Source organism: Carnobacterium gallinarum DSM 4847, assembly GCF_000744375.1.
GTDB lineage: Bacteria > Bacillota > Bacilli > Lactobacillales > Carnobacteriaceae > Carnobacterium > Carnobacterium gallinarum.
Map to the genome: position 1 here is coordinate 2,825,901 of NZ_JQLU01000005.1, position 57,671 is coordinate 2,883,571.

At 34.0% G+C, this 57,671-nt stretch carries 58 protein-coding genes and 1 tRNA gene (1 of these 59 only partly in view); 47 read left to right on the forward strand and 12 right to left on the reverse strand.

Going from position 1 to position 57,671, the window contains the following annotated elements:
- Positions 1–222: 222 nt before the first annotated feature.
- The 3 genes from BR43_RS17800 (at position 223) to BR43_RS17810 (ending at position 1,998) form a co-directional block, all read left to right on the forward strand.
- Positions 223–1,116, forward strand: a complete 894-nt coding sequence (locus BR43_RS17800) for a helix-turn-helix domain-containing protein (RefSeq protein WP_034564435.1) — start codon at positions 223–225, stop codon at positions 1,114–1,116.
- A gap of 127 nt (positions 1,117–1,243) precedes the next feature.
- The gene (locus tag BR43_RS17805) at positions 1,244–1,720 is read left to right on the forward strand and encodes a WapI family immunity protein (RefSeq protein ID WP_034564437.1); all 477 of its coding nucleotides are present in this window, start codon (positions 1,244–1,246) and stop codon (positions 1,718–1,720) included.
- Between the two features lie 2 nt (positions 1,721–1,722).
- Complete coding sequence (locus BR43_RS17810; RefSeq protein WP_034564440.1) at positions 1,723–1,998, forward strand: hypothetical protein; 276 nt, start codon at positions 1,723–1,725, stop codon at positions 1,996–1,998.
- A gap of 68 nt (positions 1,999–2,066) precedes the next feature.
- On the opposite strand, the gene BR43_RS17815 is transcribed toward BR43_RS17810, so the two are convergent.
- On the reverse strand, positions 2,067–2,279 hold the full coding sequence (locus tag BR43_RS17815) for a hypothetical protein (protein ID WP_034564443.1): 213 nt from the start codon (positions 2,277–2,279) through the stop codon (positions 2,067–2,069).
- Between the two features lie 357 nt (positions 2,280–2,636).
- Positions 2,637–2,710, reverse strand: a tRNA-Arg gene (locus BR43_RS17820).
- 178 nt (positions 2,711–2,888) lie between these two features.
- On the opposite strand from BR43_RS17820, the gene BR43_RS17825 reads away from it, so the two are divergent.
- A complete protein-coding gene (locus tag BR43_RS17825) occupies positions 2,889–4,535 on the forward strand; it encodes an ATP-binding protein (RefSeq protein ID WP_034564446.1) in 1,647 nt (548 codons plus the stop codon).
- Positions 4,532–5,263 carry a response regulator gene (locus BR43_RS17830; protein ID WP_034564448.1) on the forward strand — a complete coding sequence of 244 codons (732 nt, stop codon included), beginning with the start codon at positions 4,532–4,534 and terminating at the stop codon, positions 5,261–5,263. Before BR43_RS17825 ends, BR43_RS17830 begins: the two co-directional genes overlap by 4 nt.
- Positions 5,264–5,314: 51 nt before the next feature.
- On the opposite strand, the gene BR43_RS17835 is transcribed toward BR43_RS17830, so the two are convergent.
- Together BR43_RS17835 and BR43_RS17840 are read right to left on the reverse strand one after the other, a co-directional pair.
- Positions 5,315–6,328, reverse strand: a complete 1,014-nt coding sequence (locus BR43_RS17835; RefSeq protein WP_034564451.1) for a 2-hydroxyacid dehydrogenase — start codon at positions 6,326–6,328, stop codon at positions 5,315–5,317.
- A 42-nt stretch (positions 6,329–6,370) separates the two neighbouring features.
- The gene (locus BR43_RS17840) at positions 6,371–7,429 is read right to left on the reverse strand and encodes an AEC family transporter (protein WP_034564454.1); all 1,059 of its coding nucleotides are present in this window, start codon (positions 7,427–7,429) and stop codon (positions 6,371–6,373) included.
- Positions 7,430–7,931: 502 nt separating this feature from the next.
- Between BR43_RS17840 and BR43_RS17845 the strand changes: the two genes are divergently transcribed.
- The 4 genes from BR43_RS17845 to BR43_RS17860 all read left to right on the forward strand — a co-directional run bounded on the left by BR43_RS17845 (position 7,932) and on the right by BR43_RS17860 (position 14,804).
- Positions 7,932–9,317 carry an ISNCY family transposase gene (locus tag BR43_RS17845; protein WP_034558391.1) on the forward strand — a complete coding sequence of 462 codons (1,386 nt, stop codon included), beginning with the start codon at positions 7,932–7,934 and terminating at the stop codon, positions 9,315–9,317.
- Positions 9,318–9,837: 520 nt separating this feature from the next.
- Entirely contained in the window at positions 9,838–11,742 is a 1,905-nt protein-coding gene (locus BR43_RS17850) for an endonuclease MutS2 (RefSeq protein WP_034564456.1), read from the forward strand.
- A 79-nt stretch (positions 11,743–11,821) separates the two neighbouring features.
- Positions 11,822–12,493, forward strand: coding sequence for a YdeI/OmpD-associated family protein (locus BR43_RS17855; protein ID WP_034564458.1), 672 nt, complete (start codon positions 11,822–11,824; stop codon positions 12,491–12,493).
- 226 nt (positions 12,494–12,719) lie between these two features.
- On the forward strand, positions 12,720–14,804 hold the full coding sequence (locus BR43_RS17860; protein WP_051934029.1) for a penicillin-binding transpeptidase domain-containing protein: 2,085 nt from the start codon (positions 12,720–12,722) through the stop codon (positions 14,802–14,804).
- A 67-nt stretch (positions 14,805–14,871) separates the two neighbouring features.
- On the opposite strand, the gene BR43_RS17865 is transcribed toward BR43_RS17860, so the two are convergent.
- The 4 genes from BR43_RS17865 to BR43_RS17880 form a co-directional block, all read right to left on the reverse strand.
- On the reverse strand, positions 14,872–15,546 hold the full coding sequence (locus BR43_RS17865) for an ABC transporter ATP-binding protein (RefSeq protein ID WP_034564462.1): 675 nt from the start codon (positions 15,544–15,546) through the stop codon (positions 14,872–14,874).
- Positions 15,546–16,634, reverse strand: coding sequence for an ABC transporter permease (locus BR43_RS17870; protein ID WP_034564464.1), 1,089 nt, complete (start codon positions 16,632–16,634; stop codon positions 15,546–15,548). Before BR43_RS17870 ends, BR43_RS17865 begins: the two co-directional genes overlap by 1 nt.
- A gap of 71 nt (positions 16,635–16,705) precedes the next feature.
- Positions 16,706–18,091, reverse strand: a complete 1,386-nt coding sequence (locus BR43_RS17875; RefSeq protein WP_034564466.1) for a sensor histidine kinase — start codon at positions 18,089–18,091, stop codon at positions 16,706–16,708.
- Complete coding sequence (locus tag BR43_RS17880) at positions 18,088–18,759, reverse strand: response regulator transcription factor (protein WP_034564468.1); 672 nt, start codon at positions 18,757–18,759, stop codon at positions 18,088–18,090. The genes BR43_RS17875 and BR43_RS17880 overlap by 4 nt, the downstream gene beginning before the upstream one ends.
- 261 nt (positions 18,760–19,020) lie before the next feature.
- On the opposite strand from BR43_RS17880, the gene BR43_RS17885 reads away from it, so the two are divergent.
- The 13 genes from BR43_RS17885 to BR43_RS17945 all read left to right on the forward strand — a co-directional run bounded on the left by BR43_RS17885 (position 19,021) and on the right by BR43_RS17945 (position 29,633).
- Positions 19,021–19,368: a DUF2187 domain-containing protein gene (locus BR43_RS17885; protein WP_034564470.1), complete on the forward strand. Its 348-nt coding sequence runs from the start codon at positions 19,021–19,023 to the stop codon at positions 19,366–19,368.
- Between the two features lie 306 nt (positions 19,369–19,674).
- A complete protein-coding gene (gene fabT, locus BR43_RS17890; protein WP_034564472.1) occupies positions 19,675–20,136 on the forward strand; it encodes a fatty acid biosynthesis transcriptional regulator FabT in 462 nt (153 codons plus the stop codon).
- A gap of 6 nt (positions 20,137–20,142) precedes the next feature.
- Complete coding sequence (locus BR43_RS17895) at positions 20,143–21,126, forward strand: beta-ketoacyl-ACP synthase III (RefSeq protein WP_034564473.1); 984 nt, start codon at positions 20,143–20,145, stop codon at positions 21,124–21,126.
- Between the two features lie 75 nt (positions 21,127–21,201).
- Positions 21,202–21,432, forward strand: coding sequence for an acyl carrier protein (locus BR43_RS17900; protein ID WP_010053351.1), 231 nt, complete (start codon positions 21,202–21,204; stop codon positions 21,430–21,432).
- 28 nt (positions 21,433–21,460) lie between these two features.
- Positions 21,461–22,420 (forward strand): enoyl-[acyl-carrier-protein] reductase FabK, encoded by a 960-nt coding sequence (fabK, locus tag BR43_RS17905; RefSeq protein WP_034564477.1) that lies wholly within the window; start codon positions 21,461–21,463, stop codon positions 22,418–22,420.
- Between the two features lie 206 nt (positions 22,421–22,626).
- Positions 22,627–23,568, forward strand: a complete 942-nt coding sequence (gene fabD / locus BR43_RS17910; protein WP_034564479.1) for an ACP S-malonyltransferase — start codon at positions 22,627–22,629, stop codon at positions 23,566–23,568.
- A 45-nt stretch (positions 23,569–23,613) separates the two neighbouring features.
- Positions 23,614–24,351: a 3-oxoacyl-[acyl-carrier-protein] reductase gene (gene fabG / locus BR43_RS17915; RefSeq protein WP_034564480.1), complete on the forward strand. Its 738-nt coding sequence runs from the start codon at positions 23,614–23,616 to the stop codon at positions 24,349–24,351.
- Between the two features lie 18 nt (positions 24,352–24,369).
- Positions 24,370–25,614, forward strand: a complete 1,245-nt coding sequence (gene fabF / locus BR43_RS17920) for a beta-ketoacyl-ACP synthase II (RefSeq protein ID WP_034564482.1) — start codon at positions 24,370–24,372, stop codon at positions 25,612–25,614.
- The gene (accB, locus tag BR43_RS17925) at positions 25,615–26,097 is read left to right on the forward strand and encodes an acetyl-CoA carboxylase biotin carboxyl carrier protein (RefSeq protein ID WP_034564484.1); all 483 of its coding nucleotides are present in this window, start codon (positions 25,615–25,617) and stop codon (positions 26,095–26,097) included.
- 37 nt (positions 26,098–26,134) lie between these two features.
- Entirely contained in the window at positions 26,135–26,569 is a 435-nt protein-coding gene (fabZ, locus tag BR43_RS17930; protein ID WP_211252974.1) for a 3-hydroxyacyl-ACP dehydratase FabZ, read from the forward strand.
- A 4-nt stretch (positions 26,570–26,573) separates the two neighbouring features.
- Positions 26,574–27,938: an acetyl-CoA carboxylase biotin carboxylase subunit gene (locus tag BR43_RS17935; protein ID WP_034564488.1), complete on the forward strand. Its 1,365-nt coding sequence runs from the start codon at positions 26,574–26,576 to the stop codon at positions 27,936–27,938.
- Positions 27,939–27,970: 32 nt separating this feature from the next.
- Positions 27,971–28,822 carry an acetyl-CoA carboxylase, carboxyltransferase subunit beta gene (gene accD / locus BR43_RS17940; RefSeq protein WP_034564490.1) on the forward strand — a complete coding sequence of 284 codons (852 nt, stop codon included), beginning with the start codon at positions 27,971–27,973 and terminating at the stop codon, positions 28,820–28,822.
- Positions 28,823–28,850: 28 nt separating this feature from the next.
- Entirely contained in the window at positions 28,851–29,633 is a 783-nt protein-coding gene (locus BR43_RS17945; protein WP_034564492.1) for an acetyl-CoA carboxylase carboxyl transferase subunit alpha, read from the forward strand.
- Between the two features lie 57 nt (positions 29,634–29,690).
- On the opposite strand, the gene BR43_RS17950 is transcribed toward BR43_RS17945, so the two are convergent.
- On the reverse strand, positions 29,691–29,978 hold the full coding sequence (locus BR43_RS17950; RefSeq protein WP_034564494.1) for a hypothetical protein: 288 nt from the start codon (positions 29,976–29,978) through the stop codon (positions 29,691–29,693).
- Positions 29,979–30,199: 221 nt separating this feature from the next.
- On the opposite strand from BR43_RS17950, the gene BR43_RS17955 reads away from it, so the two are divergent.
- The 18 genes from BR43_RS17955 (at position 30,200) to BR43_RS18040 (ending at position 47,634) form a co-directional block, all read left to right on the forward strand.
- On the forward strand, positions 30,200–31,165 hold the full coding sequence (locus BR43_RS17955; RefSeq protein WP_034565390.1) for a tetratricopeptide repeat protein: 966 nt from the start codon (positions 30,200–30,202) through the stop codon (positions 31,163–31,165).
- Positions 31,166–31,294: 129 nt separating this feature from the next.
- On the forward strand, positions 31,295–32,575 hold the full coding sequence (gene tig / locus BR43_RS17960) for a trigger factor (RefSeq protein WP_034564496.1): 1,281 nt from the start codon (positions 31,295–31,297) through the stop codon (positions 32,573–32,575).
- Between the two features lie 123 nt (positions 32,576–32,698).
- A complete protein-coding gene (gene rpoD / locus BR43_RS17965) occupies positions 32,699–33,838 on the forward strand; it encodes an RNA polymerase sigma factor RpoD (protein WP_051934030.1) in 1,140 nt (379 codons plus the stop codon).
- A gap of 271 nt (positions 33,839–34,109) precedes the next feature.
- Entirely contained in the window at positions 34,110–35,354 is a 1,245-nt protein-coding gene (gene clpX / locus BR43_RS17970) for an ATP-dependent Clp protease ATP-binding subunit ClpX (protein ID WP_034564498.1), read from the forward strand.
- 268 nt (positions 35,355–35,622) lie between these two features.
- Positions 35,623–35,970, forward strand: a complete 348-nt coding sequence (locus BR43_RS17975; RefSeq protein ID WP_034564501.1) for an ArpU family phage packaging/lysis transcriptional regulator — start codon at positions 35,623–35,625, stop codon at positions 35,968–35,970.
- A gap of 231 nt (positions 35,971–36,201) precedes the next feature.
- Positions 36,202–36,738 carry a phage major tail protein, TP901-1 family gene (locus tag BR43_RS17980; RefSeq protein WP_034564503.1) on the forward strand — a complete coding sequence of 179 codons (537 nt, stop codon included), beginning with the start codon at positions 36,202–36,204 and terminating at the stop codon, positions 36,736–36,738.
- Between the two features lie 85 nt (positions 36,739–36,823).
- Entirely contained in the window at positions 36,824–37,252 is a 429-nt protein-coding gene (locus tag BR43_RS17985) for a tail assembly chaperone (RefSeq protein ID WP_034564505.1), read from the forward strand.
- Between the two features lie 38 nt (positions 37,253–37,290).
- A complete protein-coding gene (locus BR43_RS17990) occupies positions 37,291–37,587 on the forward strand; it encodes a hypothetical protein (RefSeq protein WP_245617885.1) in 297 nt (98 codons plus the stop codon).
- Complete coding sequence (locus BR43_RS17995) at positions 37,584–39,176, forward strand: phage tail protein (protein WP_034564507.1); 1,593 nt, start codon at positions 37,584–37,586, stop codon at positions 39,174–39,176. Before BR43_RS17990 ends, BR43_RS17995 begins: the two co-directional genes overlap by 4 nt.
- Entirely contained in the window at positions 39,176–40,120 is a 945-nt protein-coding gene (locus tag BR43_RS18000) for a phage tail family protein (RefSeq protein WP_034564509.1), read from the forward strand. The genes BR43_RS17995 and BR43_RS18000 overlap by 1 nt, the downstream gene beginning before the upstream one ends.
- A 1-nt stretch (position 40,121) precedes the next feature.
- Entirely contained in the window at positions 40,122–41,225 is a 1,104-nt protein-coding gene (locus BR43_RS18005) for a siphovirus ReqiPepy6 Gp37-like family protein (protein WP_034564512.1), read from the forward strand.
- 6 nt (positions 41,226–41,231) lie between these two features.
- Complete coding sequence (locus tag BR43_RS19330) at positions 41,232–42,503, forward strand: hypothetical protein (RefSeq protein WP_051934031.1); 1,272 nt, start codon at positions 41,232–41,234, stop codon at positions 42,501–42,503.
- A 34-nt stretch (positions 42,504–42,537) separates the two neighbouring features.
- On the forward strand, positions 42,538–42,939 hold the full coding sequence (locus BR43_RS18015) for a phage holin family protein (RefSeq protein WP_034564514.1): 402 nt from the start codon (positions 42,538–42,540) through the stop codon (positions 42,937–42,939).
- A complete protein-coding gene (locus BR43_RS18020) occupies positions 42,936–43,721 on the forward strand; it encodes a glucosaminidase domain-containing protein (RefSeq protein ID WP_051934032.1) in 786 nt (261 codons plus the stop codon). Before BR43_RS18015 ends, BR43_RS18020 begins: the two co-directional genes overlap by 4 nt.
- A 146-nt stretch (positions 43,722–43,867) precedes the next feature.
- Positions 43,868–44,461: a ribosome biogenesis GTP-binding protein YihA/YsxC gene (gene yihA, locus BR43_RS18025; RefSeq protein ID WP_034564516.1), complete on the forward strand. Its 594-nt coding sequence runs from the start codon at positions 43,868–43,870 to the stop codon at positions 44,459–44,461.
- A gap of 144 nt (positions 44,462–44,605) precedes the next feature.
- Entirely contained in the window at positions 44,606–45,994 is a 1,389-nt protein-coding gene (gene hemA / locus BR43_RS18030) for a glutamyl-tRNA reductase (protein ID WP_034564518.1), read from the forward strand.
- Entirely contained in the window at positions 45,991–47,283 is a 1,293-nt protein-coding gene (gene hemL, locus BR43_RS18035; protein ID WP_034564521.1) for a glutamate-1-semialdehyde 2,1-aminomutase, read from the forward strand. Before hemA ends, hemL begins: the two co-directional genes overlap by 4 nt.
- Before the next feature lie 33 nt (positions 47,284–47,316).
- The gene (locus tag BR43_RS18040; protein ID WP_034564523.1) at positions 47,317–47,634 is read left to right on the forward strand and encodes a nucleoside triphosphate pyrophosphohydrolase family protein; all 318 of its coding nucleotides are present in this window, start codon (positions 47,317–47,319) and stop codon (positions 47,632–47,634) included.
- Between the two features lie 489 nt (positions 47,635–48,123).
- Here BR43_RS18040 and BR43_RS20240 read toward each other — a convergent pair whose 3' ends face one another.
- On the reverse strand, positions 48,124–48,273 hold the full coding sequence (locus tag BR43_RS20240; protein WP_169741076.1) for an SPJ_0845 family protein: 150 nt from the start codon (positions 48,271–48,273) through the stop codon (positions 48,124–48,126).
- Between the two features lie 187 nt (positions 48,274–48,460).
- On the opposite strand from BR43_RS20240, the gene BR43_RS18045 reads away from it, so the two are divergent.
- The 6 genes from BR43_RS18045 (at position 48,461) to BR43_RS18070 (ending at position 54,907) form a co-directional block, all read left to right on the forward strand.
- Positions 48,461–48,907 (forward strand): CopY/TcrY family copper transport repressor, encoded by a 447-nt coding sequence (locus BR43_RS18045; protein WP_034564525.1) that lies wholly within the window; start codon positions 48,461–48,463, stop codon positions 48,905–48,907.
- 22 nt (positions 48,908–48,929) lie between these two features.
- The gene (gene copZ / locus BR43_RS18050; RefSeq protein WP_034564527.1) at positions 48,930–49,142 is read left to right on the forward strand and encodes a copper chaperone CopZ; all 213 of its coding nucleotides are present in this window, start codon (positions 48,930–48,932) and stop codon (positions 49,140–49,142) included.
- Complete coding sequence (locus BR43_RS18055; RefSeq protein WP_034564529.1) at positions 49,142–51,376, forward strand: heavy metal translocating P-type ATPase; 2,235 nt, start codon at positions 49,142–49,144, stop codon at positions 51,374–51,376. The genes copZ and BR43_RS18055 overlap by 1 nt, the downstream gene beginning before the upstream one ends.
- Positions 51,377–51,643: 267 nt before the next feature.
- A complete protein-coding gene (locus BR43_RS18060; protein ID WP_034564531.1) occupies positions 51,644–53,119 on the forward strand; it encodes an ABC transporter substrate-binding protein/permease in 1,476 nt (491 codons plus the stop codon).
- On the forward strand, positions 53,112–53,837 hold the full coding sequence (locus BR43_RS18065) for an amino acid ABC transporter ATP-binding protein (protein WP_034564533.1): 726 nt from the start codon (positions 53,112–53,114) through the stop codon (positions 53,835–53,837). Before BR43_RS18060 ends, BR43_RS18065 begins: the two co-directional genes overlap by 8 nt.
- A gap of 98 nt (positions 53,838–53,935) precedes the next feature.
- Positions 53,936–54,907 (forward strand): HD domain-containing protein, encoded by a 972-nt coding sequence (locus BR43_RS18070; protein ID WP_034564535.1) that lies wholly within the window; start codon positions 53,936–53,938, stop codon positions 54,905–54,907.
- A gap of 65 nt (positions 54,908–54,972) precedes the next feature.
- Here the strand turns inward: BR43_RS18070 and BR43_RS18075 are convergent, their stop codons facing one another.
- On the reverse strand, positions 54,973–55,833 hold the full coding sequence (locus BR43_RS18075; RefSeq protein WP_034564537.1) for a hypothetical protein: 861 nt from the start codon (positions 55,831–55,833) through the stop codon (positions 54,973–54,975).
- 321 nt (positions 55,834–56,154) lie between these two features.
- Between BR43_RS18075 and BR43_RS18080 the strand changes: the two genes are divergently transcribed.
- On the forward strand, positions 56,155–56,511 hold the full coding sequence (locus BR43_RS18080) for a MerR family transcriptional regulator (protein WP_034564539.1): 357 nt from the start codon (positions 56,155–56,157) through the stop codon (positions 56,509–56,511).
- A gap of 46 nt (positions 56,512–56,557) precedes the next feature.
- On the opposite strand, the gene BR43_RS18085 is transcribed toward BR43_RS18080, so the two are convergent.
- Positions 56,558–57,671: the 3' portion of an aminotransferase gene (locus BR43_RS18085; protein WP_034564542.1), read on the reverse strand. The gene runs 11 nt beyond the window's last position; only the last 1,114 of its 1,125 coding nucleotides appear in the window; the start codon falls outside the window, past its right edge; its stop codon occupies positions 56,558–56,560.

Sequence of the window (57,671 nt, forward strand, 5' to 3'; positions counted from 1 at the left end):
GTGCATTTGATTTAGTAGCAGTTTTATCTGATTTTTTTAAATATGTTAAATTTAGTAAAGTGAGTAGTACTAGTAAAATTGTCGATTTAATGAAAATTTCTTTAAGATTAGAATTTGGTGAGCATTTAATCGTTTAATTGTATAAAATTTAATGTTATAATAAATTTTACTTACTATGAATACTAAAAACAATAGATGTTTATTGAAAAAAGGAGTGTCTAGATGGAAAATATTGGAGAAAAAATTAGAACATTACGTCTTCAAAAAAAAATGAACCAAAAAGAATTTGCCCAAGGAATTTGTTCAAATGTAACATTAAGTAATATTGAAAACAATAAACAAAATCCATCAATGGATATTCTGATTAAAATTTGCGATAAACTCTCAATTTCCTTGCAGGATTTATATGATGAAGAGGCTGATACAGAAACTAAAAGCTATTTAAAACAAAGTTTTAGTTGTTTGCAATGGTTGTGTGGAATGCATCGACATAAAGATGCTTACTTGATGATAACGAAAGAAATTAATGAAGATCAATTGCTTACTGTTGATTTTCAAAAAAAATATTATTATTATTTAGGAATTACTCAAGTTGTTTATTTAAGGAAAACAGATGAAGCTATTTTCAACTTTAGTCGTGTTTTAAACACTGAAAATGAAGATAATCTAGAAAAAATTGAAGATATTTTGGCTCTCAATGGTTTAGGCGTGGCTTACTGGCATCAAAATGAGATGGACAAAGCCGGTTTTTATTTTGATAAATCATTGAAGCATATGAAAAAATTTGAAACGGCAGATTTATCAGAGAAAAAAGAACTAGCGAAAATTTCCTTTAATACGGCGAAACATTACTCAGCAAATAAAGATTACCAAAAAGCTGTTGATTTATGTAGAGAAGGAATAGAAGTATTGATACAGATTGATTCACGTTATAATTTAAGTGCTTTGTATTTTGAGTTAGGCTATAATTTGTTTAAACTAGGTGATACTGTGGCGGGTTCTAAAAATTATTTTATTGCCAAAGGACTAGCTTTTGTTGATAGAAATGACCATGTGATTGAGGCCATTGATATAGAATTAAAAAAACATCAGATTGTTTTTGATTATATCACGTAGTAGGAGTTAAGTTTCTTAAATACAATAAGAAACTTAACTTTTTTTTACTATCACATAAAACGGTTTCTATTGAATTCTCGTTATAAATAGAGTATCTTAAGATAGAAGTGAATTTGAGGTGAAGAGTATGGCAATAGTAAAAAATACAGATAAAAACATTACATTAATGTTGAGATTGTTAAACAATAAATTTTTAGAAATTAGAGAAAGTAGCCATGAGTCTTGGATACCTTTTTCATTAAAATTGGAAATTGGCCAAGAGGCTTATGAATATGAAGCGAAACGTGGGGCTTTTTTCACTTTATATGAAATTAATCGTTTAATTGGAGAACTTGAAAAAAATATCCAAGAAAAAGAAACCCTTAATACATTTGAAGAAATTGAATTTTATTCGTCACAAGCCTATTTTGGAATGATTTTTTTAGATCCATTAGAGGCAGATTTAATTGAAGTGGAATTTTGGTTTAATATGGATATTTTATCTCAAGGAAAAACACAAGGGTATGACCAAGGATATCGATTTGCAATTGAAGTGGAAGATTTAAAACATTTTGTAGCAGAAATAAAGTATGAATTAAGAGAAATTTTAATTAAAGAGGGGTAGCCATGAATAATTTTCATAGTCATGATTCAGAGACTTGGTTTGGTTTAGTTCATGTCAAAAATGATGACAATTGGGGCGATTTTAAAAATAGTTTTAAGATTGTTCCACGTGTTGGAGAATTGTTTCAATTAGCACACTCGGAATATGCTTTTGTAGTTTTAGGGGTGATTACGTTGCCTTTTGAAACAGCCGAAGTAGATTTTGAGTTGTATGTAAAAAAAGTGAATCGTGATGAGTGGAGTAGAATTATGTGGAGCAAATCGATTTTTGAAAAATAAAAAAGTTGATAGTTAGAACATGAAAGATTGTGTCTAACTATCAATTTTTTTCATTCATAAGTATGTAGTTACCATTTTTTCGCCATTTTGAATGTTTGAATCTGTGTTGGATGAATTTGGTAATGTACACCGGCATAAACTATTGAAATAAATTTTTCTTCAAAAAATAATTCAGGATGCTGTGTTAACCATAAATCTGGATGAATGCCATCAATAGATGAACTGGGATCAAGATTTAAGCACGTCCATTCACCTAATAAATTTGCATATAAATAATGCATGAGTGCACCTCGTTTTATTGTTAGTAGGGTAACTCTTTTATGAGAAAGATTCCATAAAAGAATATTCGTTATTATATCATAATTTTTTCTAAAAAGAAATAATCGAATAAGTTTGATTGAATACATCTATGTACAAATCGTTATTTTTTAACTTAAATTGCATGTTTAATAGTCAGAGCAGTTGGAGTATTTTAAACAAAAATCTGATTGAGAAATGAAAGGTAATCTGGTAGTTTATATAGTTGGTTGTTGTTTAGATTATAAGTAGAGAGACGTCACTATTTAAATGAATAAAAAGTGAATAAAAAAATAACTATCACATTGTGATAGTTATTTTTTACGTGAATTTTATAGAGACGTCTCAAGAGGGATTCGAACCCCCGACCGTCCGCTTAGAAGGCGGATGCTCTATCCAGCTGAGCTATTGAGACAAGTTTTAACGACAAGATTTATTATAGACAAAATTGAATAAAAAGTCAACATTATTTTATAATATAATTAAATTTACTAAAAAAATAGTTGGTTTTCCTTAAAACTAAACGGTTAATTTGCTAAATAACGTCTGATTAGGTATATTGGAGAAAGAAAAATTAAAGGAGAATCTAGTATATGGATTCAAAATCAAAAAGAACTTTATTTAATTTACCTAAACGTAAAAAATTATCTTTGCAATCAACGATTATTGTTGTTGTGACAGTTGCTACAATTGTTTCTTTAATTGTATCAGCGGTACTTATTCGGAATTATGTGATTAATAAAGAGTTTGAAAATACAAAGGACAAAATTTCTAATATAGCCAATTTAGTTGCAGAAAGCAGTGTAGTTAAAGAGGGGCTTGAAAAAAAAGTTCCACAAACAGATATTCAAGAATATGCTGAGATGGTATCGGAAACGACGAGTGTTGATTTCGTGGTGATTCTGAATACCGACTTGATTCGCTTATCTCATCCAGATAAAACAGTGATTGGTGAACCTTTTTCAAATATTCCAGATGCTAGAAAAGCTTTAACAGGAAAAAGTCATTATTCCAAACAGGTTGGAGTGTTAGGAGAAGGTTATCGTTATTTTACACCGATTTTTAATAGCCAAGGTGAGGTTATTGGCGTTGTATGTGTTGGATTGACAATGGTTTCTATGAATCGTGAAGTCAGTGAAGCTCAAAAAACAATCTTAGTTGGCTTGATTTTAGGATTAGTTGTTGGAGTAGTCGGAGCTATTTTTTTATCTCAAAAAGTAAAAGCTATTTTATTTGGTCTAGAACCCGCAGAAATTGCTACACGTTTAAGTGAGAAAGATATTATTGAGAACGAAGTAAGTGAAGGGATTTTAGCTGTATCAGTTGAACGAGATGTCGTTTTAGTGAACAGTGAGGCGAGTAAAATCTTCGCTAAATCGACTAGCCAACAAGAAGTACAACTGGGAAATAAGCTAGATACTGATTTATATACAGTTTTATTTGAGCAAGTTTTTATCACAAAAGCGAAAATAAAGGATCAAGCATTGTATTTGAGTGGTATTGAAGTGATTGCTAGTATTGCACCAATATTTATTGATGATGAAGTATACGGGGCTGTAGCTACGTTTAGAGATCAATCTGAAATGCAGTATTTAATTCACGAATTAAGCGGAATGGAGCAATATATCGACTCAATGCGAGCGCAAACTCATGAATTTATGAATAAAATGCACGTGATTTTAGGATTGATTGAACTTGAAAAATATCATGAGGTATCGCTTTTTATTCGTCAATTGACAAAAGACTATCAACAAGAAGTTGGATTTGTTACTGAAAAAATCAAGATTCCAGCAATAGCCGGCTTTTTATTAGGTAAAATTAACGAAGCTAAGGAACAAGGTGTTGAGATTGTTTTAGAAGAGAATTCCTTTTTGCCGGATTTAAAGGCAAGTGACAGTATCCATCTCTTATTGCAAATTTTGGGAAACCTTTTAGATAATGCTAAAGAAGCGGCAATGCAAACTACCAAGAAACAGGTAAGATTGTTTCTTAGTTATGATTTAGAAGGACAAATTTTAATTATCAAAGTGACTGATTTTGGAGAAGGAATTTCAATAGATATTCAACAAAAGATGTTTGAACGAGGATTTTCAACTAAAGGCGAACATCGAGGATATGGTTTAAATTTAATTCAAACAATTGTGACAAATCATCATGGTTTTATTGAAGTGAAAAGTCAACAAGGAGAGGGAACCGCTTTTTATATTGAATTTCCTTATGAGATGGAGGACTTAAAGTGACAAAGGTATTAATTATTGAAGATGATCCAATGGTTGCAACGTTAAATCAGCAGTTTATTCAAAAGATTGCTGAAGTTGAAATTATTGGCAATGTACGAAATATTCAAGATGCACGAGCGCTGTTAGCAAAAGAAAGTGTTGACTTATTATTATTAGATGTGTATTTACCAGGAATGACAGGACTAGAATTTTTAGCAGAATTACATGAGAAGAAAATGAAAGTAGCGGTTATTTTAATTACTGCGGCAAATGATGTTTCAACAGTGAAAGAGGCAATTTATTATGGGGTCGTTGATTATTTAATTAAACCATTCACTTTTGAACGTTTTAAATTAGCTTTTGAAAAGTTTCAAGAGCTAACAAATGTGACACAAGAAATTCAAGCAACAGATCAAAGCCAGCTGGATAAGTATTTTAATAGCTCTAGATTGATAAATGAGGAAGTTCCGGAATTCAAAAATCAAGAAGAATTACCTAAGGGATTATCACGTTTTACTTTGAAAAAAATCTATTATCAAATCAAACAGCATCAAAGCTCCTTTTCAACAGAAGAGTTAGCCGGAGAAGTCGGATTATCGAGAATTTCAACAAAAAAATATTTAGTATTTTTAGCAGAAATTCAAGTTTTGGAAGAAGAGATGGAATACTTAGAAATTGGAAGGCCATTGACTTTATATCGGTTGAATCAAGCAAAAACAAATGATGTTCATCGCTATATAAATGAATAAAAAAAATTTACTCATTCCACTTCATGAAGAGGGACGAGTAAATTTTTTGTTTTATGCAATAACAGGAAGCTCTACAGCATTTGCTGTTTTGCCAGTAGTTAAAATATCATTAAAGTTTTCAAAACTGGTTTCTACCATGTTAGCTAATGCTTCATCAGTATTAGAACCAATATGTGGAGTGACTAAAACACGTGGATAGAGATCAACCAATTTTTGAACAGTTGGATCAGGTAAAGCTTGCCACGGTTGGAATGCTTTAAAGAATAAATCCTTTTCATTGGCAAAGACATCTGTTGCGAATCCAGCAAGTTGGTTGTTTTCAAGTGCTTCAAGAATTGCTTCATTATCTTGTAATTCACCACGAGCTGTATTGATTAGAATAGCATCTTCTTTCATTTTGGCTAAGAAGTCTGAGTTAATCATTTTATCGTTTTGACCTGGGAAATAGGGCACGTGAATACTTACAATGTCACTTTCGGCTAATAAATGATCTAATGTTTTGAATTCTAACACGTCTTTTGCAGCATCTGATTCAAATACATCATACCCAATGACTTTTGCACCTAATCCTTTAAATAGTTTAGCTTCTGTTAAACCGATTTTACCTGTTCCGATGATTCCAACTGTACAGTTACGAACTTCACGACTAAACATTTGTGTATCAACAACAAAGTTTTTAAAAGATGTTCTTGAAGTGGTGTAAGCCGTGTTACGTAAAAGCATCATTGCTAGAGTTAGAGATAATTCAGCAATTGCATTTGGTGAATAAGAAGGGACACGAGCCACTTCCATATGGTAGTGACTTGCAGCTTCTAGATCAATATGGTTGAATCCAACTGTTCTAGTGAAGACATATTTAATGCCATACTCATTCAATTTAGCTAAATTTTGACGGTCTGCAACACAATTTCCTCTTAATAAAACAGCATCATGATCTTTAGCTGTTTCAATATTTTCGTGAGTTAGTAATTCTTCCACCAAAGTTAATTCATAATTGTATTTGTTCAATGATTGAAAGAAAGGCACTTCATTTGGGCGAACTCCGTAACAAGCAATTTTAAACATAATTGTTTCCTCCTGAGAATAATTTATTTTTTTAGTTGATTTTTAGAATAAACCTGTTTTGCTAATAACTTCTAGAATGATAATCCAGATGGGTGTCATCACAACAGCGGTGACGGTTGATAAGAGTGAGGCGTTTGATGCCAGAAGAGCATCTTTATCAAAACTAATGGCATAAGCGGCAGCAACTGTAGCTGTTGGAGTTGCCATCATAATAACGATAGTAGCAAGTGCTGTGAAGCTAACTGGTAAAATACCAGTAACAGATAATAAGGCTAATAAAACGATGTTAATAGCTGGTACAAGAATAACTTTGACCACGCTGTAGTACCATGAAGTTTTATCTGAAGCAGCTTTTTTAAAGCTAATTTCACCTAATGTTGAACCGATAGATAACCAAGCAAGTGGTGAAGCTAAACCTGCTAAATAAGTCATTGGTTTAAATAACCAGACTGCCGTTTGATCAATACGTAGAAAAGCAACTTGATGAGCAGCGGCACCATCTAATCCAGCGACGGTAACTTGTGGCATATAACCTTGGAAAATCCAAATAATTAAACCAGCAAAAGTTGCAATAATGATTGGATTTAAGAACATTGTTTTAATATTTTTTAATTCCATTTTTAAACCACTCATTTTAATGTAGCCATATGAGTAAAGGAAAATGCGGTAGCCAATGTTAAAGATTGAGCTAAACATTACACCAATAGGTCCGTAGATAGCACTAACAATCGGTGTGCCGAAAAATGTTGTTGAACCAAAAATAGTTAACACACGTAAGGTATCTTGACGATCCCCTTTATAACTAAGAAAGAAGGGTTTTGATACAAAAATTAAAATAATATAAATCGCAATTCCCCAGATTAAAACGTTCATCCCTTGTTTTAATGTATCAGGATCAATATCTTGCATAAAAGCATTAAAAGCTAAGGCAGGTAATGCTACTGTTAAAACGACTTTAGATAATAATTTTCCGACTTCTGCTGAGAAGATCCCTTTTTTGCGGCAAAAGAAGCCAAGTAAGATAATAAAGACTGTTGATGTGATGGCGCTAATAATATTCATGTCCGTGACAGTCGTTTTAATAATTTCTAAGATGTTCATGGTGTTTCCTCCAAAGAATGTATTTTTTATCACAAAGTGTAGTTCGTTGATACGGCCATATCTTGTTTACATGCTTATCTTACTGCTTAATTGTGAATAAGTTAACAATATGTAATTAATCTAAACTTATGTAACTAATGTAAGTGAAGAAAATCACTAAATAGTGTTTTTTATTAATAAACACTGTATAAATAGCCTTTTTATGTAGAATAGTCAGACGGATTTAGAGCGGATATAATAAAGTTAATAGCTATCTGAATTTTATTTAGTTAGACTAATGATTTTTATTGTGAAATTAGTATCAATTCTACTGAATATTTAGGCCCGTTCTTTTTACTTAGTCAAGAAGGTGGGATACAGATAGGAAATAGAAAGTGATACCCTTGTGTCCATTTAAAAAGAAATCCTCTATATCGTTCGAACATGATAATGTCTTAATGTAATCGAAGCACAAAATGTCCCTTCGTGATAAAATCAAACCATGAAAAGGATAATACTAACAATGAATGAAGATAAGAAATATAACGTAATAAAAGCTGTCACAGAAAAAAGAAAAGATAAGAAGAGAGCTTGTGTTGAACTAGATCTCTCGATCAGACAAGTCAATCGATTAATCCAAAAATATCAAGAAGGAGGAAAGGCTGTTTTTTCACACGGCAATAGAGGAAAAAAACAGATGCATGCCGTACCGGAGGATGTAAAAAAACAAATCATTGGGCTTTATCAACAGTTTAATATAAAACCGAATGTGAAGCACTTTACTGAAATATTAAAGGAGGATTATGCGATCTGTTACACCGATACAACGATTCGAAATATTTTATACCTAGCGAATATTATCTCACCTAAAACACAAAGAAAGACACGAAAAAAAATAAAAGCTCGAATCAAAGCACAATCAATGAAAGCAAAGACAAAGCTTGATAATCCACTGCTTCCAAGAGCCGAAGATCAACTGGCTTCACCCGAAAAAATCCATCCTAGCCGCTCTAGGAAAAAATACCAAGGAGAGCTGATTCAAATGGATGCCAGTTCATACAATTGGTTCGGGAACGACGTCACCCATCTTCACTTAGCGATTGATGACGCTTCTGGGGATATCGTTGGTGGGTATTTCGACACGCAAGAAACGCTCAATGGCTATTATCATGTGCTCCATCAGATCCTCCGTAACCGAGGGATTCCTTTAGCTTTTTTAACCGATAAACGAACCGTTTTTGACTATCAATCCAAAACCAAGAAAGTCGTTGAGGAAGATACCTTCACGCAATTTGGTTTTGCCTGCCATCAACTCGGTATTGACATTCGTACCTCCTCTATTCCACAAGCGAAAGGCCGTGTAGAACGATTAAACGGCACGGTTCAATCACGACTTCCTGTAGATTTAGAATTAGCAGGGATCCAATCTATTGTGGAAGCCAATCATTTTTTAACAAAATGGATTCAATCATTTAACAGGAAGTTTGGTAATAAGACGAAGGAATCAATCTATGAGAAGGCACCTACGAAATCAGAGATGAATTTATTATTAGCACGAGTCGCAAATAGAAAAATCGATAGTGGGCATCACATTCGGTATCAAAATAACTACTATTTACCGACGGAGGGTAGCGAAGATCAGTACTTTACACGCGGATCAAAAGCCCTCGTTATCGAATCCTTTAACGGCGAAATCTATGTAAATATCGCTGAAAAAATATACACAACAAGGAGACTGAAAGAACATGACGACTATTCAACAGAGTTTGACCCGATTCCAGAGCAAAAAAAAGAAAGACGCCAGTATATTCCCCCACAATCTCACCCGTGGAAACTAGAGTCTTTCAAAAGATATCTTCGCAGCATCGGAAAAACACTCGAAGAATACGAAGCTGAACGAGCAGCTTAACACTCATTTTACCAAATACGGTCACATTAATGCAAGTTTTTACGAAGGAAAAGCTTGCATTAATGTGAGCTTAAGGTTTAGGACATTTTACCTTTCGCTTGACATTGTGTCCATTTAAAAAGAAATCCTCTATTGACTGATTCTGGGGGAAAAGTTATACTTACTTAATAAAGTTAAAATTAAATGGACAATTAAAATAAATTGAGGTGCTTTTTGTGAGTGGAGTCGTATCTAAATAGGCTAATTAAATCAACTAAATAAAAAAATTTCTGAGGAAATTACGTTTATTTAGTGTACACCTATAAAGATACCTATCTTACTTTATGTAAAAAGTCGCTGAATTTGAAATACAGGTTTATTTGAGTAAATCTATATTTATTTAATGAAGTGAGTGACTAAAGTTGTGGGAATCCACAGCTTTTTTTGTTTTTCTGCATAATTTAAACTAAGTCTGATTGTCCATTTAATGAAAATAAAGTGGGTATCTTTGTTGAAGAAATCAAAAACAAGGAGAATCATAATGACTATAACAACATATGAAAAACTTCAATTTAGTCAAGTTCGGAATTTAATTGAGAGCCACTGTGTGAGTACCTTAGGGAAAGCGCGATTTAAAAAATTAGACCCTAGTTCAAATCCAGTAGTAGTAAACAAGCGCTATCAAGAGACTGAAGAAGCACGAAAAATACTAGATGCCAAACTAACAATGCCTTTTATGGGATTGGCTATAGTAGAAAGTTTATTTCAGCAATTAGAAAAAGGATTGATTCTAGAGGCTAGTGGGTTAATTGAAATGGCTGATTTTTTACGAAGTGGTCGCATGATTCGCCGTTTTATGGAGAAACATGGTAGCTTAGCACCTACATTAGGGATGTATGCTCGTTCGATTCATGAATATATAGAAATTGAGGAAGAAATTTATTTTTCTATAAAAAATGGACAAGTTGCAAGTGAAGCTAGTAAAGAATTAAAACGTGTTCGTCGATTAATGGCTGAAAAAGAAAGCAAGATTGAAGAACGTTTAACGAAGTTTCTAAAAAATAAAAGTAATCAAAAACAAATTCAAGAGTTTTTTGTTAGTAAAAAAAATGAGCGCTACACAATCCCAATTAAGGCTGCCTATAAAAATCAAGTAGCTGGAACCATTGTTGAAACATCTACTAAAGGCACAACCGTTTTTATCGAGCCAGATGTGGTAACAAAATTAAATGATGAATTGACAGTATTGAAAATGGAAGAAAGTGTAGAAATGTATCAAATATTGGCGACGTTATCAGGTTTGCTAATTGAACAAATTCAAGAGATTCAACTTAATTTAGAAGTCATTGCTGAATACGATATGATATTTGCTCGTGGAAAATACAGTCGCGCCATTCAAGGTGTTACTCCTAAGTTAAATCAAGAGGGATACATCCAGTTGATTCAAGGTAGACATCCATTATTGAACACGGAAGAAGCAGTTCCATTAGATTTTACTATAGGAAAAACATATCATGGGTTAATTATTACTGGACCCAATGCTGGTGGGAAAACAGTTGTTTTAAAGACTGTTGGTTTGCTGGCTTTGATGACATTACTGGGCATCCAGTTACCAGCAGATGCAGGTACTGAAATGGCTATTTTTGCAGGTGTATTTGTAGATATTGGAGATAGCCAGAGTTTAGAAAATGCACTAAGTACATTTTCTTCTCATATTCAAAATATTGCTGAAATTATGCAGACTGCACCAACCAATAGCTTAGTTTTATTTGATGAAATTGGAAGCGGAACAGAGCCTAATGAAGGAGCTGGTTTAGCGATTGCGATATTGGAAGAATTCTATGAACGTGGCAATTGTGTTGTTGCAACAACTCATTATGGTGAAATTAAACGCTATTCAGAGCTGCATCCAGATTTTATTAATGCGGCAATGGCGTTTGACCAAACTACTTTAACGCCGTTATACAAGCTTTTAATTGGTGAATCTGGCGACAGTAATGCACTTTGGATTGCGAAGAAAATGAATTTAAAAACTCAAGTCCTTCAGCAAGCGAAGCAGTATATGGAGAATAAAGAGTACCAGTTAGAGAAACGGAAAATAAAATCAGCTAAAGTACAAGCAGAACATGACAAAGCTTCAGTTCCAATAAGTGCTTATGAAAAAGGAGATCGGGTGCTATTGTTAGAGTTCAATGAAACGGGGTTGGTGTATGAGGACAATCCCTTAAATGAGACGATTACTATTTTTTATAAAGATGAGTTGCATGAAATAGTGCCGAAACGTCTAAAATTAGAAGTGAAAGCAGCGAAGTTATATCCAATCGATTACAACCTAGACAGCTTGTTTAGCAGTTATCAAACACGCAAGCTAGAGCATGACATTCAAAGAGGTTCCAAGAAAGCCTTGAAAAAAATTCATCGTGAAATAAAAGCACAAAAAAAGTAGCTTGATGTCGTTCATAAATAAAATTCTGATATACTAAAGTAGAAAATTGATCGAAAAGACTAATCCAAGGAGCAATGAAATGGAAAAAACAATTGTTGAAAAACTAAAGTTACAATCTTACTCTAAAAAGACAATTCTAAATAAACCAATAGATCAATCTTATTTAACGGAATTAAGTGATGCAGACAATGCATTAAATGAGAAAAACTATGACTTGATTTTTGTATTTGTGTATGATTTTTCTGGTATGCAACAAATTGTACAACAGATTTCTCAAGGAAATTACTTGAAGGAGAAGGGGTATTTATTTATTGCATATCCTAAAAAAGGAAATACGCGTTACCCTACCTTTGTTCATCGTGATGAAATTATGCCAGGCTTACAAGTGGACGAAGGAGGCTATTTACCAGACAGTCCTTTGAAATTTTCACGAATGGTATCAATGGATGATACGTTTACGGTTGTGGGGATAAAAGAGGCGGGAAAAGAAAAAATGAAGAAATCTACTGCCAGTAGCCAACGTGTTGCTGATTCTGGTGAGTTGGTTGTGAAGATTCAAGAGGATTTATACAAAAATCCAACCGAATTGTCATTTTATAATCAATTAACGGCAGGATATCAACGAGACTGGGCGCGCTATGTGTATAGTGCTAAACAGGCAATCACTCAAGAGAAACGAAAAAAAGAAATGATTATGATATTGGAAAATGGTTTTAAAACCCGAGAATTTTATCGACAATCTTTGAGATAAGTGTTAGGTGATCAAATAGAGAAGAAGTTTATGTAGTTTTAAGTTAATTTAATAGAGCATTAGCCATTAAGAAATCTAAGAGGAGTTTTTGCTCTTAGATTTTTTGTCGTAAATTTGTACAACACGATAAGAAATTAGAAAACTATGTTGGGAACTATAGGTTTTTATTAAAAAATAAGATAGAATAAAATAGATGGTATTATTTAAAGGCTAAGGGGGGATTATTTTGTCTGAAGGAAAAGCGAATAACGCAATAAAAAAGAAAAAATCACATATTCCGTTCCGGCTAAATTTATTATTTTTTCTAGTGTTTTTCTTATTTGCGACACTTATTTTACGTTTAGGAGTGTTACAGCTTGTTAAGGGTGAGCAATTCGAGGCTGAGGTACAGCGAACAGAAAAAACCTATATTACAGGGAATGTGCCACGAGGGATGATCTATGATAGTCAAGGACGAGAATTAGTTGGGAATAAAGCGATGCAAGCTATTACATATACTCGTAGTACACAGGTTTCGGCTGTAGAAATGATGAAAACGGCAAAGGTTCTAAGTCAGTACATTCAAATGACTCCAGAAAGTATTGCTGATTTGGAGAATAATCCTAGAGATTTACAGGATTATTGGGCAATTATTCATGAAAAAGAATTAAATAAGCGTTTAAAGAAAAAAGAGAAAAAATTAGAAGGTGCTAAACTTTATGATGTTCAGCTTAGTAAGATTAAGCCAGAAGAATGGCAAGGTTTAACCTCAGCAGAAAAGCAAGTAGCTGCTATTTTTAAACGGATGAATGGAACCTATGCATTAACGACGACTTTTATTAAAAGTAAAGATGTTTTAGATACGGAGATAGCAGCAGTTAGTGAAAATTTGACTGAACTACCAGGTGTTGATACATCCACAGATTGGCAACGGATTTACCCTCAAGAAGATATGTTGAAGAGCATTTTAGGGAGCGTGACCACAGAAAAGGTCGGGTTGCCTGAAGATCAAGCAAGTGCCTTAATGGCTAAAGGATATGCTCGAAATGATCGTGTTGGCAATAGCTATATTGAAAAGCAATACGAAACAGTTTTAAGTGGTTCAAAATCTCAATCAGAAACCGAAGTTGATGCTAATGGACAAGCTTCAGATTCGATTACAACATACAGTGGTGCAAAAGGCGATAATTTAGTTCTAACAATTAACATTGATTTTCAAAATGAAGTGGAAGAGATTGTTAAAAATGCTGTTTCTTCAACTCATGCTAGTTATTATATGGCAGATCGGATTTATGTAGTTGTATCCAATCCCCACAATGGTGAGATTCTGGCTTTAGTTGGGAAAAGATATAATTATGAAACAGATGAAATTGAAGATGATGCACTAGGGACGATGAATAGCCAATACACGATGGGGTCTTCGGTGAAAGGGGCAACTGTCCTTGCGGGGTATATGGATGGTGTAATTACATTAAACAATAGTGCAATTCTTGAGCAACCATTAAAATTTAGAGGAACAGAATCTAAAAGTTCGTACTTCAATCGCGCAGGTGGCGAGAATCAAGTTATGAATGATATCACAGCTCTGGAAGTATCGTCAAATTCCTACATGATGCAGATTGCAATGCGCATGGGTGGTCAATATACCTATACCCCAAATGGGAATTTAGAGATTGATAAAAACGAAGTATTTAGTAAGCTTAGAAATTATTATCGTCAGTTTGGACTAGGAGTAGAAACCGGAATTGATTTGCCTGGAGAATCAACTGGAGGTAGGCCACCTATTGAATCAAGTATTGCTGGTTTAGCACTGGATTTTTCTTTTGGTCAGTTTGATACTTATACACCACTACAATTGAATCAGTATATTTCTACAGTTGCTAATGGAGGACAACGTATTGCACCTCATGTTGTTAAAGAAGTTCGGGGAACAGATGAAAACGGTCAGTTAGGTGCAATTAAATACGTAGTTGAGCCAAACCTATTAAACAATATTAATGTTGGGCAAGAAGAAATAAATAATGTAAAAAAAGGGATGTACAATGTCATTTATGGAAATCATAAATACGGAACAGGAAGAAAGTTGAAAGAGGATTTGGTTACCACTATGGCAGCAAAAACAGGAACAGCAGAAGCTTTTTATGGTGGTGGAGCTGCTAGTTACCCACAAGGTACGTTAGTGACGAACTTAACCTTAGTCGGGTATGCGCCAGCAGATAATCCAGAAATTGCGTTATCTGTCGTTGTTCCATACCTCGGTAATGATAAAACTAGTGTGAATCAAGCTGTTGCTAAAGAAGTAGTGAATGCTTATTTTAATATGAAAAAATAGAAAAAGCTTTTCAATAATCCTAACCGTCTATTGCTAGACTAAAGGAATTGAAAAGCTTTTTTTTTATTTATATTTCTGAAAGTTGTCCGTCCTCGATACGTAGTACACGATCGACTAAGTCTAAAACACGTTCATCGTGGGTAACCATAATAGCCGCTTTGTTTTTTCTATGAGCTTCACTTGCAATCATTTTAACAACTTGATAGCCTCGTTCAGAATCTAAGCTAGCTGTTGGCTCATCTGCTAGAATTACATCAGGATTATTCATTAACGCTCGAGCAATGGCAACTCTTTGACGTTCCCCACCAGACAGTTTATCTGGATATTGGTTTAAGCGATGTTCTAAGCCAAGCTCAGTTAAAAGTTTAATTGCTTTTTTTTTGGCTGCTTTTCTCTCACCAGATAGTTCGTTAATTAGAAGAAGTTGATCAAGAACGGTTAGATAAGGAATTAAATTTCCACCTTGGAAAATAAAGCCGATTTTATTTAAACGTAACTGTGTCCATTGTTTTTGTGATAACGTACTTAAATCAGTATTTCCAATTTTAACCGTTCCTTCAGAAACTGAAAGCAATGCTCCTGCAATAGATAAAAACGTACTTTTCCCAGCTCCGCTTGGTCCGACAATTGCGACAAATTCACCTGCAGCAACTTCTAATGAAACATTTTTTAATACTTCAATTTGTTCGGATCCATCTTGATAATATTTTGAAACATTATTTAATACTAAACTTTTTTCCATTAGTTATTCCCTCCAATTGCTTCGATTGCATCGACTTTTGCTACTTTATAAAGAGATAGAACCGAACCAATTAATGTCACTGCTAGAAACAGTAGTGACGATAACACAGCAGTTAAAGGACTTAATTTAAATGGCATTGATTCTGGAAGAATAGCGGCAACACCATAAGTTAGTCCGTTTCCGATAATTAAGCTAAGAATAGAAAGCAAGCCGATCTGTGTCAGTAAGCTTTTAGCTAAATAACTAGTTTTTGCTCCTAATGCTTTTAACATGCCAAATTGATCCATTTTTTGCAAAGTAATAACGTAAAAAAAGACTGTTAAGACAAAAGCAGCAATAATATATAGGAAGACAATCATCATTGTTAGAGATCCCTGTTCTTCAGAGTAACCAGGGATATTCTGAACAATCTCATTTTTAGGTGCAATAGTTAACTCTTTTTGGTTGAATTTTTCAGCTTCATTTTCTGAAATAGATAAGGCAACTGTATTGTAGGTTGTGTTATTTTTGCTAGAAACAGGATTGATTTCTTTCCATTGTGTTGGAGATAAGAAAACAACACCACTATGACTATATGTTTGATTTTTAGTAAAACCACTAATTTTAAATTGACTATTGGTTGTTGTATCTTCAATGATGTCCCCTAATTTATAGCCATTTCGAGCTAATTTTTGATCGACAACAATTTCATTTGTATTCTCTTTTGCAAATTTTCCAGAACTTAGTGTTGGTTTTTGAAAACTATCTGGTTCTAATAGGAAATAAGCAATATCCGTTTTTTCTGTTCCCTTTTCTAAGCTAATTGTACTCATTCGAGTACTGAAGGGGACAGCTTTCTTTCCGTATACTGTTTGCATATCTTGCCATTGTTCTTCTGTAATTGTTGAACGAGCTATCCGATTATCAGAATCTTTTTCTAAAACGTAATAAGTAGCAGGACTTTCTTTAATTGCGGATGCATTGTCACTAGCTAAACCATTTGCTAAACCCGTTACAAAAAGCACCAACCAAATAATCATGATCATAATCAAACTAATCAAAGCATATCTAAGTTTTGAATGCTTGATTTCACGCCATGCTAAAAACATATCCAATCACACTCCAATTCTTTAATGCTCTAAGCATACAAGGAGAGTGTGAACTGAATATGAACGATTGTTTACAATTTAGTTTTTGGCAATGTAACCGCGAAGGTAGTTCCGTGGTTTTTTTGGCTTTCAATATGGATAGTTCCTTGGTGTAGTTGAATAATTTTTTTCGTAATAGCCAAACCAAGTCCGCTACCCGAATCTTTTTGAATTTGATTTGGGTTGCCTTGATAGAAACGATCAAATAGATGAGGGAGAACATCGTCGTCTATTCCAGCGCCGCTATTAAAGAAGGAAATTAAATAATTCTCGTTGTCTTCAATTAACTGAATGATGATTTCACCATCATCAGGGGTATAACGAATGGCGTTTGTTAATAAATTTTGCCAAATTTGATAAAGAAAATTCTCATTACCAGTTACGAAGGCTGGTTGTAAATTCGTAACTAAATAAATATTTTTAGCTTGCCACTTCCATTGAGTAAATTGAATGAACTGGCGAATTTGTTTTGTGATATCAACTTTTTTTCCTTCCGTCAACTGACTTTCATTATCCAAATACGCCAAGGTTAAGAGTTGTTTGGTTAAATCCGAAAGTCGAGCAGTTTCGCTTTCAATGATTGTAAGATAATTCAATCGTTGTTCTTGTGTTAAGGTGTTGTCTTTTAAAAAAGTTGAATACCCTTGAATAGAAGTTAATGGAGTTTGAATTTCATGAGATACATTTGCGACAAATTCCTGTCTAGCTTGCTCAGCTTTGCTAATTTCGGTTGCCATAGTGGCAAAAGAATTGGTAAGCTGTCCAATTTCGTCTTTTCGTCGAGTTGTTTTGATAATTTCCGATGGGTTATTAGTAAATTTTTGTGTTGCATGGGTTAGGTTTTTGATCGGTGTTACAATAAAATGACTGCCTAAAAAAATTAAGCAAAAGCCTATAGTAATTGTTAGTAGTAAAAGTAAGGCAAAAAAGATGCGTAGCTCACCAAATTGTTGAGCGGGGTCTGGTCGAATAAAGACCGCGTATGTTATCGTTCCATTTTGAATCGGAATTCCAATCGTATTGCGGATGTCATTATCAAAAAAACCAGTAATAAATAAGCTTTTAGGGAATTCAGCAATGCCATGATAAGTCGTTCCGTTTAAAACACCATCAACAGTGGTGGAAGGGAGCTCTTTTTTTCTAAATGAATCACCATAGGCATTTTGGTTGCCAGTAGAAGACACGCTATAAATTTCATAACCTAAATTTGAAATGTGGGTTAAGTAATCGTCCATATCTATAGAAGCATTGTGTTTAAAATAATCTTGAACTTCTTCAGCAACCTTGGTAACTTTTGCATCATTGACGGGTTTTAATGCAAATTGATAATAAATATTAGAAATAAGAAAGGCTGCTAAAAAACTAATAATCATAACTAAAAAAGTAGTGCCGACGATTAATTTGTGTAAACTTTTCATTCTAATTCCTCCAAACGATATCCAATGCCCCGAACAGTTGTAATAGCAATGGAACTCTCCTTGGTTAGATGTTGACGCAATCTTTTAATATGAACATCAACCGTACGATCGTTCCCTTCATAATCTAATCCCCAGATGGATTCAATTAGCTCATCACGAGTAAATATTTTTTTAGGGTAAGAGGCTAATTTTAAAAGAACTTGAAACTCTTTCAAAGGTAAGTAAAGTTCTTTTTCTTCTAATGTAACTAAATAATTTTTAGTATCAATTTTTAAATTGCCAATATCAATAATGGCTTGATTTGGAATTTGATAGCGTCTGAATAAAGCATTCATTCTGAAAAGAAGTTCCTTTAATTCAAAAGGTTTTGTAATGTAGTCGTCCGTTCCAGCCTGAAAACCTTGTTCCTTATCAACCATTTCACCCTTTGCAGTTAGCAAAATAACTGGAATTGTTTGATTTTCTCGGATTTTTCGGCAAACTTGAAAACCATTTTTTTCTGGCATCATCACATCTAAAATAGCTAATGAAATGGTGTTGTTTTCACTCATATCAATGGCCTCTTGACCATTATGTGCGACTAGAACATGATAGCCCTCAGAGCTTAAAAATTGTTGGAGCATTTGATTGATATGTGGATCATCATCAGCAATTAAAATTGTTTTCATAAAGAATACATCCTTTGTTAATAAGTTAGTTAAATTAATTTTGCCATATCTGAAAGAATATAGCTAGTTTGTTCTAACGATTATTTATGATAAAAAGTGTAATTAAACAGTCTAACATAATTTCTAACAACAAAAAAGGCTATTTTGAAAAAATAAGACAAATTCAACAATTAAGATGGAAAATGTGTTATAATAGGATATTGAACGTTATGGTAATTTTGATTTACGTTTTATAAGAACCAAAGAAATGAGGGGATTTGTATGGAAATTAAAATAACCGATGAGATTCAGTCCGTTGTGGAGATTGAACTTAGAAAAGGTGCTAGTAAGTCAAGAATTGCAACACTTTTAGGTGTGAATTATGATGAGGCCTTGGTTATCATTGATGCTGTAAAAGAGTCTTTTAGACCAGATGTTGGAGATGAGATTCGCTTTACATTTCGAGATGAACAAATGGCTGGTGTTATTCAAAAATTATTAACCAATAGTGCCGTTGTTGAAATCTTTTGGGATAAATCATCTTCAATTATGAAAGACGTTTGCGAAGATAAAACAATTGTTAATTTTAAAGATATTATTGAAGTTACTAATTTAAATGTTAATTCATAAGTCTGAATATTTTTATTTTTTGATTAAAAATACGGATAAATAAAAAATTATACACAAAGAAATTTATTTTTCTTTGTGTATTTTTTTGCGTATTCGTGAAAACACTAGAGAATTACTTTGATATTCAAAATAAATTTTATGAATTAAAACCTGTTTTAATAAGGTCTGTTCCAGTCGAAAAAAAAAAATTAATAAAAGAGACTTGACAGTTTTAAAAAAAAATAATATAGTTTGAATGTCAAACAATTTGAATATCAAAGTATATTGCAAAAAAGACAAATTAAATACGAAAGGGAGGAGTTGGTGTTGCCAGACTCATTTGAAACAATTAACGATTATCTAGTCAATGTGTTTAACGAAATACTGACAATTGAAGAAACTGCCCTACAAAATAGTAGTTTTGAAGATCTCTCAATTAAAGAGATGCATACAGTTGAAGCAATTGGAATGTATCAACGACGAACAACTACAGAAGTCGCTAAGATGCTTCGAGTTACAGTTGGTACATTAACGGTTGCGGTAAACAATCTAGTACGTAAAGGGTATGTTGAACGTATCCGAAGCGAGAATGATCGACGAGTTGTAAAACTAGGACTAACCAAACGAGGACGTTTATTGTACCGTCTGCATGATAAATTTCATAAAGAAATGGTAAAAGAAACAATAGAAGATATGCAACCAGAAGAAATCGCAGTCTTAATTAAAGGCTTGAGGAACTTACATGGTTTCTTAGATAAAACACAAAAAAAATTGAAAGAACAGGGCTGAAACTCTATGGAAACAAGAATTGTTAGTACTGGGAGTTATGTTCCAAAAAAACAGGTTTCCAATGAGATGCTGGAAAGTTTAATGGATACTAGTGATGAATGGATTAAAACGCGAACTGGAATCGCACAAAGACATCTATCGGCAGAAACAGAGAACACTTCCGTTCTTTGTGGTAAAGCAGCTGAAAAGATGTTAGCGAAGGCTGGTATAACTGCATCAGAGATTGATTTAATTATTGTCGCAACCATGACACCAGATTACTTAAGTCCATCAACAGCTTGTCTGGTTCAAGACTACATTGGAGCTAACCAAGTGATGGCTTTTGATATAAGTGCTGCTTGTTCAGGGTTTGTCTATGCTTTATCAGTTGCTGAAAAAATGATGAAAAGCGGCAATTTTCGCTATAGCCTTGTTTTAGGTGGCGAAGTTATGTCTAAAGTATTAGACTGGCAAGACCGTGGAACCGCCGTTCTTTTTGGTGATGGAGCAGGAGGCGTGCTGTTAAAAGCAGAACCTAATGAAAAAGGATTGATTTTAGCTGAAGATATTCATTCTGATGGAAGTCGAGGAATGGCGTTAACGGTTGGTGCTTTACCTGTTGTTAATCCCTACCAAGAACCACCAGCATCTTTAGAACAACAATTAGAAATGGAAGGTCGGAAAATTTTCGATTTTGCCATTCGCAGTGTACCAAAAAGTATTAAACAAGTTGTGGAAAATGCAGGGTTAGAGTTAGAGGATATTGATTTCATTTTACCTCATCAAGCCAACTATCGGATTGTGGAAGCAATTGCGAAGAAACTGAAATTACCAATGACGAAATTTAAAACGAATATGGATAAATACGGCAATACATCTGCTGCCAGTATTGGAATTTTATTTGATGAGCTAGTAGCATCAGGAGAATTACAATTAGGAAGCGGTCAAAAAGTTATTTTGACTGGTTTTGGTGGAGGCCTTACATGGGGTTCTACTTTAATTCAGTTGTAAATATATGCATTTGTTTTTAAAACAAAGCGATCATGTAAAAAAAAATTATAAAACATACAAATGGAGGAAACAAAAATGACATTCGAAAAAATTCAAGCAATCATCGTGGACCAACTAGATAAAGAGGAAGCAGAAGTACAATTAACAACTAATTTCCGTGAGGATTTAGAAGCAGATAGTTTAGATTTATTCCAAATCATCAATGATATTGAAGATGAATTTGATATTAAAATTGAAACAGAAGAAGGTTTAAACACTGTTCAAGATATCGTTAACTTTGTAGAAGCAGAATTAAAAAATAAATAAACCAGAATTAAAGAAAGTAGGAACCTGCATGCAATCAGAATTATGCGAAAAACTTGGAATTACGTATCCTATTATTCAAGGAGCAATGGCGTGGGTAGCAAATGCAGAACTTGCAAGTGCTGTTTCTAACGCTGGAGGTCTGGGAATTATTGCTTCTGGTCATGCGCCAGAAGAAGTTGTTCGTGAACAAATTAAGCAGGCAAAAGAAAAAACCAATCGTCCCTTTGGAGTTAATATTATGCTTTTATCTCCTCACGTTGAGGCAATCGTCAAAGTTGTCTGTGAGGAAGGTGTTAAAGTTGTTACAACTGGGGCTGGAAGTCCTGGAAGATATATGAAACTCTTTAAAGAGCATGGAATTACTGTAATTCCTGTGGTCGCTTCTGTTGCTTTAGCAAAACGAATGGAAAAAGATGGAGCAGATGCAATTATTGTTGAGGGAATGGAAGCCGGTGGACATATTGGTAAGCTAACCACGATGGTTTTAGTTCCACAGATTGTGGATGCTGTTTCGATTCCAGTGATTGCTGCAGGTGGTATTGGTGATGGTCGCGGAATGGCCGCGGCATTTATGCTAGGTGCTTCCGCGGTGCAATTAGGAACACGTTTCTTAGTAGCATCGGAATGTACTATTCACCAAAATTTTAAAGATGCTGTTTTAAAAGCTCGTGATATTGATACGACGGTTACTGGCCAGATTACTGGACATCCTGTTCGGACTATACGGAACAAATTAACACGTATCTATGATCAAGCTGAAAAAGAAGAAACGAGTAAAGAACAACCGGATTTTGATCGTCTAGAAGCGCTAGGTAAAGGAACACTTCGTCTAGCTGTTGTAGAAGGCGATACGAAAAATGGTTCTATGATGTCAGGTCAAATTGCTGGTTTAATCAATAAAGAGCAGACTTGTGGCGAGATTATTAATGAGTTAATGGACGAGTATCAAGTTGTGATTAAAAAGCAAGCTGATGCACTTCTAAATTAATATCTTTTAATCATACTGATTGACATATAAATTCAAATAATTCTAAAAATGAGCCTTTAGGGGCTTGTTTTTATAAGGACTTAGTTTTAGGCTACGTTAATTTGATTGAATCTATTAAAAGCTCATTTTTTAGTAATAAGAAATTACCTTTTAATGAAGATTCATCAATTTATTGAGCTTTTAACTTTTAAAAAGGAGTTAATCCAATGAAGATTGCTTTTGTATATAGTGGACAAGGTGCTCAGTATCAAGGCATGGGGCAAGATCTTTATGAATCAAATCAAATCGTACGAGATGTATTTGATTCTGCTAGTGAAGCGCTTGATCTAGATATGGTAGCATTATGCTTTGAAGAGAATAATCAATTAAATGAAACAACTTTTACTCAACCAGCTATTTTGACAGTTAGTATGGCGATTGATGCTATATTGAAGGAGAACGGAATTGAGCCAGAAGTTGTAGCGGGCCTAAGCTTAGGAGAATATAGCGCTTTAGTGAAATCTGGTGCGTTAGACTTTCGTGAGGCTGTTCAATTAGTGAAGCAACGTGGTCAGTTCATGACAGAAGCGGTGCCTTCAGGTGTAGGTGCTATGAGTGCAATTATGGGGTTAGATCGTGAGATTGTTGAAGCAGTCTGTACGGAGGTTGAAGCAAGCGGTGTTGGTGTTGTTACACCAGCTAATTATAACATGCCTGGACAAATTGTTATTGCTGGAATTAAAGCTGCAGTAGAAGAAGCTGGGGAACGTTTAAGTCAAAAAGGTGCTAAAAGAGTGATTCCATTGCAAGTAAGTGGTCCGTTCCATACGGCTTTATTAGAACCTGCTTCAAAACAATTAGCACAAGCATTAGAAACCGTATCGGTTCATGAACCTAAACTTCCAGTTGTTAGCAATACTGAAGCGAAAGTAATCAAGAATCAAACCGAGATTACACCGTTATTAGTACGTCAGGTGATGTCACCCGTGCTTTGGGAAGATAGCGTTCGTACAATGATTGATGAGCTAGGAGTAACAACCTTTATTGAAGTCGGACCAGGTAAAGCTTTAAGTAGTTTTATTAAGAAGATTGATCGTTCTGTAACGATTTTAAATGTTGAAAATCAAAAATCCCTAGAAAAAACCTTAGAAAAATTAAAAGCTGAATAAATTACTTGAAATCAAATAAAAAACTAATTTTAAAGGAGTGAAGGAATGACCTTAACTGGGAAAAGTGTCATTGTAACAGGAAGTTCACGAGGAATTGGGAAAGCCATTGCTCTTGAATTTGCTAAAAATGGTGCCAATATTGTTTTAAATGGTCGTAAACCTATTTCAGCAGAACTAATCGCTGAGATTGAAGCATATAATGTAAAATGTCATGTAATTCTTGGTGATGTAAGTAGCTTTGAGATGGCAAAACAATTAATTGACGAAACAAAAGAAGTTTTTGGTAGTGTAGATGTTTTAGTCAATAATGCTGGAATTACCAATGATAAGCTATTAATGCGTATGTCAGAAGAAGATTTTGATGCAACGTTAACTGTTAACTTAAAAGGAACCTTCAATACGATTCGTCATGCAACTGGAGTAATGTTGAAACAACGTAGTGGAACGATTATTAATTTGTCCAGTGTTGTTGGACTAACTGGTAATGTTGGTCAAGCAAACTACGCAGCAAGTAAAGCAGGTGTACTAGGTTTAACTAAATCAGCTGCCCGCGAATTAGCAGCTCGTGGAATTACAGTGAATGCTATTGCACCAGGATTTATTGAAACAGATATGACCGATGAATTAAGTGATAAAAATAAAGAGCTAATGAAACAACAAATTCCACTAAGCCGTTTTGGTCAAGTTGAAGATGTTGCGAAAGCAGCTATCTTTTTAAGTCAAAATAAATATATTACTGGTCAAGTCATCAATGTTGATGGTGGCATGGTAATGAACGGATAATGAGAGGAGTTAATTGAAATGAATCGAGTAGTTATTACGGGAATGGGAGCAGTAACTCCTGTCGGAAATAGCGTTGATACGTATTGGGAAAGTTTAAAAGCTGGTAAAAATGGTATTACAGAAATTACTAGATTTGACGCTTCTGAAACAGGAATTACGATTGCCGCAGAATTAAAAGATTTTGATGCAACAAAATATATGCCTAAAAAAGAAACAAAACGGACAGATTTATTCTCTCAATATGGAATTGCAGCCGCAGTTCAAGCGATGGAAGATAGTCAATTAGATATAGAAAAAATTGATGTCGACCGTTTTGGTGTTATTGTTAGTTCCGGAATTGGTGGGATGAACACGATTCAAGAACAAGTAATTAAAATGCATGACAAAGGACCAAAACGTGTAGCACCATTTTTCGTACCGATGGTCATTGGTAACATGGCAGCGGGAAATATTGCGATCCGTGTAGGTGCAAAAGGTATCTGTACATCAATCGTAACAGCATGTGCTTCTGGAACAAATTCAATTGGTGAAGCTTTCCGTTCAATTAAACATGGTTATTCAGATGTGATTTTAGCTGGTGGAACAGAGGCAACAATTTGTGAAATTGGAATTGCTGGTTTTGGTGCATTAACAGCTTTAAGTAAATCAACAGATCCTAATCGTGGTTCGGTACCCTTTGATAAAGAACGTAATGGTTTTGTTATGGGTGAAGGCGCTGGAGTTCTAGTTTTAGAAGAGTTACAACACGCGATTGATCGTGGTGCAACAATTTATGGTGAAGTTGTTGGGTACGGTTCAACTTGTGATGCTGGACATATGACAGCCCCTTCAGTTGATGGTAGTGGTGCTGGAAAAGCGATGATGCAAGCTATGAAAGAAGCTGGTATTACTCCAGCGGATGTTGATTATATCAATGCTCATGGAACAAGTACCCCTGCTAATGATAGCGCAGAAACAACGGCTATTAAATATGCAATGGGTGAAGAAATTGCGAAACAAGTACCAATCTCAAGCACAAAAAGTATGGTTGGTCATTTGCTTGGAGCAGCGGGAGCTATTGAAGGTATCGCATGTGTGAAAGCTTTACAAGATGGTTTCTTACCTCCTACAATTGGTTATCAAGTAGCAGATGAAGCATGTGATTTAGATGTTATTCCAAATGTTGGCCGTGCTGCCAAAGAAGCTAAATATGCATTAAGTAACTCATTAGGCTTTGGTGGTCATAATGCTGTTGTCTGCTTTAAAAAGTGGGGGGACGCATAAATGAATATAGCTGAAGTCAAAGAAATGCTAGCTTTAGTAAATGCATCAGACTTGACGGAGTTTGATTTACAAATTGATAATGTTGTTTTGCATATGAGTAAAAATACAAATAGTGCAAATGTAAATCAACAAGTAGCGACTCCTTCATCAGAAGTCACTGTAGCCCAATCAGCTAATCAAACTGTTCGTTCACAACCAAGCACGATTACTGAAGCTGAAATTGCTGAAGAAGTAATTACTGAAAAAGAAGGTAGCCTTGTTCGAGCTCCAATTGTTGGGGTGGTTTATTTAGCTGCCTCACCTGATAAACCAGACTTTAAAAAAGTTGGGGATACAGTTGAAATCGGAGAAACTTTGTGTATTGTTGAAGCAATGAAACTAATGAATGAGATCACTAGTGATGTTGCTGGAACAATTGCTGAAATTTTAATTGAAAATGAACAAGTGGTTGAGTACAATCAGCCTTTATATCGAATTGTCTAAATAAACTAAAAAATGAATTGACCTTTAGGAGGAAATAATAATGAGCGTATTAACAGCAACGGAAGTAATGGAATTAATCCCAAATCGTTACCCAATCTTTTTTATCGACTATGTAGATGAGTTGATTCCTGGTGAGCACGTGGTTGCCACTAAAAATGTAACAATCAATGAAGAATTTTTCCAAGGACATTTCCCTGGAAATCCAACAATGCCTGGTGTATTGATTTTAGAAAGTCTAGCACAAGCTGGATCAATTCCATTGTTAAAATTAGATAAATTTAAAGGACAAACAGCTTATTTAGGTGGAATGAATAAAGTAAAATTCCGTAAAAAAGTTGTTCCTGGTGATGTTTTAAAATTACACGTTGATATTATTAAATTAAAAGATTATGCTGGAATTGGAAAAGCAGTTGCTTATGTAGATGGCAAAAAAGTTTGTGAAGCTGAATTAACCTTCATTATTGGAAGATAAGCCTATGTTTAGCAAAATATTAGTAGCAAATCGTGGTGAAATTGCAGTCAGAATTATCCGAGCTTGTAAAGAGCTTGGAATTCAGACTGTCGCGGTTTACTCAGAAGCAGATAAAGATGCCCTTCATATGCAGTTAGCAGACGAAGCCATTTGTATTGGTCCAGCTAAAGCGACAGACTCTTATTTAAATATGCAGAGTATTTTAAGTGCTGCCGTAGTAACTAAAGCACAAGCCATTCATCCTGGGTTTGGTTTTTTATCAGAAAATAGTGTTTTTGCAACAATGTGTGGGGAATGCAATATTACATTCATTGGTCCAGACGCAGAAACAATTGATATGATGGGAAATAAAGCCAATGCTAGAGCTTTAATGATTGAAGCAAAGGTACCCGTTATTCCTGGAAGTGATGGATTTGTTACAGATATTGATATGGCAAGAGAATTAGCCGATAAGTTAGGCTATCCCGTTATGTTAAAAGCTGCAGCAGGTGGTGGTGGAAAAGGAATTCGTAAGGTCATGGTACCGGATGAATTAGAATCAGCTTATCTAAGTGCTAGTAGTGAGGCGCAAGCTGCATTTGGCGATAACCGGATGTACATGGAACGAATTATCCTTCATGCTCGTCATATAGAAGTTCAAATTTTAGCCGATAATTTTGGCAATGTGATTCATTTAGGTGAACGTGATTGTTCACTGCAACGAAACAACCAAAAAGTAATTGAAGAATCTCCATCTGTTGCAATTAGCCAAGAGCAACGTAAAATGCTTGGTGAAACAGCAGTTCGTGCTGCAAAACATGTTGGCTATAAAAACGCAGGTACAATTGAATTTTTATTAGATGATACTGGCTTTTACTTTATGGAAATGAATACGCGTATTCAAGTAGAACATCCCGTTACTGAAATGGCAACAGGAATTGATATTGTGAAAGAGCAATTATTGATTGCTAGTGGCAAAGAAATGACATTAAAACAAGAAGATATTCATTTAACAGGTCATACGATTGAGTGCCGAATTAATGCAGAAAATCCTGCCTTTCATTTTGCACCTTCTCCAGGTACCATCAATTATCTACTTTTACCTAGTGGTGGTCTTGGTTTACGTGTTGACAGTGCAATGTTTGCTGGTTATGAAATTCCACCTTATTATGATGCAATGATTGCAAAGATTATTACAAAAGGCGAAAATCGTAGCGAAGCGATTGCTAAGATGAAACGTGCTTTAAGTGAATTAGTGATTGATGGTATTATTACAAATCAGTTTTTCCAAGAGGATTTATTAATGGATCAACGTTTTGTAGATGGTGCTTATGATACAAATTTCCTACAAGATACGTTTCTTCCTGAATGGAATGAACTAAACAACTAATCCATGCTGAGATGAGCTAAAGAGGTGATAAAATGAGATTGTTTAAAAAACGTGAATTTATTCCAATTGATCCAAAACGTCAGCAAGTTGAACAAAAAAGTCAAAATGATCCTAAAGTTCCAGATGGAATGTGGGAAAAATGTCCTAGTTGTAAAAAGGCTATTTATACCAAAGATTTAGGAGAAGAACGCATTTGTCCATCTTGTGGCTATTGTTTTAGAATTGGTGCGCTTGAAAGAATTCAGTTAACGGTTGATGAAGGTAGCTTTAAAGAATGGGATACCGGGATTTCTAATACGAATCCGATGGAATTTCCTGATTACGAAGAAAAAATTGCTACTTTGCAAGAAAAAACTGGGTTGGATGAAGCTGTAATCACAGGTGAAGCAACAATTAACGGTCAACCTCATGTAATTGCAGTAATGGATGCGAGTTTTATTATGGGAAGTATGGGAACCGTAGTTGGTGAGAAAATCACCAGAGTTTTTGAAAAAGCTACTATAAAAAAACTGCCTGTTATTATTTTTACAGCATCTGGGGGAGCTCGGATGCAAGAAGGAATTTTATCTTTAATGCAAATGGCTAAGATTAGTGGAGCAGTTGCTAAACACAGTGTAGCTGGCTTATTATATGTAGTAGTTTTAACGGATCCTACTACAGGAGGAGTTTCTGCTAGTTTTGCAATGCAAGGAGATATTATTTTGGCAGAGCCGCAAGCGTTAATTGGTTTTGCCGGTAGACGAGTAATTGAACAAACAATTAATGAAGAATTACCTGATGATTTTCAAAAGGCTGAGTCTTTGTTAGAAACAGGTTTTATTGATAAAATTGTACCACGAACAGACTTAAAACAAACCTTGAGTTTAATTTTAAGTTTACATTAAAGAAACTGAATTAAAGAAGGTGGAAAGTTTGAAAACTGCTAGTGAGATTGTTGCTTTGTCTAGAAAAACGACACGGTTAACGGCGTTAGAATATATGAACTTTCTTTTTAAAGACTTTATTGAGTTCCATGGTGATCGTTCTTACCGTGATGACAAAGCTGTTGTCGGTGGGATTGCTACTTTGAATGGCCAGCCAGTCACTCTGATTGGTATTCAAAAAGGACATACCTTGGAAGAAAATATGATGCGTAATTTTGGTTCTCCTCATCCAGAGGGGTATCGTAAGGCACTGCGTTTAATGAAGCAAGCGGAAAAGTTTAATCGTCCAGTAGTGACATTTATAAATACAGCAGGTGCTTATTGTGGTGTAGAGGCTGAAGAACGTGGTCAAGGTGAAGCGATTGCTAGAAACTTAGTTGAAATGAGTCAATTAAAAGTTCCTATTATTTCAATTATTATTGGTGAAGGTGGAAGTGGCGGAGCATTAGCTTTAGCTATGGGAAATCAAGTTTGGATGATGGAGCATACAATGTATGCTATTTTATCACCAGAAGGTTTTTCTTCTATTTTGTGGAAAGATGCAGCTCGCTCTAAAGAAGCTGCAGAAATGATGAAATTAACAGCACGTGATTTATTAGGTTTGGATGTCATTGATTTATTGATTCCAGAAACTAAAGAGGGTGTATTGTTGAGTCAAGAAACAATTGCCAAACAAATGCAGCAAGAGTTAAGTGATAGCTTAAAAAAACTTAATGAATTAACTGCTGAAGAATTAATTGAAGCTCGTTATCAGCGATTTAGAAAGTATTAATAGACGAAAATAAAGCCACATCCATTGGGGAAATCTAAATGGATGTGGCTTTATTTTTCAAGAAATTTCATGATATTCAGGAATTTTAACCGTTGAAGATTGATACAGATATTTATTATCATTGGTTTCAATTAAGATAGAAAAATGTTTTTCATTAAGTAAGAGATCTCCTATTTTATCGCGAGTATAAATTCTGCCATGAGGAATACCTTCTGGTAATTTAATTTGAATATTTTTTAATTCATAGAAACCATCGGCAATTGTTTCTACAAAAATTAAATCAGAAATTTCTTGAAGCTCTGTTTGTTCATCTTTTGATAAATCTTTGACATGACCTTGATTCAATTCGTTACGCCTCTTTCATTATGTATTTAAAATTAGTATAACATTAATTATTCATTTTTTAAATAGATACTGTTACTTTGTTATTTATTTAAATGAATAAGCAAATGAAATACTTTGTTTAGAAAATAAACTTGTTTTGGTAAAATAAATAGGTTTCCTTTCTTAGACGACTCTGATAGGATTAATAGAGAACATGAATTTATAGATTGGTTGTGAAAGAAATGGGAGAAAAAATTATTTTTCCTAAAAATTATGAACATTATCTAAAAAAAGCAATGAACGCTTTTCAATCAGGTCGAATGACTGAAGCCATTCCTTTTTTTAAAGAAGCCTATCAAATAAAACAAGAAGAAAAAGTCAACACTTTTTATGTAACAGCACTATATCAAACTGGATTCTATCAAGAAGCGAAAGAATTAGCTGAGGATAAGAGATCATTTTACGAGAATGAAGAGCAGCTTTATGCTTTTTATACGTCTATTTTAATACGTGCACATTATTTTCTACAGGCAGAAGCGATTATCAAAAAACAATTAAATCGTAAAGATAAGCAACTTGACCGGGTGACATGGCAAAGTTTAATGGGTTTTTCCAAAGAAGAGCAAAAAAATATGCAAATCAAAGAAGAAAAACGAATCCAAGATATTTTAAAACGAGCATCAATGATTGGAGATAAAACGTATCAGGAACAATCAGTTCTTTTAAATGAGCTAGAAACAGTGTCCATCAAAGACTACTTAATAATCGCAAAATTATTACTTGTTAATCCATATGTGAACGGATTAATCAAAGCAACTTTATTAGAATATCTGGTGAATGAAAAAATTGATGAAGACTTAGCCATTTCATGGTTTCAGCAAGAACGTAAGGTAAATCCTAGCCAATTGCTACCTATTAATAAAATTCCAACAGTCCGATTGGCTCTGCAATTGTTGGAAGAACAGTTAGGTGTTGATAATCCAACTTTATATGAGGTTGTTTGTCAAGAAGCTCAAGTTCATTTTATTTTATTATATCCATTTATTGAAGAAGTTATTGTAGAACCAAGAACCTGGGTTTCATTGTACCGAAAACATTACGACCTCAATTATCAAGATGAAGTGGAAAATTTAGATGAATTTACAAAAGAAGAAGAGTGGATGGATTGCTTAAATCAACAAATTCATGATTTTACGGTAGAAATCTGAGTTAATTCTAATTTTTTTCGTACTATTACTGTGTTAGTATTTACAAAGTTTTCACGATAGTGTACTATTAATGAGTGTGCAATTTCTATAATGAAATTGTGAAAAATGAGTGTTTCGGAGGGAATATTAATGACTGCTAATTGGGAAAAAAAAGGCACAAATGATGGTGTCTTAAAATTTGAAATTAAAGAAGAAAAAATTAAAGAAGGTTTAGAGAAAGCTTTTGACAAAGTGAAGAAAAACCTTAATGTACCAGGTTTCCGTAAAGGTAAAGTATCTCGTCAAGTCTTTAACAAAATGTATGGAGAAGAATCTTTATTTGAAGATGCTTTAAACATTCTTTTACCAGAAGCTTATTCAATCGCTTTGGAAGAAGCTGGAATTGATCCAGTTGATCAACCAAAAATCGACGTTGAAAGCATGGAAAAAGGTCAACCTTGGATTATTACTGCTGAAGTAACTGTTAAGCCTGAAGTTAAATTAGGCGAATACAAAAACTTAACAGTTGAAAAACAAGACCGTGAAGTAACTGATGCGGATGTTGATGCTAAGATTAAAGAAAAACAAGAAGCACAAGCTGAATTAGTTTTAAAAGAAGACGCTGCTGTTGAAGGCGATACAGTTGTTATCGACTTTGAAGGATTTAAAGATGGAGTTGCTTTTGATGGTGGAAAAGGTGAAAATACATCCCTTGAAATTGGTTCAAATTCATTCATTCCAGGATTTGAAGAGCAATTAATCGGTGCTAAAGCTGGCGATGCTGTTGAAGTAACAGTAACTTTCCCAGAAGAATACCATGCTGAAGACTTAAAAGGTGCAGAAGCCGTCTTTAAAGTAACTGTTCATGAAGTGAAAGCAAAAGAATTACCTGAATTAGATGATGAATTTGCTAAAGATGTTGACGAAACAGTTGAAACTTTAGCTGAATTAAAAGAAAAAACCAAAGCTGATTTAGTTGCAGCTAAAAATACAGCTGCTGATGAAGCAATTCAAGAGTCAGCAATACGTCAAGCTGTTGACAATGCTGAAATCGTTGAATTACCACACGTAATGGTACATGACGAAGTTCACCGTCAAATGGATCAATTCCTAAATGACATGCAACGTCAAGGTGTATCTCCAGAAATGTACTATCAATTAACAAACACAACTGAAGAAGACCTACACAAACAAATGGAAGAAGATGCAGATATTCGCACACGTACAAACTTAGTACTTGAAGCAATTGTTGCTGCTGAAAACTTTGAACCATCTGAAGAGGAAATTGAAAAAGAGATCAAAGAATTAGCTGAGCAATACAACATGGAAGAAACAGCTGTTCGTGCTGCTTTAAGTGTTGATATGCTAAAACATGATATCTCAATGAAAAAAGCGATTGATTCAATTACTGAAACAGCCGTTGAAAAATAATAATTAGTTGAAAGCATCTAATCACCACCTTTTCGTAGTGATTAGATGCTTTTTTTAGATTACTGACTAAGAACTATTTTATAAAAATCAGACTCTTTTTCTAAGAACAAATGAAGGATTTATATGTACAAGGAAAGAGGAGGCAGTTTATTGGTAAAGACGAGTATTGGAAATGAAAAATTAACCAAAAAAGCAAAAAATGACTTTATTTTGAAACATAAACTTAAAGCAATGGTTCATATTGACGAAGTGATGAATGTGTTAGCTATCCCTAATCATCTAACAGCTGAAGAAATTGATACAGTTATTCAACAAATAGAAGACGCTGGTGTTAGTGTAGTTGGAGATGATGGCGGTCCAACAGAAAGACAAATGCTAGTTTCAGTTAAAGAAAAATTAGATTTAAAAAAAGTCGATATGTCAGTTCCCCTTGGAATTTCGACAGATGACCCAGTTCGGATGTATTTAAAAGAGATTGGTCAAGTAGACTTATTAACTGCTGCGGAAGAAGTTACCTTGGCAGAAGGTGTTTTATTGGGAGATCAAGAAGCACGTAATCATTTAGCTGAAGCGAATTTGCGATTAGTAGTAAGTATTGCGAAACGCTATATGGGACGTGGTATGCAGTTCTTAGACTTGATTCAAGAAGGAAACTTAGGCTTAATGAAAGCTGTTGAAAAGTTCGATCATACAAAAGGCTTTAAATTTTCAACCTATGCAACTTGGTGGATTAGACAATCAATTACCCGCTCAATTGCTGATCAAGCACGAACTATTCGTATTCCAGTTCATATGATTGAAACGATTAACAAGTTGGTGCGTATTCAACGTTTACTTATTCAAGATTTAGGTAGAGAAGCAACGGTTGAAGAATTAGGAGCTGAGATGGATCTTTCTACTGAGCGTATTCGAGAAATTTTAAAGATTTCACAAGAACCAGTTTCATTAGAAACACCTATTGGGGAAGAAGATGATTCCCATCTAGGAGATTTTATTGAGGATCCAGGGGCTAAAGATCCAGAAGAGCAAGCTTCCTATCAGTTATTAAAAATTCAAATCGAAGATGCTCTAGATACTTTAACAGATCGTGAAGAGAATGTCCTACGATTACGATTTGGGTTAGATGATGGAAGAATTCGGACTTTAGAAGAAGTTGGTAAAGTGTTTGGTGTAACAAGGGAACGGATTCGTCAAATTGAAGCCAAAGCATTACGCAAACTACGTCATCCAAGTCGCTCTAAACAATTAAAAGACTATTTATAAATTGATTTAGTTATAAAATGCAGAACAACAATTAAGCTAAATGTAGCTTTTAGTCTAAATCAGACTTTAAGCAACTTTTAGTTTATTTTTAACTTGATTATGGTATTTGTCAAGGAATGTACATAGTAGAAACTAGAAAATAGTTGGAAATGTTTCTATTTTGTAAAACTTTATGCTAATATAAAATGAATTTAGATAATTCCATTGTATTTTTATAGGAAAATCTGATACTATTAAACTTGTATGAATGAGAATAGAGGTGGATGAAGCAATGTTTAATGATGAAGAAGTAAAAGGACCAGTAAATTGTTCTTTTTGTGGCAAGTCACAAGAACAAGTTAAAAAAATTGTAGCTGGACCAGGTGTATATATTTGTAATGAATGTATTGAGTTGTGTAAAGAAATTATTGATGAAGAATTTAACGAAGCTGGGTATGGTGAATTCCTAGAGGTTCCAAAACCTCAAGAAATTAGAAGTATCTTAAATGACTATGTTATAGGTCAAGAGCAGGCGAAAAAAGCTTTATCTGTTGCTGTATATAATCATTATAAGCGTGTCAACCAGTTAAGTATTCAAGATGATGAAGTAGAATTACAAAAAAGTAACATTTGTTTAATTGGACCAACAGGTTCTGGGAAAACATTCCTAGCACAAAGTTTGGCAAGAATTTTAAATGTTCCATTTGCAATTGCTGATGCAACAAGTCTGACGGAAGCAGGTTATGTTGGAGAAGATGTTGAAAATATTCTATTAAAATTAATGCAAGCTGCTGATTATGATGTAGAGCGTGCTGAAAAAGGAATCATTTATATTGATGAAATTGATAAAATTGCTCGTAAGAGTGAAAATGTATCAATTACACGTGATGTAAGTGGTGAAGGAGTTCAACAAGCCTTACTAAAAATTCTTGAAGGAACTGTAGCTAATGTTCCTCCACAAGGCGGCAGAAAGCATCCTCATCAAGAATTTGTCCAATTAGACACAAGCAATATCTTATTTATTGTTGGTGGTGCATTTGATGGAATTGAAGAAATTGTTAAAAATCGAATGGGTGAAAAAGTAATTGGTTTTGGATCTTCTACGAAAAAAGTAGATGAAACGGCAAGTGTTATGCAACAAATCATCCCAGAAGATTTATTGAAGTTTGGCTTAATTCCTGAGTTTATTGGTCGTTTGCCAGTAATGGCAGCTTTAGAAAAATTAACTGAATCTGATTTGGTTCATATTTTAACTGAACCTAAAAATTCATTAGTGAAGCAATATAAAAAATTATTTGCTTTAGATGAGGTTGAATTAGAGTTTGAAGATAAGGCTTTACAAGAGATAGCCAAGAAAGCTATTGAACGTAATACTGGAGCTCGCGGACTACGTTCGATTATTGAGAGCATCATGTTAGAAATTATGTTCGATTTACCAAGTCGTCCGGAAATTACGAAATGTGTAATTTCTGAAGATACAGTTAGTGGCTCAGGCAAGCCTGAATTATTTGATAACGAAGGTACAGCTGTTGTATAGAATTGAACAGTTGCAAGCTATCTATGTACTTGAAAAAGTATCGGATCAAATAAAGCGTCAGAAATATAGTATTTCATTTCAATTTATTAAAATAAAAAAGAAGTGAAAAGATAGTTATCGTATTGTGCGATAACTATCTTTTTTTTATTTAAACATTATTTTTATTGGGAATTTGAATTTTATAGTTGCGAAAAGAACAAATGTTCGGTACAATATACTAGAATCGCGGTGCTACAACATACCCTCAATAATGTTAAGTGGTGATAAAATGGGAGAAGCTAAACTAGAGAATAAAAATCGTAAATTAGTAGAAGAAAAATTAAAAAAAATACCAAAACTGATTGCAATGGCAAGTTTGTATGAACGAGTTAAGGGAGATGATTTATTAAACGAGCGCTTAAGAAGTGCAATGATGGAATTAGAAAATTTCAAAGCTATTATAGCCTCTTTACCTGATGAGGCACAAAGAGAGATCATTACTAAACGTTATTTGATTCAAAATAACTATGAAACAGATATTCAAGTGTATATGGATTTAAATATGAGTGAATCCTACTACTATCGTCTAAAAAAAGAAACATTTGAATTGCTAGCATTTTTATGGGGATTTCAATAAAAAGAACTGATTCTTTAGAATCAGTTCTTTTTTTTCGTTGTAAATGCTGATAGTAAAGTGTTTTATAGATAATTGAAGGATATCTGACAGAATAAAAACAGAAAAGTTAACGAACAAAGAAGGAACGTATGTTCGATAAAGAGGTATACTAAAGATGTTGAAAGGCGAGAATAACTTGCTTGCCAACATCGATCTGCAGTCGAAATAAAAAATTGAAAGAAGGAATACAAAATGACAGTACAACCAATTGAAGGAAAAAAAGTAATTTATTTAGTTCAAGCAACAAATGCAGCAAAAGGAACCAAAGCTTTATTACCAGGTTTTCAAACAGAAGGAACTTGGACAAGAGAGCATGAAGCGTTAGATGAACAAACAAAATCTGGTCGTATTTTAGGCTATGGTGCTAAAACAGAAACATTTGAATTAACGCTTTATTCTGCACCTGGTGATGAAGGTCAAGCGGCCATTACAAATGCATATGACAATGAGGGTCAAGTTAAAGTTTGGCGTGTAGAATTAACCCCAGATGCTGAAGGTGCTTATCCAGCAAGATTTGGTTATTCAATTATTTCAAGTGTAGCAATTAGTGATGCAGATAGTTTTGCTGAATTAACTGTCACATTGCCAGTCATTGGGAAAACACAAGCTGGAACATTAACCGATATTCCTGAAGAAATCTTAAATTTAGCATTATATGGCTTTGAAACACCAGGTGAAAAAACTGGGGAAGCTGGCGCAGATTCTGAAACAACGCCGGAAAACAAATAATGAATTGATTGACAGTAGAAGAAGGAATGGTCGGTAGGCTTTCTTTCTTCTGTTAAAAATAAAAGAAAGTTAGCGAGGAGAAAAAATGTTTACATTTGATATTAAAGAAAAAGCTTATGAAGTAAAGGGGAATTTGCGTTTTGCTAAAGATGTTGAAAATCAACTTTCAACAAAACAAGATGGAATTAATCAACTAAACGGGCTGCCATTATTGTATATGGGCTTACAAAGTAATTCAATTAATGCACTATTGAATTTCTTATATTATGGAATTCGCTCCTCTGAGCGTCCAAGTATGGAAGTGATTGAAGAAGCCTTAGACGCACGTTTGGAAGCGAATGAAGATGCACTTGATGATCTATTTCTAAAGGCAATTGGAGTGATGGAATTAAGTGGTTTTTTCGCAAAAACGCGCAATCAGTTGATGACGACTTTAAAGAAAGACAACAAGGAACTAGCGAAAGAAATGGAAAGCAAACGCAAGAAAGCACTTTCTCTACTCTCAAAATCATAGAAACCTGTTTTCAGTATGGGATTAGTGACATTGATTGTATGTTTGAATTGACAGTTGTTGAATATGAAGCCGCGATGAGAGGGATACAACTGAAAATAATTGATCAATACGAAATGATGGCAAAGACTGCAATGGCAAATCGTTATGCTCATCATGCCAAAAGTGCGAAAGAGCATAAGATATTTGATAAAAACAAGGCCTTAAAAAGTATTCAAGGTAGCGGTCAACAAAGAAAACCTAACAGGAAAATGTTACAACAGGCAAATCAAGCTTTAAAAAATTATCAAGTGAAGTTTAATGTAGAGAATAAAGTAGAGAAAGGAGGAAGAGTATGAATGAGGAATTAATGGCTATGTCAGGAAGCATGAATGATGTCATTGGAAAAATAACGATTATAAAAGATGATTTTTCAGCAGTTCGAGGAGTCATTGGTGAATTAATGCAACCTTTTAGTGATGTACAGTCAGCTATTTCAGATATTCAAGGTAGCTCTAAAGCAATTGGTGATATTTTTAGTGGAAATGTTGGAATTTTAGATGGTGTTTCTCAAGCGTTAGATGGTGTTGTAAGTGGCGCTGAAAATGTCTCTAGTGCGTTAGAAGGTGCAGCTACAATGAAAGATACATTTAGCGGTTTGTCTGAAATGCTAGGTGTTACAAAATCTGATTTCGTCGATTTGGGAAACTCTTTAAAAAATATTCCGATGCCGAACTTTTCGGCAATTATGCCAATGTTAGCAGGTTTTGGAACAAGTTTGATGGCAGCTGCTGCAAGTGCATGGGCTTTTATTGCTCCATTTTTAGCAATTGCAATTCCAATTATTGCTGTAGTTGCAGCGATTGCCTTGTTAATGAATCATCTTGGGATTTTTTCTGATATTTCAAAAGTATTTAGTGGCGATATGAGTTTAGGTGAGTTTTTTGTTACTTTAAAAGATAAATTATTTGGATTTGTTTCAGGAATTGTTGAAGCAATCCCGCAAATTATTGAAAATGGAAAAAATTTAATCATTGGTTTTATTAATGGAATGGTTGAAAAAGTGCCACAGGTAGTCGCTACCGGTTTAACCATGTTATCTGATTTTATTGGAACAATTATTGCTGCCGTACCAGGTTTATTACAAGCGGGTGCTACATTATTAATTAACTTTATTAGTGGCTTAGTGACGATTATTCCAACGGTTGTTGCTATGGCACTGACGTTGATGGTTAGCTTTATTGCAATGATTGTCAGTGCGATTCCGAAGTTAATTGCTGCAGGTGTTGAAATTTTACTAGCTTTAATTAATGGGATTGCCTCAATTTATAGTCAATTATTTGCTATCGGAGCAGAGTTTATCCTTAAGATTGTTTCAGGGATAGGTTCAATTATAGGACAAATACGAGATAAGGGTGGAGAAATAATTAATTCACTTAAAACATCGATTAGCGATAAAATTTCTGAGATGTTAAGTGTTGGTAAGAATATTATTCAAGGCTTGATTGATGGAATGGCTAAGATGAAAGATGCTGTTGTCCAAAAAATTAAGGACATTGGAAATAGCATTGTAGGAGGAATTAAAAGTTTATTTGGAATCAAATCACCTTCTCGTGTCATGAAAAAAATTGGTGGCTATATGTCCATTGGTTTAGCAAATGGGATTGAAAGTGAAACAAGTAAAGTGAAACGAGCAACCGATCAATTAATGGAGGCTGCTATGATTGATCCAACTGATTTGAAAATGAGTTTAGCTGATTTAAGAAGTCTTTCTGCCCCACTTTCATTATCCAACATGGTAGACACAGCATCATTTGCTTCAAATGGTAAAAGTCAAACAGCTACAACTAATAATCAAACGATTCAATTTAATCAGCCGATTTCACGACCTTCCGAAGTGCTGCGCAAGATGCGTCAAGCAAATCAAGAGATGGGGTGGAGTATGTAATGGAATGCGAAATTTTTAATAAACGTATCAATAAAAAGTTAGTAATTAAAGATTATGTTAAAGAACTTTATGCAACAGATGGTGTGCCAAAAGGGAATTACTTCTTTTTAAAATTAGATGGTTTAGGTGAAGCGCAGGCAGATCGTCATACTATGGAATCAAATTTAGATGGCGCCATTTATATTCGTTCAACTTTGGCAGAGCGAGAAGTCACAATTGAGTTAATGATGATACCCGATGAGACAAAATCAATGGAGAGTTTACGACGTGAACTGAGCCAAATGTTGAATCCAAAAGCAGGGATTTTAGAATTAACCTATTTGGAAGATCAAATGAGTTATCGTATTGATGCGGTAAGTGATCATGTACCAACATTTATGACAGAAGATTATCTATCTGAAAAAGGTCAACGAGTAACAGTAACATTGATTGCGCCCGATCCGTTTTGGTATGGATTGGAAGACGAGGTTCATTATTTATCCAATTGGGTTGGAAATTTAGAATGGGATTTAGAATTTCCCATGAGTGGCAATCAAGAATCTGGAATTGAATTAGAAGTTTTTAATGGTGATGGATTAGTTACTTTGACTAATAATGGAGATGAACAAACAGGTGCGATTTTCACGCTCGTAGCTAGCTCAGAAGTTAAGAATCCCAATATTATTCGTATTATGAGCGATGGAACAGCCAATCAGTTCATCAAACTTAATACAACTATGGTTGCTGGAGACCAGATTCGGATAATTACAATGACTGGTTCTAAGCGAGTTGAAAAGTGGCAGGATAAGACGCAAACCTGGATTAATGCCTTTCATTTAATTGATTTAACTAGTGATTTTATTCAATTGGATATTGGAGAAAATTATCTACGCTATGAAACAGAATCCAATCCAAATCAATTAGCGATTAAAGTTGAATATAAACTTCGCTATGTGGGGGTTTAATATGAATTTATGGCTGTTTAATCCACAATTAGAACGAATAAATAATATTGAAACATTTAGTAGTTTTATCATTACTAAAAATTATAACAAGCCAAGTAGTTTTGAATTACATTTACCAATGACTGATTTTATTCGTGAACTATTACAAACGAAACAGCTGGTCCTGGGAATGATTTTGGTCAAAGATCAAGAGCGAGAAGGGTACGTGATTGAAGAAATTAGTCCTAATTTTGAACAATTTGGTGGTAGTCTCACAATCAAAGGGCGCGATTTAAGGAGTTATTTAGAACGTCGAGTGATTTTGGGAGAAAAAAAGAATAAGGGAACGATGAAACAATTATTGACTAATTGGTTAAATGAATCAATTCTCAATCCAATAAATCCTAAGCGTAAAATGAAACAAATGCGTTTAGGGCAATTACCTGAGTTTGCTACTGTTCTAAATCTAGAAACAGATTATCCGAATTTACTTGAAGCGATGACTAATCTTTTAGCAATATTTGATTTAGGTTTCATGATTCAACTTGATTTTAGTCAAAAAATAATGACTATAAATATTTACCAAGGTATTAACCGAACAAGCTCTCAAACAACACAAAACCAAGCGATATTTTCATCATCATTTGAAAACATATTAACTCAAGCAGTAGTTTTTAATCAAATGGATTATAAAACAACCGCATTGTTAGCCTATGAACGTGAAGAAAAAGCGTATTTATTAGAGGTTACTGATGGAACCGAAGATTTATTGCGTCGTGAAATATATGTGGATGCTAAATCAATTGGTAAATCAAGTGAAGAAGAGCCAATTACGATTGAAGAACAACAGGCATTAGTCAAACAAAAAGGCAATGAAACATTGCTTGAGTATCCGTTAATAGAAACGTTTGAAGCAGAGGTAGTGACCAATGGAAGTCTACGTTATTTAGAAGATTTTGATTTAGGCGATAAAGTGACCGTTATTGCCCAAGAATTGTCGTTACAACTAGAAACTCGAATTGTAACAGTTGAGGAAGTATATGAAAAAAATGGTTTGGAAATTCGATTAACTTTTGGAACGAATATTCCAACTTTAGTCGACAAAATTAAAAGGAAAGTGAAGTGATAACAAATGGAACAAGGATTATTCTTTCCATCAAAAAATGGAGATCGTAAATATAAAGCAAGTGACTTTACGGGCTATTTTGCTAAACTTTTTTCAAATGGAGTTTTCAGTAATAAAAGTACAAATTTACAAGTACTAGCCTCTACTACCAATGGGTTATCTGTTATTGTTCAATCAGGTTATGGGAATATTAATGGTTATTTGTACCAATTAACCGAGAATAAAACCGTTTTATTTAATATGTCAGATGTGACAGGTACAGCTAAAAAAGCAGCAATTGTGTTACGAATGGACTTAAACGAACGAAAGATGACTGTTGAAGCAAAGGGAACAGACATTTTAACTAGAAATGAAGTAATTTATGAATTAATGTTAGCAAGAATTTCAATTCCGGGAGATGGGAAAGCCATCACTCAAACAATGATTCAAGATACACGTGGAGACGGAACGGTTTGTGGCTATGTTAGTTCTTTATTAGATATTGATCCAACTAAGTTGTGGATACAATTTGAAGCTGATTGGAAGAAATGGTTAGCAGAAATTAAAGGAACCGTTGGTAATGATGCAGCAGCTAATTTGGCATTAGCGGTAAAAGATTTACTTGATAAATCAGCGACAAAAGTTGAGTTAATAGATTTGAAAAGCAAAGTTTATACGAAGGAAGAAATTACGGCTTTAAATAAGAATAAAATAGATAGCTTAAATGGAAAGGCACAAGAAGCATTAACAATTACAGGAGAAAAAGGTGGAACAATTTTAAATTTGCGTGCAATAAATACGACAAATCTTATGAACACGTATATAAGTTTTTATAAAATTGATACAAGAAAAGCTTGGATAGGCTTTGGAAGTTCTGTAAATGATGATTTTACAATTTCTAGTGAAACGGGAAATAATGTAATTATAAAAACTACTGGATCTGGAAAAGTTCTATACAACAATAAAGAAGTGGCAGTTGTGGAAGACACAGGTTGGATTAAACTAGAAACGATTGGAGTAGTACCAGCAAGTGGTCGAAGCATTAGCTATCGGAAAATTGGTAAGCAAGTATTTTTAAGAGGTGGCGGAAATTTCCCAGCTGAAAGAGAAAAAGTTTTCTTTACCTTACCAGCAGATGTGCGACCAAAACAGGAAGTACGATTCCATCAAGTCACACAAGATAGTGCAGTTAATATTTTCCTGTTTAGAGTTACAACTGATGGAAAGGGTTTAATACTGCATAATTCTCAAGCAAAAAATATTGTTACATTAGATAATATTTCTTGGATGGTAGATTAACGATTAATAAAAAAGACAACTGGAGGGATGACAAATGGATTTAATCAATCTCATCTTCCATACAATTTTCGGCGGCGGTAGTACAGTGCTCTCTCTTTATATGACGGCTTTGATAATAGATGTCATCACAGGTTATATGAAGTCATTAAAATCACATGATTGGCGATCTAGCATTTCAATTGAAGGTTTACTAATGAAATTTGCAACATTTTTTACCATTATTGCAGCGGATATTATCGATCAGCTGGCTCCTTTAATGAACATCACAATTCCAATTAATGTCGCTTTTTGGTGGACGATTATGATTACGTTATATGAATTAGGTAGCATTCTAGAAAACATTAGTCAGATGGGTGTCAATATTGGTTTTTTAAAGAATTATCTAGGTGTTTTAAATAAACAAGCAGATATTAACGGAAAGGAGAAAAAGAAATGAGTAAAGTGGTTAATTTTTTAGCTGAAATTAAAGCTGGCGCAATACTAGGTTGGCATCAATATAAGATATTACCAAGTATTACAGCTTCCCAAGCCGCATTAGAAAGTGCTTGGGGAACCAGTCAGTTATCTTTAGCGCCGAATTATAATTTATTTGGGATTAAAGGGAGTTACAATGGAGCATCAGTGGAATTTCCAACCTGGGAAGTCATAAATGGTCAAAATGTAACGGTTCAGGCAACTTTTAGAAAATACCCTAATTGGGCAACGAGTGTCACTGATCATGGGCGTTTCTTTCATGAAAATAGTCGTTATTCAGGAGTCCTTGGGTTAACTGATTTTGTTCAGCAAGCTCGAGCAATTAAAGCAGCAGGCTACGCAACAGATCCGTTATATGCAGATAAATTAATTGCAACAATTGAAGCTAATAATTTAGCTAGCTGGGATAATGAAGTGCTATCAAATCAAGGGAGCGCATCTACTCCAACTAACACAACTTATATTGTTCAATCAGGAGATAATCTAAGTAGCATTGCGCAACAATTTGGAACGACAGTTGCTGCATTAATTGCTGAAAATAGTTTGGCGAACCCTAATTTGATTCATCCAGGGCAAGTTATTCAGTTAAATAGAAGCACTGGATCTAGAATCTATCTAGTCAAAAGTGGGGATGTTTTATCTGTAGTTGCTAAAAAATTAGGAGTTCCTATGGATGTACTGATTCAGAAGAATAAAATTCAAAATGCAAATTTAATTTATCCAGGGCAACAATTAAATTACTAAATAATTTAGAACAGTGAAACAAAATCAAATGTTTCACTGTTTTTTTATTTTATGTAAATTTAATGAATTCTAGTGAAAGAATATCAAATCTTACGCTTTTATGTTAAAATGATAAAAGAATTTAAAAAGGATGGAGAATGAAAATAATGGATGTGCATAAAGCTGATATCGTCATAAGTGCTGTTTCACCAGCTCAATATCCTGGCACTAGACTTCCTGAGATTGCTTTAGCAGGTCGCTCAAACGTAGGGAAATCTTCCTTCATTAATCGTATGATTAATCGTAAAGGACTGGCTAGAACGTCAAGTAAGCCTGGAAAAACACAAACTTTGAATTTTTATATTATAGAAGAAAAATTTTATTTTGTTGATGTTCCTGGATATGGATACGCAAAAGTTTCAAAAACAGAGCGAGCTAAATGGGGACAAATGTTAGAAACCTATTTAACCCAAAGAGATACATTAAAGGCTGTTTTATCAGTAGTTGATTTAAGACATGCCCCAAGTAAAGAAGATGTTCAAATGTATGAATTTTTAAAATATTATGAATTGCCAATTATTGTTGTTGCAACGAAGGCTGATAAAATTCCTCGTAGTAAATGGAATAAACATATCAAGCTAGTGAAAGACACCTTGAATTTTGATCCTAAGGATGAGTTTATTTTATTCTCATCAGAAACTGGTGAAGGTAAAGATGAAGCTTGGCAAATTATTGAAAAATACTTAGACTTAAAAAACTAAGTGGCGATGACTAGTAAAACACTATAAAGTAAGTTGAACTAGTTAAGAAAAACAATTAAGATTTTTCTTAGTTGTTTTTTTGCTTGATTTTATTTGCTTCAATTAGTTAATGATAAAATAGTAATTAGTGAAGGAAGGGTACTATTGAAAATTTTATTGTATGGTGTGAGTCACCAAACGACCCCCATTGAAATACGCGAACGTTACACCATTAAAGATGAAGATGTACCACAACAATTAAATGAAATTAAACAATTTACTGGTGTTTCTGAGGTAGTTATTTTAACTACGTGCAATCGGACGGAATACTATTTATATATTGATCAAACAGAATTTATGCATGGGGACATGTTACGCTATATTGGTGAATACACGGGCTACGATGTTTCAGACGTTATTGCTACAAGTTATGGGAAGTCTAATAGTGATGTTGCACAGCACTTATTTAAAGTAGCAACTGGGCTAGATTCATTAATGGTGGGTGAAACCCAGATTCTTAGTCAAGTTAAAAATGCGTTTGAAGTAGCTCATACCGAGAAAGCAGTTGGCCCAATTTTAAGCTCACTTTTTAATAAGGCTATTTCTTTTTCTAAAAAAGTGCATACAAAAACGACTCTTGACCAAAATTCTTTTAATCCAAGTACAGCAGCTATTCAGTTGTTGAAAGAGGAATGGGGGGATTTTAAAGCCAAACGGGTTTTGCTAATTGGTGCTGGAAAAATGATTCGTTTAGCGGCTAGATCATTGTTGCAAAATGATGCAGAGCATATTACCGTAGTTTCTAGAAATAGTATTCGAGCAGAACATTTTGCTCATGAATTAAATGAGTGGGCGCAAGACGAATATCATCCAGAAAAGCTAAAACGCTATGTCTACTCAGCAGATATGGATAATTTATCACGAGTTTTAGCAGGTTCAGATGCAGTGATTGTGGCAACAAAATCTTCTGATTATATCATTACATCAGAAAGTATTATTGGAATGCAAGATATTCGCAATGGTGTAGTGAAAGAGCTACTTTTAATGGATTTAGCAATTCCACGTAATGTTGATCCTGATTTGAGCTTGATTCAAGGACTTCGTATTTTTGATATGGATCAAATTGGAATTCAAATTGATCAATTTAGAGAAGAACGTGAAAAGATTGTGAAGCAAATTTTAGCTGAAATTGATGAAGCTGTGTTACGTTTTAATTCTTGGTATCAAGAACGCCGTGCTGTGCCTTATATTTATCAATTACGCAAAGGATCGATGGATATTCGCGAACGAACAATGGATAGTTTAGCAAAGAAATTACCTGAATTGAATGAACGTGAAGCTCGTATTATTGATAAGCACATGCAAAGTATTGTTAATCAGTTAATTAAACATCCGATTCAATCGATGAAAGAATTGGCAAGAATGAATCCAAGTAAAGATATGAATGATGCTTTAGAAGTATTTGCTCGTTCGGTAGGGATTGATTTAGAAGTTAAGTGTGAGATTCCAACTGAAGATATTTCAATTGTAGTTGAACAGGAGGAAGAGTTATGAGGGAAACAAAAAAATCAGAACAAGTTTTTGCAGAAGCTTTAAATTTAATGCCGGGGGGAGTTAATAGTCCAGTTCGAGCGTTTAAATCAGTAGATGTGCCTCCAATTGTAATGGACTACGGAAGTGGCAGTCGTATTTTTGATATTGATGGCAACTCTTATATTGATTATGTTTTATCTTGGGGGCCGCTAATTTTAGGTCATGCAGAACCTCATGTTGTAGCAGCTATTCAAAAAGCCGCTAGTCTAGGAACCAGTTTTGGAACACCAACGGTTATGGAAAATAAATTAGCTGAGTTAGTTATTCAACGTGTCCCATCAATTGAGATGGTTCGTTTTGTTAATTCAGGTACGGAAGCAACTATGAGTGCATTGAGATTAGCCCGTGGTTATACAGGTAGAGATAAGATTTTGAAATTAGAAGGTAGTTATCATGGTCATGATGATGCGCTATTAGTTAAAGTTGGTTCAGGAGTGGCTACTTTAGGTCTTCCAGATTCTCCAGGAGTTCCAAAAAGTACTACCAGTAATACTTTAGTAGCTCCATATAACGATCTTAAGGCTGTAACTAAAGTATTCCAAGAATATGCTGGCGAGATTGCAGCAGTAATTGTTGAACCTGTTGCAGGAAATATGGGTGTTATTCCACCAGTGTCGGGATTTCTAGAAGGACTACGAACGTTAACAACAAATGATGGTGCTTTATTAATTTTTGATGAAGTCATGTCAGGTTTTAGAGTAGGTTATCATTCAGCCCAAGGTCATTTTTCAGTTTTACCTGATTTAACTTGTTTAGGAAAAGTAATCGGTGGCGGAGTTCCTGTGGGTGCCTACGGTGGTCGTCGTGAAATCATGGAACAGATGGCTCCTGCAGGAAGTGTGTATCAAGCTGGAACACTATCTGGCAATCCAATTGCTATGGCAGCAGGTTATACAACTTTAATGAATTTGTATGAAACAGATTATGACCATTTTGACTTATTAGGTGATGCTTTGGAAATAGGAATGATGAATTTGAGTCGAAAATATCAAATTCCTCTTACAGTTAATCGAGCAGGTAGTATGATTGGATTGTTTTTTAATAAAGGACCTGTGACAAATTATGCTGAAAGTAAAGCAAGTGATACAGCCTTTTTTGCGAAATATTATAAAGAAATGGCAGATCGTGGCATTTTTCTACCACCTTCTCAATTTGAAGGAATCTTTTTATCGAAGGAACATACCCTTGAAGATATTCAACAAACGTTAGAAGCCATGGATGCTAGCTTTGCGACTTTAATGAATAAATAATAAAGCATTGTAACTAAAAAGGAGTTTATGAAAATGGAATTTAATGATTATCAAAAATTAGCCAATCGAACACTTTATGGAAATGAACAAGTTTTAACCAATTGTGCATTAGGTGTTGCAAGCGAGGCTGGTGAAGTTGTCGATTTAATTAAAAAATATACATTCCACGGTCATGATTTAGATAAAAAGGCATTAACGAAGGAATTAGGAGATGTTCTTTGGTATTTGTCACAAATTGCTGAATGGGCTGATATTCCTTTTGAAAATGTTGCCATTCAAAATATTGAAAAATTAGAGAAACGCTATCCGGATGGGTTCTCAAAAGAAGCTAGTCAAAATCGTCAAGATTAAGGATACTATCAAATAGTTTTTAGAGTGCGTAGGCCATTCTAAAAGCTGTTTTTTATTTGTATGGTAGAGAGACGAATGAATGGGAAAGCTATCGGTCAGTAGAGAAAGAGTTGTATATATAAGGGTGTGAAACAGATCATTTCATCATAAGAAAGTTAAAGGAGAGCAATTTATCAGAAGTTTTTACATATAGACATAATCCAATTTACTAAATAGTATTTATGGTCAAGTATTAATAGCTCTCCATGGGGATAAATTAAAATAAATGGGAGCATGAATTGGTACACTTGATTTTTGTCGTTGGAATCTAGGTTTCGTAGCTGTTATGGAAAAGAACGGATTTAGTTATGAGGGAATAGTTCGTGAAGCCTTTTGTAAAAAAATTGTTTTTATAGTATAAATCACTATAGTTTCTTAGTTAGTGATTGTTAAACAGCAAAAATCCTAAACAAAAGTTGGAAAATACTGACTTTGTTTAGGATTTTTTGATTAGTCTTTTTTTTGGTCGTCTTTATCTGTTTTTTGATCGTCTTCTTTTTCATCATCATTGTCTTCTTTGCGTTTTTCAGGTTCAGGCTCAATTGCAAAGCGACTAAATAAATCATCTAGGTTTGTTTCAGTTTTATGTGTTAATCCCATCTGTAAAATCCCCTTTCTAATTATATTAATAGTAGCTGATTTTTACTGAAAAAGCTAGTATTCCTTTTTACATAACGGTATTAAAAAATAAACTGCTTGACAAAAGATGATTACAAACGTAAACTGTAAATGTAGAATCGATTACAAATGTAAACAATAAGTCGTATAAGTAAGGAAGGTGAATAACATGACAACAATTGAAAAAGTTAAAATTAGTGATGCAGAGTGGGAAATAATGCGAGTTGTTTGGTCAAAGAAACAAGCATCTAGTCAAGAAATTGTAGCAGTGTTAAAAGAAAAGATGGATTGGAAACCAGCAACAATTAAAACTTTAATTGGACGTCTAGTAAAAAAAGAAGCATTAAAGACAGAGGCAGCAGGTCATCGTTTTATCTATTTTCCTAGAGTAACAGAAGCAGAGAGTGTGATGTCAGCGACGGAAAATTTATTTGCCCATGTTTGCAGTAAAAAAATTGGGCAAACGATTGGAGCTTTAATTGAAGAAGCAACTTTGACACACGAAGATATTCAATTGTTAGAAAAACTAATTGAGTCGAAGAAAGAGTTAGCAGTTGATGAAATAGCCTGTAACTGTGTTCCAGGTCAATGTGAATGTCAAGAACATAACAACTAAAAAATTATAGGAGTGAAGAAAAATGGAAAAAATGAATGTAAAAATTACTGGTATGAGCTGTGAACATTGTGTGAAACGTGTTGAGGAAGCAATAAATGGATTGGCAGGAATTGACAAAGTGAAGGTTCATTTAAAAAAAGGGGAAGCAAAAATAAAATATGATTCATCTTTAGTTACTTCAAAAGAGATTGCTGAGACAATTACAAATACTGGTTACGAGGCGGTGTTAATCTAATGGCAAGCAACGCGATAAATCCATTAAATAATGAAAAAACTGATTCACTAACCATTACAGGTATGACTTGTGCCAATTGTGCTGCACGAGTAGAGAAAGAACTAGCGAATCATACAGGAGTTGAAAATGCATTTGTCAACTTAGCAACTGAAAAGGCAACAATAACATATGATGGATCGGCTACTAATTTAATGGAGCTGATCAAAGGGGTAGAACATATCGGTTATGGAGCCATTGTTAATGATGATGCTCATAAAAAAGAAGCAGAAGAATTTAAAGAAAAAGAAACAAAACATCTTTTTTGGCAACTAATCATCAGTGGAATTTTATCAGCTCCAATGGTGATTGCAATGATTATGAGTATGGTAGGTATTCATGACAATAGCTTTGTACAATTATTACATTTACCATGGGTTCAATTGATTCTGACAACTCCAGTTCAATTTTTCATTGGTGCTCGTTTTTATAAAAATGCCTATCATACTATTAAAACTGGCGCTCCAAACATGGATGTTCTTGTTGCCATGGGAACTAGCGCGGCCTTTTTCTTAAGTGTCTACAATGGTTTCTTTTCAACTAGATCAAGTGATTTATACTTTGAAAGTAGTGCTGTTATTATTACTCTAATTTTGTTAGGGAAGTATATGGAACAATCAGCAAAAGGAAAAACAGGGAAAGCCATTAAACAATTGATGGAGCTTCAAGCGAAAACAGCTCGAGTTATTCGCAATAATGAAGAAATCGATGTTCCAATTGAAGAAGTAGCTCTAGCAGAACATTTACGTATTCGTCCAGGTGAAAAAGTCCCTGTTGATGGAGTGATTATTGAAGGCTACTCTTCTTTTGATGAAAGTATGTTGACTGGGGAAAGTTTACCAGTTGAAAAAGTTGTGGGAGATAATGTGATCGGTGGAACAGTGAATATCAATGGGACATTGATTGTCGAAGCCAATAAAATTGGAAACGAAACAGCATTAGCTCAAATTATTAAAATGGTAGAAGAAGCACAAGGATCAAAAGCACCGATTCAAAAGGTAGCGGATCGAATTTCATCTATTTTTGTACCAATTGTGTTGGTGATTGCATTTGCAACTTTGTTGATTAGTGGTTTTGTAATAGGTGACTGGAATTTAGCGATTATTCACGCTGTAGCAGTTTTAGTGATTGCTTGTCCATGTGCCTTAGGTTTAGCTACTCCAACAGCGATTATGGTTGGTACTGGTTTAGGTGCTAAGCATGGTGTGTTAATTAAAGGTGGCGAATATTTAGAAAAAGCAGCTACAATTGAAGCCGTTATGTTAGATAAAACGGGAACACTAACAAAAGGAAAACCAGAAGTGACTGATATTATTATTAGTGATGAATTAATAACTGAAGCAGAATTTGTTCACTATGCAACTGCGTTAGAAAAATATTCAGAGCATCCATTAGGGGTAGCGATTTATCAGTATGGTGTTGAGAGAAAGCAAGGCGAATTGCCAAAAGTTGTTGATTTTCAAGCAGCTGTGGGCTCAGGTGTTTCAGCAGTAATAAATCAGCAAAAAGTACAAATTGGGGCAAGAAGAATGTTTTTAGAAGCAGGAATTGATTTTGCGCAGTTTGAAGCTAAAATTATTGAGTTAGAAAAAACTGGAAAAACGGTAATGTTAATGGCGATTGATGAGAAATGTGTTGGGATGATTGCTGTAGCGGATCAAGTGAAGGAAAGTTCAGCTGCTGCAGTAGCAGCATTACAAAAACAAGGAATTGCTGTTTATTTAGTAACAGGGGACAATAAACGCACAGCAGATACCATTGGAGCTAGCGTTGGAATTGCTTCAGAACACATTTTTGCAGAAGTCTTGCCACAAGATAAGGCTGATTATGTTGCGAAGCTACAGGCTGAAGGGTTGGTAGTTGCAATGGTTGGTGATGGAATTAATGATGCACCAGCATTGGCATTAGCGGATATTGGGATGGCCATGGGAACTGGAACCGATATTGCTATGGAGGCAGCGGATATTACATTAATGCGTGGTGACTTATCAAGTATTTCAGAAGCCATTCGCTTATCTAAAAAAACAATGCGTAAAATTAAACAAAATCTTTTTTGGGCATTTATCTACAATGTTGTTGGGATTCCTTTTGCAGCATTCGGATTATTAAATCCAATCATTGCTGGAGGTGCCATGGCTTTCAGTTCAGTGAGTGTATTAATTAATTCTCTGAGCTTAAACAAAGCTAAATTGAAATAAAATCAAACTCTAATGATCTCATTCTATAGATCATTAGAGTTTTTTTCTATTTATGAATGAAGATAAAAAAAGTTGTATAAATCTATTGGAAATAATCGTAAATATACATTTTTATCTGTATGTAACCACTTTTAATGTATAAAATTAGTAATTTCGGCTTTTATTTGAGTAAACATTGCATAAATATTCTATATCTGTTATTATTTGTAGAGAAATAAAAATATCTTAAGGCGATTAGTGCCGTTAAAATAAAGAAGGAGTAATTAGATGAATAGAAAACAGTTAATTGGAATTGTAATGTTATTAAGTATAATCGTTGGTTTTTGGGGTGGTGCAAGTACTGCTAAAGCTGAGGATACATCTTTAGCAGATATTAAAAAAAGTGGACAGTTGGTTATGGGAACAAGTGCAGACTATCCTCCATATGAATTTCATGCTAAATTAGATGGAAAAGACCAAATTGTTGGAATGGATGTCCTAATTGCTGAAAAGATTGCTAAGAATCTTGGAGTAAAGCTTGTCATTCGTGATATGGATTATGATAGTTTACTATCGGCCTTAGAAGCAAAAAAAGTTGATTTGGTCATTGCTGGAATGAATCCAACTGACGAACGTCGCAAAAGTGTTGATTTTTCTGATATTTATTATCAAGGCGGACAATTTATTATTATTCGTAAAGAAGATAAAGCTGTGTTCAAAGAAAAAAGTGATTTTGAAGGAAAAACATTAGGCGTTCAAAAAGGAACGATGCAAGAAACAGTTGCCAAAGAACAAATTAAAAATGTTGAAATGATGGGATTAGCAAAAATTCCTGATTTGATTTTAGCATTGAATACGAAGAAAATTGATGGAATTGTATTAGAAGAACCAAGTGCTCTTGCTTATATTTCAAATGATAAAAACCTTGCGTATATAGATGGAAAATTTGAGCTTGAAGAGAATCAACAGGGATCAGCAATTGCATTTAGAAAAGGATCAGCAAGTCTAGTTTCTGCTGTGAATGACGCAATTGGTGAGATAAAGAAGCAGAACTTAATTCCTGGCTACATTAAAACAGCAGGTGAACAATTAATTGAAGGTCAAGGTGGGGACACTGCTGGCGATGTAAAACCAATTTTTTCATTCTGGGAGTATTTTGCTAAAGGAACCGGTTATACTATTTTAATTGCTTTTGTCAGTGTTATTTTTGGAATTGCATTAGGAACATTATTGGCATTAATGCGTCTTTCAAAAAGTAAACTTATTCGTACTTTTGCCGGAGCGTATGTTGAATTTGTTCGTGGTACACCAATGATGATTCAAGTCATGTTTATCTATTTTGCTTTAGGTGTTGTGATTAATATTCCAGCATTGTTAGCAGGTATTATTGCTGTTTCTTTAAATAGTGGAGCTTACATTTGCGAAATTATTCGTTCTGGATTGAATTCAGTTTCTAAGGGGCAGACTGAAGCTGCTCGTAGTTTAGGAATGGGTAAAACAGAAACAATGCGCTTTATTATTTTCCCACAAGCATTGAAAAATATTTGGCCAGCATTAGGGAATGAATTTATTACAGTGATTAAAGAAAGTTCAATTGTTTCAATTATCGGTGTCGGTGATTTGATTTATCAAACAAAAGTAGTTACGGCAATCACGTATCGTCCCGTGGCACCTTTGGCTGTAACCTTGATTATTTATTTTATTTTGACATTTAGCTTAACAAAACTACTAAATTACTATGAAGGGAAGATGAATCATGATTAAAATTAACCATTTAAAGAAATCTTTTGGCGAGAATGAGGTTTTAAAAGATATTAATGAGGAAGTTAACCAAGGTGAAGTTGTTGTGATTATTGGTCCTTCAGGTTCAGGAAAAAGCACGTTCTTACGTTGCTTAAATTTATTAGAGGAACCAACAAGTGGTGAAATTATTTTTGAAGGCACAAATATTATCAATGTTGGGCAAGATAAATTAAACCAGTTACGTGAAAAAATGGGGATGGTCTTTCAAAGTTTTAATCTATTTCCTCATATGACTGTTGTTGAAAATTTAAAAATCGCTCCAATGAAAGTCAAAGGAATTACTTCTGAAGAAGCCGAAAAAACGGCAAAAGAATTATTAACTAAAGTTGGTTTATCCGATAAAGATAAGGCTTATCCCGCTAGTTTATCTGGAGGGCAGCAGCAACGTGTGGCTATTGCCAGAGCATTAGCGATGGATCCAGATGTATTGCTATTTGATGAACCTACCTCAGCTCTTGATCCAGAGATGGTTGGGGAAGTGCTAAAAGTAATGAAGGATTTGGCTGAGTCAGGTATGACGATGGTTGTGGTAACACATGAAATGGGCTTTGCTAAAGAGGTTGCAGATCGTGTTCTATTTATGGATGGTGGATACATTGTTGAGCAAGGTACGCCAATTGAGATTTTTGAAAATCCACAAAACGAACGTACACAAGATTTCTTAGCAAAAGTATTATAAAATCAATCAAATGGCTAACTCCACTTTTATGATGGAGTTAGTCATTTTTTATGTTCATGTAAATTAAACTATGCTATCCTCAAAGTGGAGGTGCTTACATGAAATATTTTGATGAGTTGTATGGTGAATTTGATTTTGCTCCTATTTTTGCTGAACTGATTGAAACGACTACTTTTCAACGTTTAAAAAATGTACACATGGCGGGGGCGGCGTATTTAGTCAATGACTTATGGGATGAAACTCGATATGAACATTCATTAGGTGTAGCGCTGTTAATTAAGCGTTTAGGAGGCAGTCAAGAAGAGCAAATTGCAGGATTGTTGCATGATATTTCACATACTGCTTTTTCTCACGTGATTGATACAGCTTTAGATAATAAAAAAGAAAATTATCATGAGCAAATTAAGGAACAAGTACTTGAAGATTCCCAAATACCATTAGTTTTAGAAAAATGGGGCTATTCCTACCAAAGAGTAGCATTAGATGATTCCAACTGGGGTATTCTGGAAAAAGAAGCTCCAAAGCTATGTGCGGATCGAATTGATTACACATTAAGGGAAATTCATCGTTATTATGAGGTACCTTTAAAAGAGATTGAACTATTTATACAAAGCTTAATAGTTGAAGAGAATGAGATCATTGTCCAATCAGTTCGGCAGGCAGAGTGGTTTGTTGAGAATTATTATAAGATTGTCATTGATTTTTTTTATGATCCTTTGAATATCTATAGTTCGGAGATCGTATCTAATATATTAAAACTATCATTGGAAAATCAGGAGATTGACGCTAAAGATCTATTGCTAACCGATGATCAATTATTGGTAAAACTACAAAAAAGTGAAACGTTACAAATAAAAGAATTACTTGTTCACTTAACCTCACATGTTGAATTAGTTGTAGATGAGCAAGATTATGATATTCATCAAAAGAAAAAGCTGCGATTAGTTGATCCAACTGTGTGCATAAATGGAAAGCTAGTACCTGTTTCTACAGTTTCTCAAAAGGTAAAAAAATTGAATAAAGAAGCTTTGGCATTCTCTAAGAAAGGAATTTATCTAAAAGTTAAGTAACTTACATGAGCATAAAAGAAGTCCGTAAATAAACTGTGTTTAGTTTGTTTACAGACTTCTTTTAGTTAGAGTGTATGTTCGTTTTCAGAACGAGTTCCACCACGAAACTCTTGAAAATAGTAATTATCTGTTAAACAGTCATCATCACTTGAGTAGTCATCATCTGTATGAATGTCGCAACCTTCAGAAAAGTCTACTTGTTGGAGATAGAGACTATAAGTTTGTGGAATTAAATTAAACGTATTTTTTAAATCAAATTCAATTTGTTTCAAATTATTTTCATCAATTACCTGTTCGGTATATAAATCAAAAGTGATCCAAGCAACATAATGGTTATCTTGAAATAATTGTTTGAAGTCTAAAGGTCTTTTTTCTTTTAATAAATTCAGTAGGATTTTATTAAATTTTTTGTTTTCAAAATCAATTTGGATAGTGATAAAATCGTTATCTGTTTTTTGATTTATTAAGTAGGAACTAGAATGAAGAGGAAGCTTTTTTAAATAGTCTGTCATTGTTTGATAACTAGCTAAATAGGGCTTTAAATAGTAATCTGTCATTTTTAGTACAAAGGAATCCGTATAAATTTCATAATTGCTATCGAGCATTACAGTAAAACTAACTGCAGGATCTTTCAGGGTAACCGTTGATTTATAAAGTTTTTCTTCATTTGGAGGAAATTCTTGTTGGTAACCATAATCCATCAGGCGTGTTTTAGTTACGTCATATTCTGTTGCGACTAAATTGTATTTCTTTAATAAGAAATCATCGATGGATTTAGTTGCTTTTTCTTGGTTGATTAAGGTAGGCTTTTCTTCAATCTTTGCCTCAAAAACCATATAAAAGACAGTACTAACACTAATTGTAATAAGAATTAGTACTAAAAAACTACTTAAAATAATCATTAGAATTTTTTGATCTTTTTTCATATAAAACTCCTTCATAGAAAAAATTCATGCGTTATGCTTCTATTAGTTTAACACAGCATATTCCTGACGACAATTCGGTATAGACTATTAAAATTAAAAAATAGTATATTTTTCCTAAATTAAATAAAAAAAGGATTAAATAAAAAAATAGATTGCTGATAAAAAGGTAGCTTTCGCAAACTTCAAATGTTAAAATAATGATAGTGATTTATAATTTGTTGGGGTTGTTTTAATAATAAGTATGGGTACTTAGTAATTTGTTTTAATGAAGAAAAATAAAATAAGAATTTGGTCAAGTAAATTGATACAGTGGAGGATATAATGAGTTATAAAATTAATCAAGTGTCACAAAAAATTGGAATCAAACCTCAGGTAATTCGGTATTATGAGCATGAGGGAATCTTAAAGAATATCTCAAGAGAAGCTAATGGATATCGTTCTTATACAGAAGACGATATTGAGTATATTCGTTTTTTAGAAATTGTCAAAAAATTAAAACGCAATAGTTTGCCTTTGATAGAGTTAAGAGAGTATGGCAAGATTGTTAATGGTGAGATATCAGACTCTAATGAAGCAGAATTTTTATTAAATGGAGAATATATAAAAATAAATAATATGATTAAAGAGCTGGTAGAGGCACAAACATTTATTGAACAAAAAATGAAAGAATATAGTTAACTAAAAAAAGAAAGATTGACTGAAAAACAAGTCAATCTTTCTTTTTTTAGTCATCAAATTTTTTTAAGTAGCTTGATAATTGTTCCAATCCAGCGATTAATGTTTTTGTTGGAGTACAGTATCCTAATCGTGCATGTTTAGGTACATCAAAACGATTTCCAGGAACTAATAGAACACCAGTATCTTCTAATAACTGAGTGCAGAAAAGCTCGATTTCAAGAGGAATATCTAACTTGATGAAACTAGTCGAAACAGCTTTAGGAAAAACTAAGGACACTCGTGATTCTTGCTGTACCCAATTCTTTAAAATTTGTAAGTTGGTTAAAACTAACTCTTGATTGCGTTTTAAAACAGCTTCCTTATTTTTTAAGGTATGCACAGCCAAAGCATCATCAAGAACTCCAGCACAAATCATTGTATAATCACGATACTTCCTAAATAAGTCGGCTAATTCATGATTGCTAGCAATCCATCCAACTCGAACCCCTGGCAATGAATAGGTTTTAGATAAACTATTTGTCGCAATACCTTTATCATAGATATCAACGATTGATGGAATTTGAAATTTGGGATCTAAAGGTTGATAAACTTCATCAACTAAAACATAAGCACCAACTTGTTCAGCTAACTGACTAATTTTCCTTAGAGCGTCATGATTCAAAATTGTGCCGGTTGGATTATTGGCATTATTTAAACAAATAATTTTTGTATTTGGTTGGATTAATGCTTCTAGTTCTGACAAATCCAATTCCCAATGCTTATCCTCGCGCATTTCCCAAAAAGAAACATCCGCACCAAGGGATTTTGGAATATCATAAAGTTGTTGGTAGCTAGGATACATAGAAATGACATGGTCGTCTGGTTCAATTATTGCATATAAAGCTAATAAATTTGCCCCCGTAGCTCCATTAGTTTGTAAAATATTTTCTACAGGCATATTCTGATAGAGTTTACTTACTTCCTGCTTAAATTCAGGTGAACCTTCAATCCAGCCATAATTCATTTTTTTTGGCAATAGTTTAGCGAAAAACGCTTCAGGAGTGGTTTTTCCATCAATTGTAATAATTTCTTCTAATGTAAAAGAGGCAATCGAGCTACCTGCTAAATCATAAATAGCTGCATCTTCTTTTTGATTTAACCATTCTTCTACACCAAAATTG

What these genes read in the sequence shown, in the direction of transcription:
- BR43_RS17900 (WP_010053351.1), top strand. Translation starts at nt 21,202, where the DNA reads ATGACATTCGAAAAAATTCAAGCAATCATCGTGGACCAACTAGATAAA.
- BR43_RS17815 (WP_034564443.1), bottom strand. Translation starts at nt 2,279, where the DNA reads ATGCATTATTTATATGCAAATTTATTAGGTGAATGGACGTGCTTAAAT.
- BR43_RS18020 (WP_051934032.1), top strand. Translation starts at nt 42,936, where the DNA reads ATGAGTAAAGTGGTTAATTTTTTAGCTGAAATTAAAGCTGGCGCAATA.
- BR43_RS17875 (WP_034564466.1), bottom strand. Translation starts at nt 18,091, where the DNA reads ATGAAAAGTTTACACAAATTAATCGTCGGCACTACTTTTTTAGTTATG.
- BR43_RS17935 (WP_034564488.1), top strand. Translation starts at nt 26,574, where the DNA reads ATGTTTAGCAAAATATTAGTAGCAAATCGTGGTGAAATTGCAGTCAGA.
- BR43_RS17850 (WP_034564456.1), top strand. Translation starts at nt 9,838, where the DNA reads ATGACTATAACAACATATGAAAAACTTCAATTTAGTCAAGTTCGGAAT.
- BR43_RS18060 (WP_034564531.1), top strand. Translation starts at nt 51,644, where the DNA reads ATGAATAGAAAACAGTTAATTGGAATTGTAATGTTATTAAGTATAATC.
- BR43_RS18045 (WP_034564525.1), top strand. Translation starts at nt 48,461, where the DNA reads ATGACAACAATTGAAAAAGTTAAAATTAGTGATGCAGAGTGGGAAATA.
- BR43_RS17955 (WP_034565390.1), top strand. Translation starts at nt 30,200, where the DNA reads ATGGGAGAAAAAATTATTTTTCCTAAAAATTATGAACATTATCTAAAA.
- BR43_RS18040 (WP_034564523.1), top strand. Translation starts at nt 47,317, where the DNA reads ATGGAATTTAATGATTATCAAAAATTAGCCAATCGAACACTTTATGGA.
- rpoD (WP_051934030.1), top strand. Translation starts at nt 32,699, where the DNA reads ATGTACAAGGAAAGAGGAGGCAGTTTATTGGTAAAGACGAGTATTGGA.
- BR43_RS18000 (WP_034564509.1), top strand. Translation starts at nt 39,176, where the DNA reads ATGGAATGCGAAATTTTTAATAAACGTATCAATAAAAAGTTAGTAATT.
- BR43_RS17980 (WP_034564503.1), top strand. Translation starts at nt 36,202, where the DNA reads ATGACAGTACAACCAATTGAAGGAAAAAAAGTAATTTATTTAGTTCAA.
- BR43_RS17865 (WP_034564462.1), bottom strand. Translation starts at nt 15,546, where the DNA reads ATGGAAAAAAGTTTAGTATTAAATAATGTTTCAAAATATTATCAAGAT.
- BR43_RS17855 (WP_034564458.1), top strand. Translation starts at nt 11,822, where the DNA reads ATGGAAAAAACAATTGTTGAAAAACTAAAGTTACAATCTTACTCTAAA.
- tig (WP_034564496.1), top strand. Translation starts at nt 31,295, where the DNA reads ATGACTGCTAATTGGGAAAAAAAAGGCACAAATGATGGTGTCTTAAAA.
- copZ (WP_034564527.1), top strand. Translation starts at nt 48,930, where the DNA reads ATGGAAAAAATGAATGTAAAAATTACTGGTATGAGCTGTGAACATTGT.
- BR43_RS18070 (WP_034564535.1), top strand. Translation starts at nt 53,936, where the DNA reads ATGAAATATTTTGATGAGTTGTATGGTGAATTTGATTTTGCTCCTATT.
- BR43_RS17975 (WP_034564501.1), top strand. Translation starts at nt 35,623, where the DNA reads ATGGGAGAAGCTAAACTAGAGAATAAAAATCGTAAATTAGTAGAAGAA.
- BR43_RS17800 (WP_034564435.1), top strand. Translation starts at nt 223, where the DNA reads ATGGAAAATATTGGAGAAAAAATTAGAACATTACGTCTTCAAAAAAAA.
- BR43_RS20240 (WP_169741076.1), bottom strand. Translation starts at nt 48,273, where the DNA reads ATGGGATTAACACATAAAACTGAAACAAACCTAGATGATTTATTTAGT.
- BR43_RS17870 (WP_034564464.1), bottom strand. Translation starts at nt 16,634, where the DNA reads ATGTTTTTAGCATGGCGTGAAATCAAGCATTCAAAACTTAGATATGCT.
- BR43_RS17835 (WP_034564451.1), bottom strand. Translation starts at nt 6,328, where the DNA reads ATGTTTAAAATTGCTTGTTACGGAGTTCGCCCAAATGAAGTGCCTTTC.
- accD (WP_034564490.1), top strand. Translation starts at nt 27,971, where the DNA reads ATGAGATTGTTTAAAAAACGTGAATTTATTCCAATTGATCCAAAACGT.
- BR43_RS18065 (WP_034564533.1), top strand. Translation starts at nt 53,112, where the DNA reads ATGATTAAAATTAACCATTTAAAGAAATCTTTTGGCGAGAATGAGGTT.
- BR43_RS17840 (WP_034564454.1), bottom strand. Translation starts at nt 7,429, where the DNA reads ATGAACATCTTAGAAATTATTAAAACGACTGTCACGGACATGAATATT.
- BR43_RS17810 (WP_034564440.1), top strand. Translation starts at nt 1,723, where the DNA reads ATGAATAATTTTCATAGTCATGATTCAGAGACTTGGTTTGGTTTAGTT.
- BR43_RS17995 (WP_034564507.1), top strand. Translation starts at nt 37,584, where the DNA reads ATGAATGAGGAATTAATGGCTATGTCAGGAAGCATGAATGATGTCATT.
- BR43_RS17880 (WP_034564468.1), bottom strand. Translation starts at nt 18,759, where the DNA reads ATGAAAACAATTTTAATTGCTGATGATGATCCACATATCAATCAAATG.
- BR43_RS17845 (WP_034558391.1), top strand. Translation starts at nt 7,932, where the DNA reads ATGAATGAAGATAAGAAATATAACGTAATAAAAGCTGTCACAGAAAAA.
- BR43_RS18055 (WP_034564529.1), top strand. Translation starts at nt 49,142, where the DNA reads ATGGCAAGCAACGCGATAAATCCATTAAATAATGAAAAAACTGATTCA.
- clpX (WP_034564498.1), top strand. Translation starts at nt 34,110, where the DNA reads ATGTTTAATGATGAAGAAGTAAAAGGACCAGTAAATTGTTCTTTTTGT.
- fabD (WP_034564479.1), top strand. Translation starts at nt 22,627, where the DNA reads ATGAAGATTGCTTTTGTATATAGTGGACAAGGTGCTCAGTATCAAGGC.
- BR43_RS18080 (WP_034564539.1), top strand. Translation starts at nt 56,155, where the DNA reads ATGAGTTATAAAATTAATCAAGTGTCACAAAAAATTGGAATCAAACCT.
- BR43_RS18075 (WP_034564537.1), bottom strand. Translation starts at nt 55,833, where the DNA reads ATGAAAAAAGATCAAAAAATTCTAATGATTATTTTAAGTAGTTTTTTA.
- BR43_RS18015 (WP_034564514.1), top strand. Translation starts at nt 42,538, where the DNA reads ATGGATTTAATCAATCTCATCTTCCATACAATTTTCGGCGGCGGTAGT.
- BR43_RS19330 (WP_051934031.1), top strand. Translation starts at nt 41,232, where the DNA reads ATGGAACAAGGATTATTCTTTCCATCAAAAAATGGAGATCGTAAATAT.
- BR43_RS17990 (WP_245617885.1), top strand. Translation starts at nt 37,291, where the DNA reads ATGTTTGAATTGACAGTTGTTGAATATGAAGCCGCGATGAGAGGGATA.
- accB (WP_034564484.1), top strand. Translation starts at nt 25,615, where the DNA reads ATGAATATAGCTGAAGTCAAAGAAATGCTAGCTTTAGTAAATGCATCA.
- fabG (WP_034564480.1), top strand. Translation starts at nt 23,614, where the DNA reads ATGACCTTAACTGGGAAAAGTGTCATTGTAACAGGAAGTTCACGAGGA.
- BR43_RS17985 (WP_034564505.1), top strand. Translation starts at nt 36,824, where the DNA reads ATGTTTACATTTGATATTAAAGAAAAAGCTTATGAAGTAAAGGGGAAT.
- BR43_RS18005 (WP_034564512.1), top strand. Translation starts at nt 40,122, where the DNA reads ATGAATTTATGGCTGTTTAATCCACAATTAGAACGAATAAATAATATT.
- fabF (WP_034564482.1), top strand. Translation starts at nt 24,370, where the DNA reads ATGAATCGAGTAGTTATTACGGGAATGGGAGCAGTAACTCCTGTCGGA.
- BR43_RS17825 (WP_034564446.1), top strand. Translation starts at nt 2,889, where the DNA reads ATGGATTCAAAATCAAAAAGAACTTTATTTAATTTACCTAAACGTAAA.
- BR43_RS17895 (WP_034564473.1), top strand. Translation starts at nt 20,143, where the DNA reads ATGGAAACAAGAATTGTTAGTACTGGGAGTTATGTTCCAAAAAAACAG.
- hemL (WP_034564521.1), top strand. Translation starts at nt 45,991, where the DNA reads ATGAGGGAAACAAAAAAATCAGAACAAGTTTTTGCAGAAGCTTTAAAT.
- fabK (WP_034564477.1), top strand. Translation starts at nt 21,461, where the DNA reads ATGCAATCAGAATTATGCGAAAAACTTGGAATTACGTATCCTATTATT.
- BR43_RS17805 (WP_034564437.1), top strand. Translation starts at nt 1,244, where the DNA reads ATGGCAATAGTAAAAAATACAGATAAAAACATTACATTAATGTTGAGA.
- BR43_RS17885 (WP_034564470.1), top strand. Translation starts at nt 19,021, where the DNA reads ATGGAAATTAAAATAACCGATGAGATTCAGTCCGTTGTGGAGATTGAA.
- yihA (WP_034564516.1), top strand. Translation starts at nt 43,868, where the DNA reads ATGGATGTGCATAAAGCTGATATCGTCATAAGTGCTGTTTCACCAGCT.